This window comes from Roseateles sp. PN1, assembly GCF_038419725.1.
Classification (GTDB): domain Bacteria; phylum Pseudomonadota; class Gammaproteobacteria; order Burkholderiales; family Burkholderiaceae_C; genus Paucibacter_A.
Map to the genome: position 1 here is coordinate 454,886 of NZ_JBCARA010000003.1, position 45,084 is coordinate 499,969.

Sequence of the window (45,084 nt, forward strand, 5' to 3'; positions counted from 1 at the left end):
TGCTGCCCACCACCAGCACGCGGCCCGGCACCTGCGGCGCTGCTGCTTCGCTGGGGGGAGAAGTTGTCTCGTTCGGTTTACTCATCTTGTTCGTCTTCTTGCACTGCTTCTTGCTCTGGCTTGTTGCCCAATGTTTAGCGCCAACTGACCGTCGCTCACTGGCCAGCGTTGAATGGCTTGGCCGTGCTCTCGCGCAGCACCAGGCTGGGCGTCATTTGCTGGTCTTGGAACGCAGCATCGGGTTGCTCAATGCGCTCAATCAGCATCTGCCCGGCCCGTTGGCCTAGGGCCTTGATGGAATAGCCCACCGTAGTCAGGGCCGGAAAGACATAACGGCACAAATCAATGTCGTCAAAGCCGATGACGGAGAGCTGGCCCGGCACACTCAAGCCGCATTCGGCCGCGGCGCGCAGTGCACCGATGGCCATCAAGTCATTGCTGGCAAAAATGGCGCTGATGACAGGCTCAGTTGACTCGCCCTGCCCTGCACTATCTAGGCCCGATTGCTTGAGCAAGCGGCTGGCGGCCAAAAATCCGCCCTGGCTGCTGAAGTCGGCTTCGACGACCAAGTCTTCATCAGCGGCCAAGCCATGCTCTTGCAAGGCCCGGCGCCAGCCTGCCAAACGCTCACGCGAGACTTCAAATTCAGCCGGGCCGCTGATACATGCCACCCGCTTGTGCCCCAGATCGAGCAAATGCTTGACCGCGTTATAGGCGCCTTGGCTATTGTCGACACTGACCCGGTCGGCGCGGGCGCCCGGCACCAGCCGGTCCACGGTGACGGCGGGCACGCGGGCCATTTTGAAAATGCCGGCCAGCGCCTCGTCGTCGCCGGCTGAGGACAGTAGCAAGCCGTCAACCCGCTTCTCCAACAGCGTGCGCATGTATTGCAACTGGCGCTTGGGGTCGTTATCGGAATTGCACAGAAAGACCGAATAGCCAGCTAGGCGGCAGCTTTCCTCCACCCCGCAAACCAGCTCGGCAAAGAAGGGGTTCTGCACATTGGGCACCAGCACGCCGATGATCTTGGTTTCGCTGGTGCGCAGCGAGCGAGCCACCGCGCTGGGCAGGTAGCCAATCTCTTCCACGGCCTCTTCGACCCGACGACGGGCCTCGGCGCTGACCGGCCGGGTGTTGTTCAACACATGCGACACGGTGGTGAAGGAAACACCGGCACGGGCCGCCACATCTTTGATGGTGCTCAAGAGGCTTACTCAGGTTCGGGTCGAGTGGGCTGGTGGTGAGTGGATTGCGCGCAAAGCTTGCCAAAGTCGCCAAGCGAAAGGCGGCCAAAGGCTGGGAAGACAAAAAATCGCCTACTCAGGCCGGGCAAACGTTTGCTAGCGGGCCGCAGCATAGCCCAAAGCCAGGCCAGTTGACAGCGCAGGGGCACCTAGCCCAAACAAAAAAACCCTCGCCACCACTCCTGCTGGAGTGGTGGCGAGGGTTTGAACGGGAAGTCCGGCGCGCTAAGCAGCGCGCCAAAGCCCCGAACTCAATGCAGAATCAACGCTCGCCGATGGGCTTCACGTTGCGGGCAGCGGAGCCGACGAAGAGCTGACGCGGACGGCCGATCTTGTACTCGGGGTCGCCGATCATTTCGTTCAGCTGGGCAATCCAGCCGACCGTGCGGGCCAGCGAGAAGATGGCCGTGAACAAAGGCACCGGGATGCCGATGGCGCGCTGCACGATGCCGGAGTAGAAGTCCACATTCGGGTAGAGCTTGCGGGCAACGAAGTACTCGTCTTCCAGCGCGATCTTCTCCAACTCCATGGCCAGCTTGAACATCGGGTCGTCATGCAGACCCAGCTCGTCCAGCACCTCATGGCAGGTTTCGCGCATCAGCTTGGCGCGCGGGTCGTAGTTCTTGTAGACACGGTGACCGAAGCCCATCAGCTTGACGCTGCTGTTCTTGTCCTTGACCTGCTTGATGAACTCGCCAATCTTGGCCACGCCGCCGTTGCGCTGGATGTCTTCCAGCATATTCAGCGCTGCCTCGTTGGCGCCGCCGTGAGCCGGGCCCCACAGGCAAGCCACACCTGCGGCGATGGCCGCGAAGGGGTTGGTGCCCGAGGAACCGCACAGGCGCACGGTCGATGTCGACGCGTTTTGCTCGTGGTCGGCATGCAAGATGAAGATACGGTCCATGGCGCGCACCAGCACGTCATTGGGCTTGTAGTCTTCACAAGGCGTGGCGAACATCATGCGCATGAAGTTGCCTGCATAGGACAGGTCATTCTTCGGGTAGATGTAAGGCTGGCCGACGGTGTACTTGTAAGCCATGGCCACCAGGGTGGGCATCTTGGCGATCAAGCGGATGGCGGCGATTTCACGGTGCTCGGGATTATTAATGTCCGTCGAGTCGTGATAGAAGGCCGACATGGCACCGACCAAGCCGGTCATCACGGCCATCGGATGCGCGTCGCGGCGGAAGCCACGCAGGAAGAACTGCATCTGCTCGTTGACCATGGTGTGGTTGGTCACGCGATTGACGAACTCTTCCTTCTGCGAAGGGTTGGGCAACTCTCCGTACAGGAGCAAATAGCAGGTTTCCAGATAGTCGCAGCTGGTGGCCAGTTGCTCAATCGGGTAGCCGCGATACAGCAGCTCGCCCTTATCACCGTCGATATAGGTGATGGTCGAGTTGCACGAGGCAGTCGACAGGAAGCCGGGGTCGTAGGTGAACTTGCCGGTCTGGGCATACAACTTGCGGATGTCGATCACATCCGGACCAATGCTGCCCTTGTAGAGCGGCAGATCCATGGAGGGGCTGCCGTCGGAGAACGACAGGGTGGCTTTGACGTCTGACGGTGTCATGGGCTTTTCCTTTGGCTTCTTGGGGATTCTTAAGAGGTGGTTCTCAGCAGGGCCAGAACCTCGTGCACATCGTCGCGGACCAACTCGCCTTCCGGCTCTTTGCGGCGCAATAGCAAGTCCAGCAAATCGTTGTCGGACAAGTCCATCAGCACGCGCAGCCCCTCGGCCTGAAACTCGGTCAGGCTTTGGGCATATCGGTCAAAAAAACGCTCAATGAAGAGATCGTTCTCCAGCAAGCCACGGCGGCACCGCCAGCGCAGCTTGGACAAGGCGCGCTCATCAATGATGGAGCTGGGTTCAACAGACATAACTGGCTTGGCGATCTTTGTGCACGGCGTCTTGTCTAGGCTCATCAGATGGCGCGACGCACCATCATTTCTTTGATCTTGCCGATGGCCTTGGTCGGGTTCAGACCCTTGGGGCAGACATCGACGCAGTTCATGATGGTGTGGCAGCGGAACAGGCGGTACGGATCTTCCAGGTTGTCCAGACGATCAGCGGTGGCCTCATCGCGGCTGTCAGCGATGAAGCGGTAGGCCTGCAGCAAGCCGGCGGGGCCGACGAACTTGTCAGGGTTCCACCAGAAGCTGGGGCAGCTGGTCGAGCAGCTGGCGCACAAGATGCACTCGTACAGACCGTTCAGCTCATCCCGCTCTTCAGGCGACTGCAGGCGTTCCTTATCGGGCAGCGGCGTGTCGTTGATCAGGTAAGGCTTGATCGAGTTGTACTGCTTGAAGAACTGCGTCATGTCGACGATCAGGTCACGCACCACCGGCAGGCCCGGCAGCGGCTTTAAGACGATCACGCCCGGCAAGGTGCGCATATTGGTCAGGCAGGCCAGACCGTTCTTGCCGTTGATGTTCATCGCGTCGGAGCCGCACACGCCTTCGCGGCAGCTGCGACGGAAGCTCAGCGTCGGATCGGCCGCCTTGAGCTTACCCAGGGCGTCCAGCAACATGCGCTCAGAGCCGTCCAACTCGACCTCGAGGGTCTGCATATAGGGCTTGGCATCCTTGTCCGGGTCGTAGCGGTAGATCTGGAAGGTACGCTTGGTCATTTTCTTAATCCTTGTTCTAGTCAGTTGGTGGCAGCGCGAGGCGCTTGCGGTCTATCGGGCTGCCACTCAAGGCCGTCAGTCCTCAGTCAGTGGGCAAAAGGGCCGGATGCGAACACGCTCGAGGCCCTTTGCCGCAAAGACATCAGAATGTGCGGACCTTTGGTGGAATCGAATCCACCGTCAGCGGCTTGAGCTTGACCGGTTTGTAGTCCAGACGGCTGCCTTCCGAATACCACAGGGTGTGCTTCATCCACTCTTCGTCATTGCGGCCATTCGGGTGAGCCGGCGTATCGCCGTAGTCATCCACCGTGTGGGCACCGCGGCTCTCGCGACGGGCTGCCGCCGAGACGATGGTGGCCTTGGCCACTTCGATCAGGTTCTCGACTTCCAGCGCTTCGATACGGGCCGTGTTGAAGACCTTGGACTTGTCCTTGAGCGTGATGTTGCCCACGCGCTCGGCAATCTCAGCCACCTTGACCACGCCCTCGTCCAGCATCGCTTGGGTGCGGAACACACCGGCGTGACGCTGCATGGCCAAGCGCAGATCGTTGGCAACGTCTTGGGCGTACTCGCCGCTCTGGCTGTTGTCCAGACGGGCGATACGGGCCACGGAGTCCGCCCCTGCATTGGCCGGCAAAGGCTTGTGCTGCTGCGACTTCAGGCCGGACTCGACGATGTGGTTGCCGGCTGCACGGCCGAACACCAGCAAGTCCAGCAGCGAGTTGGTGCCCAGGCGGTTGGCGCCGTGCACGCTGACGCAGGCGCATTCGCCCACGGCATACAAGCCGTTCACCACCGTGTTGGGTTCGCCGTCCTTAGGCACAACAACCTGACCATAGATATTGGTCGGGATGCCACCCATCTGGTAGTGGATGGTCGGCACCACAGGAATCGGTTCCTTGGTGATGTCGACGTTGGCGAAGTTGTGGCCGATCTCGAACACCGAAGGCAGGCGCTTCATGATGGTCTCACCGCCCAAGTGGGTCATGTCCAGCTCGATGTAGTCCTTGTTGGGACCGCAGCCGCGACCTTCCTTGATTTCCTGGTCCATGCAGCGTGACACGAAGTCGCGCGGGGCCAGGTCTTTCAGCGTCGGCGCGTAGCGCTCCATGAAGCGCTCGCCATTGCAATTGCGCAAAATGGCGCCTTCGCCGCGGCAACCTTCGGTCAGCAGCACGCCGGCGTTATGCACACCAGTGGGGTGGAACTGCCAGAACTCCATGTCTTCCAGCGGGATGCCGGCACGAGCTGCCATGCCCAGGCCGTCGCCGGTGTTGATGAAGGCATTGGTGGAGGCGGCAAAGATGCGCCCTGCACCGCCGGTGGCCAGCAGCACGGTCTTGGCTTCCATGATGTGAAGCTCGCCGGTTTCCATTTCCAGCGCGGTCACGCCAACCACATCGCCCGCTTCGTTGCGGATCAGGTCCAGCGCCATCCACTCGACGAAGAACTGCGTCTTAGCCTTGACGTTTTGCTGATACAGCGTGTGCAGCATCGCGTGGCCGGTACGGTCGGCCGCGGCGCAGGCGCGCTGCACCGGCTTTTCACCGTAGTTGGCAGTGTGGCCGCCAAAGGGGCGCTGATAAATCGTGCCGTCGGCATTGCGGTCGAAAGGCATGCCGAAATGCTCAAGCTCGTAAACGACCTTGGGCGCTTCGCGGCACATGAACTCGATGGCGTCTTGGTCGCCCAGCCAGTCAGAACCCTTGACGGTGTCGAAGAAGTGATAGTGCCAGTTGTCCTCAGACATATTGCCCAGCGAGGCGCTCACGCCACCCTGCGCCGCCACAGTGTGCGAGCGGGTCGGGAAGACCTTGCTCAGCACCGCCACGTTCAGGCCGGCCAGCGACAGTTGCAGCGAGGCACGCATGCCAGAGCCGCCCGCGCCGACGATGACCACATCGAACTTGCGCTTAGGAATCGAATTAGTAGTCGCCGCCGTCATCACATTCTCCACAACACTTGAACTGCCCAGCCGGCGCAGCCCAACAACCAAACCAAGGTAAACACATGCAAAGCCAGGCGCAGACCGACGGGCTTCACGTAATCCATCCAAATATCGCGCGTGCCAACCCAAGCGTGGTACGCCAGGGACAAGATGACGACAAAGGTCAGGAACTTCATCCACTGCTGGGCGAAGATGCCGGCCCAGCGGTCATAACCCAGGGCGCCGGGCATCAGGAACTGCGCCAACACCACCACGGTGAACACGGCCATCAACACGGCGGTGACGCGCTGCGCCAGCCAGTCACGCAAGCCGTAATGCGCACCGACCACGGTGCGTTTGCTGCCAAAAGTACTCATAGTTTTTTCTTTCTTTCTCAGTCTTGATCGGCTGACCGAATCAATACAGGCCGAAGAGCTTGGCGCCCAGCAACAGCGTCAGCAGCACGCTCAAAGCCAGCGTCATGACTGCCGTGCTGTGGCCATGCTCCTTGGAGACGCTGTGGGTCGCGTCCATCCAGAGGTGGCGCACACCGGCAATGAAGTGATGCAAATAGCCCCACAACAAAGCCAACACCGTCAGCTTGACGAACCAGGCCGGCACGAAGCCGATACCGGCCACGAAGGCATTGGTGAAGGCGTCGTAAGAGATTTCCGACGTCAAGCTCATGTCGAACATCCAAACGACGAAGGGCAGCAGCAAAAACATCATCAAACCGCTGATCCGGTGCAGGATGGAAACGATGCCTGCCGGCGGCAGCCGGTATGAACTGATCTGACTGATGTGAATATTGCGATAGACCGGTCTGGCCGCTTTAATCTTGGTGGTGTTTGTCATACCTGACCTTGTGTAATCAACGTGAAACTCCCAGAGTTTATTGCAATGCAGCAGACGCTAGGCTTACAGCGCGTGCAAAAGCCCTATGCCGCATTAGTTCAACTCATTGCGATAAAAGTGTGATTCGGTGTGGTAGAGCCCGCGGCGCAACTCCACAGGCCGGTCGCCATAAGTGAAGGACAAGCGCTCCACGCTGAGCAGCGGCGCGCCCACCGGCACTTGCAACAACTCGGCCACCTCGGCATCAGCCGCCAAGGCGCGGATTTTTTCTTGCGCGCGGATCATGTGAACGCCAAACTCGGCCTCAAACAAGCCATAAAAAGGCCCGCGGTATTGATTCAGGCGCTCGGTAGTGAGCCCTTTGAAGAGCTGCCCCGGCAACCAGATGTCATCCAACACCACCGGCCGGCCGGCTGCCTTCAACAAGCGCCGTACCTCCACCATTTGTTCGCCGGCACGCATTTGCAACTGTTTGGCAATGGCGGCGGGCGCGCGCATGCGCTTGCAGTCGAGCAATTGCCGCTCCAAACTGGTTGAGCCCTCGTCCGGCACCAGGCGCAAAAACCGGTACTGCATTTTTTGCTCAGCATGGGTAGTCACAAATGTGCCCTTGCCCTGCCGGCGCACCAAGAGGTTTTCCGACGCCATCTCGTCGATGGCCTTGCGCACCGTGCCTTGGCTCACGCCGAAACGCCCCGCCAAATCCAACTCACTCGGAATCGCCTCGCCGGCCTTCCATTCGCCGCCTTGCAGGCTGGCGATCAACAAGCCCTTGATTTGTGCGTATAGCGGACTAAAAGACGGCCCGGCCAGCGTCGACCCCGCATGGGCGGCGGCAGACTTGACTGCAGAACGGACGGGCGAAGTTGGCATGGGCGGTATTGCAGCACAGGGCGGGGGCCGACGTCCACCCACATCAGCTGCAAAATGCTAGATGTCTTCTATAAGACATAAGACCAGCAGCAAAAACGCAACATCGCGTCATAATCACGTCACCGCACGCACGCGGGTCAGTTCTGTGCAAGGGAATTCCCTTGGACTGGCCTACACTTGCAGGTCAAGCGCTGGCACAGCGAGGGCACCAACAAGCCTCGCCCAGGCAGGAATTTATTGCAGCAGTTTTTTACTACCTTCGGAGCAATCACATGAGCAAGAAACCCGTTCGCGTTGCCGTTACCGGCGCCGCAGGCCAAATTGGCTACGCCCTGCTGTTTCGCATCGCCTCCGGCGAAATGCTGGGCAAGGACCAGCCCGTCATCCTGCAATTGCTGGAGATCCCCGACGAGAAGGCCCAGAACGCGCTGAAGGGCGTGATCATGGAGTTGGAAGACTGCGCCTTCCCGCTGCTGGCCGGCATCGAAGCCCACAGCGACCCAATGACCGCCTTCAAGGACACCGACTACGCCCTGCTGGTTGGCTCGCGTCCCCGCGGCCCTGGCATGGAGCGCTCGGAGCTGCTGGCCATCAACGGCGCCATCTTCACCGCTCAAGGCAAGGCCCTGAACGCTGTTGCTTCGCGCAATGTCAAGGTGCTGGTCGTCGGCAACCCCGCCAACACCAATGCCTACATCGCCATGAAGTCGGCCCCGGATCTGCCGGCCAAGAACTTCACCGCCATGCTGCGCCTGGACCACAACCGCGCCGCTTCGCAAATCGCTGCCAAGACCGGCAAGGCCGTGGCCGAGATCGAGAAATTGGCCGTCTGGGGCAACCACTCGCCCACCATGTACGCTGACTACCGCTTCGCCACCATCGGCGGCGCTTCGGTCAAGGACATGATCAATGACGAGACCTGGAACCGCGAAACCTTCTTGCCCACCGTCGGCAAGCGCGGCGCCGCCATCATCGCCGCTCGCGGCCTGTCGTCGGCTGCTTCGGCTGCCAACGCTGCCATCGACCATATGCGCGACTGGGCCCTGGGCACCAACGGCAAATGGGTCACCATGGGCATTCCTTCGAACGGCGAATACGGCATCCCCAAGGAAGTCATGTTCGGCTACCCCGTGACCTGCGAAGGTGGCGAGTACAAGATCGTCGAAGGTCTGGAAATCGATGCCTTCTCGCAAGAGTGCATCAAGAAGACCCTGGACGAACTGCTGGGCGAGCAAGACGGCGTCAAGCACCTGGTCTGATTCCCTGCAGCCAAAAGATCAAGGCCCTGCCCTCCGCGAGGAAGGCAGGGCCTTTTTACATGCCTGCCACGCCTTGCCCACCACGCCGCAAAGCGCAATGCCGTGGCAATATGCAGCACTGCAAAGAATAGCCATCGTCATCACAACAACCATGCTCCACCCCAAACAAGCGCTTTTCGACACCGACGAACAAACCACCGCACTACCCGTTGTAGATCACTACTGCGGCGTTGAAGTGCGCATGGATAAAAGCCTGGCCCTGCAGGCCGAGATGGGCCCGGTATTCGACATCACGCTGGATCTGGAAGACGGCGCCCCCGTTGGCGCCGAAGCAGAGCAACGCCAGTTGGTGATAGACAAGGCCCTCAGCCCCGCCAACCGCTGGGGCCGCGTGGGCGCGCGCGTCCACCCCTTCGATCACCCCGCCTTCGAGGCCGATGTGGACGCCTTGGTGGGCCAGGCCGGCGAAGCACTCGCCTACCTGATGCTGCCCAAGCCTCGCAACTTTGCCGACTTGAACGCCGCCTGCGCCTTTGTGGACGCCAGCCTGCAACGCCACGGTGTTCGCAAAGCCCTGCCTCTGCATGCACTGATCGAAACCCACGGCGCACTACGCGATGTGCAGGCGATTGCCGCACACCGACGCATCGAGTCGATCTCCTTCGGGCTGATGGATTTTGTCTCTGCCCACCAAGGCGCCATCCCCCGCTCCGGTCTGAGCGCCGAAGGCCAGTTTGACCACCCCCTGATTGCGCGCGCCAAGTTGGAGATTTCCGCTGCTGCCCATGGCCACGGCAAAACACCCTCGCACTGCGTGGTGACCGAGTTCAAGGACAGCGACGCATTGCAAAACGCCGCCACACGCGCCGCGCGCGAGTTCGGCTACACCCGCATGTGGAGCATCCACCCGGCGCAGATTCAAGTCATCCTCGATGCCTTCGCCCCCAGCACCGCCGAGGTGGACGAAGCCATCGAGATCATTTACGCGGCCCAGGCCGCCCAGTGGGCGCCGATCCAGCACCGCAACAATCTGCATGACCGTGCGAGCTACCGCTTCTTCTGGCACGTGCTGGAGCGCGCCCACCGTACAGGCCAGGTCTTACCAGCCGAAGTGCGCCAGGCATTTTTTGCCCCAGCAAGCTCAGCCTCCGCTTGATACATACAGCCAACTGAATGCGGCAAGCCGGTTAGCCCTGCACCCGAACCCGCCTTCTCCACACCTTGATGACTCAAACTCCCATCAGCACTGAACCCTTTGACACAGTTGCTCGGTCAAATGAACCCAGCAAAGAGTGACAATGCGAGGATGAGGACTCGCGTCATGCGCCCTGGCTCCATATTTGCCCGGACGCATGCCGCCCTCCATCCTCCGCACCCTAATTTTTCAAGCCGCGATCTCGCCAACTCATTCGCTCATCCCATCGCCATGAATTCGATTCAATTGAAACGTAGCCTCTTGTCGCTCGCACTGCTGAGCCTGCTGGGCAGCAGCCTGCAAGCCGGCGCCGCCGAGCCCAATGCTGGCGCGCAAAAAGCAGCAACGGCAGCCGCTGCCGCCAAGCCAGCTGCCAAGCCGGCAGCCAAGGCATCCAAAGCCGTGAAGAAAGTCGAAGTCAAGGCCCCCGTCGTCATCCCACTGGCCGAAGCCTCGGCCGAACAACTCGAAGCCGCCAAGCGCGCCTACCTGGGCCGCTACGACTGCGAGTTCAAGCAATCGATCGAGTTGGAGCCGCACGCCACAGCCGCCGGCTATGTGGACGTGAAGTACCTCAAGCAGGTGTACACCATGAAGCCCGTGCTCTCCAGCACCGGTGCGCTGCGCCTGGAAGACGTGACCGGCCGCACGTTGATGATTCAGATCGCCAACAAGTCCATGCTGCTGGACACCCAAGTCGGCCAGCGCATCGTGGATGAATGCCTACACCCCGAGCAGCGCACCCTGATCGATCTGGCCCGCGCCGCCGCCGCTGCCGCTGCCGCCTCCGGCATCGACCTGAGCGCTGTCAACGGCCTGGGCATCACCCCACGGGTCGAGAAGCCTTAATTCCAATTAGGGACCAGCCCCGCCAGCACGAAGCGCTGCGGCGGGGCTTTTTTTCGGCCTAGGCCCAAACATCAAGCCAGGAAAGTATGTAGAATTCATGCATACTTTCTGAGTCATACCAAACCTTTTCACTCCGAACAGGCCCCGCGTGTGACTCACCTCCGAAAGGCTCGCGCATGGAAGCCACTGTTGCTGAACGCGGTCAGATCACACTGCCCAAGGCCGTGCGTGATGCATTGGGCCTGAGCAAGGGCACCACGCTCAAGGTCGAACTGGACGGCTCGCGCATCATCTTGCGCAAGAACGTCGACGACGCCATCTCCCGAGCCCGCGGCCGCTTCAAGCTGCCCGAAGGCACCACCACCGACGATTTGATGCGCGAGCTGCGTGGCCGCGCACCGGGCGACCCGGTCAGCGAGTGATGGCTGCATGATTGCCGTTGACACCTCCGTGCTCATCGACCTGCTGGGCGATGATTCCCGCGCCGACGCGGCCGAGGCAGCTTTGCGCCTGGCCCTGTCCAGCGGCCCGGTGGTCGTCTGCGATGTGGTGGTCAGCGAAGTCACCGCCAGCCTCGGACACGGCTCCGAGGTGATGGATGTGCTGGAAGATATGGGCCTGCGCTTTCTGCCCCTGGACCAACGCTCGGCGATTCGCGCCGGCGAAATGCAAAGAAAATACAAGCTGCGCCAACGCACGAGTGACGCAGCCAAAAACGACCTCGTCAGCGCACGCCGAACCGTGCCTGACTTTCTGGTGGGCGCACATGCCATGCTGCAGTGCGACGCCCTGATCACCCGCGACGACGGATTTTTCCGCGACTATTTCAAAGGGCTCAAGGTCATCACCCCAAGTGCGCCCTGAGCCAAGCCAACAGTCAAACCGTCCAACTATCGTTCATTCAATTTCACCGCCACACCTGGAGTAAAAGCCATGCTGCAAGCCTACCGCCAACATGTCGCCGAGCGCGCTGCCCTGGGCATCCCGCCCCTGGCCCTTTCCGCCGAGCAGACCGCCGCCGTGATCGAGCTGATCAAGACCCCGCCTGCTGGCGAAGGCGAGTTCCTGCTGGACCTGCTGACCCACCGCGTGCCCCCGGGCGTGGACGATGCCGCCAAGGTCAAGGCCAGCTTCCTGGCTGCCGTGGCCCATGGTGACCTGGCTGTGGCCTTGATCAGCAAAACCCGCGCGACTGAGTTGCTGGGCACGATGGTGGGCGGCTACAACGTCAAGCCCCTGATCGACCTGCTGGACGACGCCGAAGTGGCGGGCTCCGCTGCCGCCGCGCTGAAGAAGACGCTGCTGATGTTTGACTTCTTCCACGATGTGGCAGAAAAGGCCAAGGCCGGCAACGCCCACGCCAAGGATGTGATCCAGAGTTGGGCCAATGCTGAGTGGTTCACCAGCCGCCCTGAAGTCGAGAAAAAGATCACCGTGACCGTCTTCAAGGTCACCGGCGAAACCAATACCGACGACCTGTCGCCCGCGCCCGATGCCTGGAGCCGCCCCGACATCCCGCTGCACTACCTGGCCATGCTGAAGAACGCCCGCCCCGGCATCACGCCCGAGGAAGACGGCAAGCGCGGCCCGATGAAGTTCATCGAAGACCTCAAGAGCAAGGGCCATCTGGTGGCTTATGTGGGCGACGTGGTCGGCACCGGCTCTTCGCGCAAATCCGCCACCAACAGCGTGATCTGGGCCACCGGCCAAGACATCCCCTTCGTGCCGAACAAGCGCTTCGGCGGCGTGACGCTGGGCGGCAAGATCGCCCCCATCTTCTTCAACACGCAAGAAGACTCCGGCGCCCTGCCGATCGAAGTGGACGTGAGCGCCTTCGACATGGGCGACGTCATCGACATCTACCCCTACGAGGGCAAGATCGAGAAGGACGGCAAGGTCGCTGCCGAGTTCAAGCTCAAGAGCGATGTGCTGTTTGACGAAGTGCGCGCCGGCGGCCGTATCAACCTGATCATCGGCCGCTCGCTGACCGCCAAGGCACGTGAGTTCCTGGCCCTGCCCGCTGCCACTACCTTCCGCCTGCCCACCCCGCCTGCCGCCACCAAGGCTGGCTTCACGCTGGCACAGAAGATGGTTGGCCGCGCTGTTGGCCTGCCCGAAGGCCAAGGCGTGCGCCCCGGCACTTACTGCGAGCCCAAGATGACCACGGTCGGCTCGCAAGACACCACCGGCCCGATGACCCGCGACGAGCTGAAGGACTTGGCTTGCCTGGGCTTCAGCGCCGACCTGGTGATGCAGAGCTTCTGCCACACCGCGGCCTACCCCAAGCCCGTGGACGTCAAGACTCACCGTGAACTGCCGGCCTTCATCAGCAGCCGCGGCGGCGTGTCACTGCGCCCGGGCGACGGCGTGATCCACAGCTGGTTGAACCGTCTGCTGCTGCCCGACACCGTCGGCACCGGTGGCGACAGCCACACCCGCTTCCCGATCGGTATTTCCTTCCCCGCCGGCTCGGGCCTGGTGGCCTTCGGTGCCGCCACCGGCGTGATGCCGCTGGACATGCCTGAATCGGTGCTGGTGCGCTTCAAGGGCCAGATGCAGCCTGGCATCACCCTGCGTGATCTGGTGCATGCCATCCCGCTGTACGCCATCAAGGCCGGTCTGCTGACCGTGGCCAAGGCCGGCAAGATCAATGCCTTCTCGGGCCGCATCCTGGAAATCGAAGGTCTGCCGGATCTGAAGGTGGAACAAGCGTTTGAGCTTAGCGACGCATCGGCCGAGCGCAGCGCCGCCGGTTGCACGGTCAAGCTGAACCCCGCCCCGATCAAGGAATACCTCACCAGCAATATCGTGCTGATGAAGAACATGATCGCCGACGGCTACGCCGACGCCCGCACCCTGCAGCGCCGTATCGAGAAGGTCGAAGCCTGGTTGGCCAACCCCAACTTGCTGGAAGCCGACAAGGACGCCGAGTACGCCCACGTCATCGAAATCGATCTGGCCGACATCAAGGAACCTATCCTGTGCTGCCCGAACGATCCGGATGATGCCAAGTTCCTGAGCGACGTCGCTGGCACCAAGATCGATGAAGTCTTCATCGGCTCTTGCATGACCAATATCGGCCACTTCCGCGCCGCCTCCAAGCTGCTGGAAGGCCGCCGTGACATCCCCGTCAAGCTGTGGGTGGCCCCGCCAACCAAGATGGACGCCCAAGAGCTGACCAAGGAAGGCCATTACGGCACCTTCGGCGCGGCCGGCGCCCGCATGGAAATGCCTGGCTGCAGCCTGTGCATGGGCAACCAGGCTCAGGTCAAGGAAGGCGCCACCGTGGTGTCCACCAGCACCCGCAACTTCCCCAACCGTCTGGGCAAGAACAGCAATGTCTACTTGGCCTCGGCCGAGTTGGCAGCGATTGCCTCCAAGCTGGGTCGCATTCCTACCGTTGAGGAATACCACGCCGATATGGGCGTCATCAACAAGGACGGCAGCAAGATTTATCAGTACATGAACTTCGACCAGATCGAGGAATACGCTGATGCCGCCAAGGCCGTGACGAACTGAAGTTAACGCTGCGCAGGTTTCGCGCAGCCCGCTTCAACAAGGCCCGCCTGGGAAACCCGGCGGGCCTTGTTTATTGCGGCCAGGGTCAGGTATTGCCGGCCTATACTCGAGCCCGGGTCAGCAGCACACCCAGGCCTTGCCGCACGACGCAGAGCGTCGTGAGCTAAACCTGCTAGTTTTTTGATTCACCAGGCTCGTGTTCACCCGCGTGTGTTCTCGGCTGTAAGTCGGCAAGCCATAGCGCCATCGCCAGATGGTCAAGAGCACGCGTTGTGGAGTTTGATCACCATGCCCCGTGACCGTTTGATTCCCTTGCAGGCCGAAGACATTTCGGCTTTCGCCAAATCACTGCGCCAGCAGCTGAACGCGCACCAAGAAGCCAACGCCGCCCTGCCCGGCCATCTGAGCCTGCTGAATATGCTGGCTCGCGCTGCTGGGTACCGCAATATCCAGTCACTCAAAGCCAGCCAACCCAGCACAAGCCAAGCCGCCAACGCCGCGCAGGCACCAGCAAAGCCACTGCCCCCAGCGCGCGGCCCACGCCACCCGGATTTGAGCGAACTGGCCGACCGCGCCTTGCGCCAGTTCGACCCACAAGGCCGCTTGATGCGCTGGCCCAGCCGCCATCAGGTGCAGCGTTATGCCTTGTGGGGCTTGTGGCTGCATTTCGACAGCCGGCGCCGCTACACCGAGCCCGAGATCAACGAGGTGCTGAACCGCCAGCATTGCTTTGGCGACCACTGCACCCTGCGGCGCGAATTGGTCAATATGAAGCTGCTGGCGCGCAGCGACGGCGGGCGGGAATACCGCAAGCTCGCCGCCCGGCCCGAGGCTGATTTGCTGCCGCTGCTGCGCGAGTTGCGTGAACGCTCCGCCTTGGGCGCTACGGCTGACTGAAGGCGATTAAAGGCTCGCCAGAGTCGGGCTCATTCAGCCGTACGCGCCGTACCCCTCGGCAGGCAGCTCAGCAAGCGCGTGACCAACTCCGGCATTCGATCGGCAGGCACCTGGGCATAGCCCAGCAGCAGGCCGCGCCAGGGCTGGGCGCGCGGCCCGATGCTCAGCAAGCTCAGCGCCGGGGCAATCAAACCCAGCTCTAGAGCGCGGGCGCTGATGGCCACATCGTCCAGGCGCGCATCTTCAAAGCGCAGCGCCAGATGCATGCCTGCCGAGCCGCCGTGCACCGTCGCCACGCTTGCGTCCACACCCGCCGTGAGGGCAGCCACCAGCGCATCGCGGCGCTGCCGGTAGAGCCGGCGCATGCGGCGCAGGTGTAGGCCGAACTGGCCGTTACGCATGAACTCGGCCAGGGCCAATTGGTCGGCCACCCGCCCGCGCGGCGCGGTGCGCGCCAGCAAACGATGCAGGTCAGTACAAAGACCCTCGGGCACCACCATGAAGCCGGTGCGCAGGCCCGGGAACAGGGTTTTGCTGAAGGTGCCGAGGTAGACCACCGGCGCATCGGCTTGCAGGCCTTGCATGGCGGGCAAAGGCGGGCCGTCGTGGCGGAACTCGCTGTCGTAGTCGTCCTCAATGATCAAGGCGCCGTGCGCGCGCGCTTGCTCAATCAGTTCAAGCCGGCGCGCCAAACTCTGCACCGCGCCGGTGGGGTATTGGTGCGAAGGAGTGGTGTAGATCAGGCGCGGGCATTGCTGACGCCAGTCCGCCATGTTCGGCGCAATGCCTTCCTCATCCACTGCCACGCCGATCAGCTTGAGCAGGCCGCCACGCAGCGCCACCGCGGCACCGGCATAGCCGGGGCTTTCCAGCCAGGCCTTGTCGCCGGGGTCGGCAAAAGCACGGGCGCACAAGTCCAGGCTGGCTTGGGTACCGTCAGTGATGAAGATTTGCCGAGGCTCGCAGCGCACACCGCGCGCTAGGCGCAGATGATCGGCAATCGCTTCACGCAGCGCAGCTTCACCGGCCGGATCGGCATAGTTCAGCTGCGCGGGACTCAGGCCGCGCCAAGCCCGCTCCAGGGCACGGCGCCACTGTCGCAGCGGGAAGTCGCTCAGTGCCGGCACCCCAGCCGCAAACGCGCCCACGCCCTCCAGCACCGGCACCGCGTTCAAGGTGGACTGCACCCGCCGCGCCAAGCGGCGCGCCAACACCGGCGCCGCACTGCAGGCCGCCGCCCCGGGGGCGGCGCGGTTCGGCAGCAAACTGGCCACGATGGTGCCGCGCCGGCTGGATTCAATCAGACCTTCCGTGGACAGTTGTTCATAGGCATACAGCACGGTATTGCGGGCCAGCGCCAGCTCTTGCGCCAGCACCCGGCTGGCCGGCAAACGCGTGCCCGGCACCAATTCACCGGCGCGAATGGCCGTGCGCAAGCATTCATGCAAGCGGCGCTGCATGGGCTCGCTGCCAGTAGGCCCCGTGGCGCGCACCTTGGTCTTACGCTCGCCATCACTAAGGCCAGCAAGGCGATTCAATAGCAGTTGAAAGTCCATCATCGAAAAATCTGCATTTGTCGTACCAGCCCAGGTTGAGGCTTGTTTGAACCCTCGGGCGCGCTTGGCTATCAGCGCCAGCACGGCCCTCAGGCCACTCACATTTCCACTGGCCCTAAAAAATAGTCACGTCCTGGACCTTTCCATGGAACCAAGCCAACTCTACATTGACGCATCAACACATCACTTTGTGTTTTCGCCAACCCAATCCAGCCCATCGAAGATGTCCAAGCCAGTTCCCGACCAGCCCCCCAGCCCCCGCACCCGTGTCCGCCGTATCGCCGAGAACGCCGCCTACGATCGCGCCACCTTGCTGGCCATCATTGATGACGCTTATCTCTGCCACATCGCCTTCTCCGACGGCAGCGCCAGCCACTGCATCCCCACCGCCTGCTGGCGTGAAGGTGAGCACCTCTACATCCACGGATCCAACGGCAGCCGCATGCTCAAAGCACTGACCAGCGGCGCTGACATCTGCGTCACCATCACCCACCTCGACGGCTTGGTGCTGGCTCGCGCAGCCTTCAACCATTCCATGAACTACCGCTCCGCCATGATCTATGGCCAGTTTGAGCCCGTCGATGACCCCCAAGCCAAGCGCGACTCGCTGGCCCATTTCATGGACAAATTGGCCCCCGGCCGGCAGGCCCAAATTCGCCCCGGCAACGACAAGGAATTCAACGCCACCACCGTCTTACGCATCAGTCTGGACGAGGCCGCCTGCAAGGTCCGCACCGGCGGCCCGGTGGATGATGAAGAGGACCTCGCCTTGCCCGTGTGGGCCGGCGTGCTGCCGCTCACGCAGCAGCGCGGCGCCCCAATTCAAGACCCGGCTTGCCAGCAGGCCGCACCCGAGCATGTGTTGGTTTGGCAGGCGGGCGGGGCGATCCCAGTCAAATGATCGCTTGAGCCTACGGCCGCTGGCGCAATGAGGCTGGCCGTCTTCATCCAGCGGGCGTTGGCCTCACTCGACAAACAAGAGCGCCGGGCACTCCAGCAAAGCGCGAATCGCCTGAATGAATAGCGCGGCCACCATGCCGTCGACCACCCTGTGATCGAAAGAGGACGACAGATTCATCATCTGCCGCCCCAGCACCTGGCCCTTGACCATCATGGGGCGCTCAACGATGCGGTTGACACCCACAATGGCCACCTCCGGATGATTGATCACCGGCGTGGTCACGATGCCGCCCAGGGCGCCAAGGCTGGTCAGGGTCATCGTGGAGCCAGTCAACTCATCACGGGTGGCGCGGCCACTGCGCGCCACCTCGGCCAAGCGGCGAATCTCCGCCGCCGTCTCCCACAGATTGAGTGTTTGCGCATCACGCAGCACCGGCACCATCAATCCAGCATCGGTCTGCGTCGCCACGCCTAGATGAAGCGCTTGGTAGCGGGTCAGCAGGCCAGCCTCGTCATCAAGCCGAGCATTGACCTGTGGAAACTCACGCAGCGCCAGCGCGATCGCCCGGATCAGCAAGGGCAACAAGGTCAGCTTTCCGCGGCTGTCGGCATAGCGCTGATTCATTTGCTCGCGCAGCGCTTCCAAGTCGGTAACGTCCACCTCCTCCACATAGCTGAAATGCGGAATCCGGCGTTTAGATTCCTGCATCTTCTGCGCAATCTTGCGACGCAGGCCGGTGATCTTGATGGTTTCATCTGCCGCAAGCCCGGCGGGGCTCACGCGAGCAGGTCGCGCTGCGCTGGCCCTGGGTTGAGCAGCCGCCAGCTCCAGGTCGGCATGCATGATGCGCCCGCCCAAACCGCTGGGCAGCACCTGACTAAGTTCCAGGCCCAACTCCCAGGCGCGCCGTCGCACCGACGGTGAGGCGATGGGCTTGTCGATTGCGCCCAACGCTTGAGCTTGGTGCGAAGGAGGGGCGGAGGCTGCCACGCTAGTGGCAGCGGCCACAGGCATGGCCACCTTTGCTTGAGTCGGTATCAAAGCCTGGGCCGGCGAAGATGCTGACGCCGGCACTGCTGCGCCCTTAGTTGATGCAGTTGGCGGCGCTTGGCTTGACTCGCCCGCCCCCTCCACCTCAATGCGAATCAACTCCGAGCCCACCCGCATCACCTCGCCCGCCTCGCCGCCCAGGGCGATCACACGACCATGCACGGGCGAAGGGATTTCAACCGTGGCCTTTTCAGTCATCACATCGGCCAGGATCTGATCCTCGCGAATGTCTTCGCCGACCTGAACTCGCCAGGCCACCAACTCCACTTCGACAATGCCTTCGCCGATGTCTGGCATCTTGATGATGTGTTGTCCCATCATGACTCCATCGCACGTTGCAAGGCAGCGGCCACACGGGCCGGGCCTGGAAAATAGTCCCATTCCTGGGCATGGGGATAAGGCGTGTCCCAACCGGTGACGCGCTCGATCGGCACCTCCAGGTGGTAGAAGCAATGCTCTTGCACCAAGGCCACCAATTCGGCGCCAAAACCGCTGGTTCGGGTGGCCTCGTGAACGACCACGCAGCGACCGGTTTTCTTAACCGAGCGAACAATGGCCGCCAGATCCAATGGCCATATCGCGCGCAGATCGATGATCTCGGCATCGATGCCCGTCTCTTTGGCCGCCGCCTCAGCCACATAGACCATGGTGCCGTAGGTGATCACCGTCAGCTCGCGCCCGGGCCTGAAAACCGTCGCCTGATCCAGCGGCAAGCTGTAATAGCCCTCCGGCACCAGGCCTAAGGGATGGCTGGACCACGGGGTAGATGGTCGTTCATGGTGCCCATCAAATGGGCCGTTATAGAGCCGCTTGGGCTCCAAGAAAATCACCGGGTCATCGCACTCGATGGCCGCGATCAAGAGCCCTTTGGCGTCGTAAGGGTTGGTCGGCATCACCGTCCGCAGGCCGCAGACATGGGTGAAAAGCGCCTCTGGGCTCTGGCTGTGCGTCTGTCCACCATAGATGCCACCGCCGCAGGGCATGCGAATCGTCAGCGGCGCGGTGAAGTCTCCCGCCGAGCGGTAGCGCAGCCGCGCGGCCTCGGACACGATCTGGTCCGAGGCCGGATAGAAATAGTCGGCAAACTGGATCTCGGCCACCGGCCGCAGACCGTAAGCCCCCATGCCCACGGCCACACCGACGATGCCGCCCTCGGAGATCGGTGCGTCAAACACGCGCTGGTCGCCGTACTTGGCCTGCAGGCCATCGGTACAGCGGAATACACCGCCGAAGTAGCCCACGTCCTGACCGAAGATCACCACATTGGGGTCCCGCGCCAGCATCACATCCATGGCCGAGCGCAGGGCCTGGATCATGGTCATGGGCACCGCCTTGTCTTGTGCTTCTTTCTCAGTCATTTCCGACCTCCAAAGCGGCGCGCCTCGGCCATTTGCTGCTGCAAATGGGTCGGCATCTCCTTGTAGACATCCTCGAACATCGAGGCAATGCTGGGGATATGGCCATCGGCCAAAGTCCCAAAGGCCTCAGCCTCTTTTTGCGCAGAGATGATCTCGGCTTCCAGTTCCTTGTGCAGCGCCTCGTGCTGCGCCTCAGACCACTCACCCAAATTGAGCAAATGCTGCTTCAGGCGGCCGATCGGATCTCCGAGCGGAAAGCACTGCCACTCGTCGGCCGGTCGGTATTTGGACGGGTCGTCTGAAGTGGAATGCGGGCCGGCCCGATACGTGACCCACTCGATCAGCGTGGGACCCAAATTGCACCGGGCGCGCTCTGCCGCCCATTGAGACACCGCGTAGACCGCTAAGAAATCATTGCCATCCACGCGCAGCGAGGCGATGCCACAACCGCTGCCACGCGCCGCGAAGGTCGTGCCCTCGCCGCCCGCAATAGCTTGGAAGGTGGAGATCGCCCATTGGTTGTTGACCACATTCAGGATCACCGGTGCGCGGTAAACGTGGGCAAAAGTCAGCGCGGTGTGAAAGTCGGACTCCGCCGTGGCGCCGTCGCCGATCCAGCCGCTGGCGATGCGGGTGTCACCCTTGATGGCCGAGGCCATGGCCCACCCCACCGCCTGGATGAACTGGGTAGCTAAGTTGCCGCTGATGCTGAAAAAACCCGCCCGCTTGATTGAGTACATCACCGGCAACTGGCGGCCCTTGAGTGGGTCGCGCTCATTCGACAAGAGCTGGCAGATCATCTCCACCAGCGGCACATCGTCGCGACTCAAAAGCAGGCTTTGCTGGCGATAAGTGGGGAAGCACATATCACCTGCACTCAAGGCCATGGCATGGGCGCTGCCGATCGCCTCCTCGCCCAGGCTTTGCATGTAGAAGGACAGCTTCTTCTGACGCTGCGCAATCAACATGCGGCCATCAAAGATACGGGTCTTGAGCATGGTGCGCAGACCGCGGCGCAGTTGTTCCGGGCTCAGCGCAGGGGCCCAAGGGCCGACGGCCTGCCCTTGTTCATCGAGCACGCGCACCAGGCTATAGGCCAAGTCGGCCGTGTCAACCGCCGCGACATCGATGGCCGGTCGGCGCACTTCGCCAGCAGGAGACAGATGCAGATAGGAAAAATCGGTGTGGCAACCCGGCCGCGCGCTGGGCTCAGGTACGTGCAAACGAAGGCGCTTGCCCGCGGCATTGGGTTCTGAGCTGACAGTCATGCGGCACTCCCGCGCGGATCACGCGCCAAAGATCACATGCTGCGGCACCGGGTGAGGCGCCGCAGCGCATGCGATGAGCGTAGCCGATTCGGCCGATTTCAGTGCTGAGATTGGCGCCCGCAGTTTCCCTTATTCGCGCCGAAAGCCGCTCCGCCGATCAAGTTTGAAATCGAAGCAGGAGCTGAAGTTAGAGCAGAAGTTGGAAAGGGGCTCAGGCCTTGATATTGAGCATCGTGCCGCTGGCTTCCAGCTGGGTCTGCAACATGCGCAGATTGGCCACAAAAGCGTAGGTGTCGGCCTTGCGGGTGGAGCCATCGGCGCCATTGCTTTGCCCCACGGCGGCGGTTTGCAAGAGCTTGGAGCGGGCAGCGTCGGCTTGAGCCACCTCAGATTGAAGTTGCTGGCGCTTGTTGTCAGCCGAGGTTGCGCTGGCCGATGCGGCAGCAGCGCCTTGCGCGGAGGCGCGCAGGCGTTCGTTGACCGACGAGATGCCGGCTAAGGCGGTGGACATACCGATAGACATGATGGCGACGCTCCCGCACTGATGCGATTGCCGACGTGGCAAGGGCTATCTCGGCCACGCAGCCAAGAACTTTAGAAAAGAATTGCAAAAACCTGCCAATTCTTTTCCTCAGCGTGAAAAACGTCGTTTTTGCCTGCCTCGCCGGCCAGTGCTGCCGGGGCTAGGCTGCGGCGGGATCAGCCCGCCAGTTCTTCAAAGCCCCCGGCCGACACGAAGACACGCACACTGTCGCCGCCAGCGGCCTTGGCCTCAGTACAGGCCAGCGCTGCGGCGCCCAGCACGGCGTCAACGGTTTCCAGGCTGTTTTGCAACTGCACCACGCCCAGGCAAGCCTTGACGCGGGTGCGATGCAAGCCCCAGCGCAGTCGGTAGCTGGCCACGCCGGCGCGGATTTTCTCTGCCACGATCTGCGCGTAATGCTGGTCGCAATTGGGCAAGAGCACGGCGAAATGGTCGTCTTCCAGCCGCGCCACGAAGTCGGACGCGCGGATCTTGCTCAGCAGGAGTTGACCCAGGCCGTAGAGAAAATGGTCGCCCACCTCAGCGCCCATGCTGCCGACGATGTCGGTGAATTTGTCGACGTCAATCCACAAGACCGACACCGGCTGCTTGCGCACGCTGCCGACATGCTCGCTGAGGCGGCGCTCGAATTCGCGGCGATTGGCCAGTTCGGTCAGGCTGTCGTGCTTGGCGGTCCAGGTCGGCTGCATGCGCAGGGCGCGGGCGGCCGTGACGTCGTCCAGAATCCACAAGGCCTCGCCGCCGGGATGATCCCAAGCCAGCGGTGTGGCCTGCAAGCGGCCCCAGAAGCGGCTGCCGTCGCGGCGCACATATTCAATCTCTTCGTCGAAGGGCCGCCCGCTGCCGAAGGCTGCGCCCAGGCGCTGCAGAATTGCCACATCCGCTGCGTCCGACACGTGCACACTGCGCACGGCCTGGCCGCTCAGGTCGGTGTCGTCGCCATGACCGAACAGGTGGTTGAACTGTTCGCTGACAGCCTCGAAGTGGCCACTCTTGACGAAGCCCATGGCCAGTGGTGCACGCACCATCAAGGCCTGCATGCGCGCGGCAATCACGTCCGGGCCTGCATCTTGTTTCGTTGTCATCAAATCTCCTTGTCCGATGGACGTCGGCACTAGCTCAGGTGTACCCCGAAACCGGGGAAAAGCCAAGCCAGAACAAATCCTTGAATCAGCACCAATTCACCCCGCCAGATGCTCAAAGTTCCGCCACGCGTACAAATGTTGCAAAGCGCGGCAAACCCTTGGCCGTCAAGCCCCGAAAGCGATAAACCACCGTCGCGCCCACTGCCGGCGGGTCAGCGCGCTGCGCCTCGCTGAAGCCGCTGCCGAGCTTGAACTCCTGCCCTTCCCGGTTACGCACCAGCAAAGCACCCATCAAACCTGCCAGGCGACCAGCACCCGGCAGTTGCGCCAACACCTCCGCTTCTTCGTCATCCTCGGGCTTGAGCTTGAGCAGGACTTCGCTGCGGCCGGTCGAATAAATGGCATCGGCCCGGTGCAAGACCAAGCCTTCCCCGCCAAAACGCACAACCTGGTCCAGGCGAGCGCGCAATTCCGCGGCGCTGCCGACCCGAATCTGCGCCACGGCTTGCAGATTGGCCCAGCGCTGCTCTGCCGCCAAGCTGGCCAAGCGAGCCGCCCTTTGCGCAAAGCTACCGGGCGCGCCGGGCAACTCAAACAGCATGAAGTTCAGGCGTTGCCATTCCTCGTCGATGGGCTGCTGGCGCCGTGCCGTGGCCGAAGCGGCTTCAAACTGGCCGCGAGCCAGCCACAACTCGCCATCCAAAGGCGTGGCGGGAAGCTTGGCAGTGAACCAGGCCGGTGCAGCAATGCGCAGGCCTTTGCGGGTCAAGAGCGCCTGGCCGGTCCAGAAGGCCCGCACGCCGTCCAGCTTTTCGCTGACCAGATAGTCGCCGAGCTGAAGCCGGTTCAAATTGCCGGGCGCGGATTTGGCCCGCAACAGGGCTGGCGCTTCGGCGGAAGCGCCGCCGCTCAGCGCCACCGCCTCGGGCCAGCAGGATGCCGCCAAGAGGGCTTGCACGAAGACACGTTTGCGCATGTGGAGCTCCTGCTCGCGACTGCCTGAGCAATCAGGGCTGACTGGCGGCCATCGCCCCGCGCGCCAACGCTCAATCCAGCGGCGCGATCTGCTCCGCGTAGTCGTACAGCGCGCCGAGGATGGCCTCGCCCCTATCATCCGCCTGCTCGCTGAGCTGATCAATATGCTCAAAAAAGCCGGCCAGGGTTTGCGAGCCGCCGGCACCTTCCACCAAGCGCGCCGTGCGATGGGCCTGCCAGCGCTGTTGCTCGGTCTCGCTCAGGCTGTCCGGGAAGTTGCGGGCGCGAAAGCGGAACACCAACTCGGCTAGGCGCGCGTCGGCAAACACCAGTTTGCCTTCGGCCGCGCGTTGGGCGAGTTGCTCAGCGCTGAGGCCAAGCAAGCGCTGCAGCGTGCGCCGGTCCTCATTGCCGACGAAACCGCCGTACAGGTCTTCATCCACATCGGCCGCGTCCTTGCCGGCCTCGCGCTTGAAGATCGCGCCCCACATCCCGTCCAGCAGATGGGCTTGGGCGCCCAAAACGGCGGCGTGTTGCAGGCCCTGGGCCAGGTCCATGCCCCAGCGCTCAGCCATGGCCGGCGACAAGGTTTTCAAATTGCCAATGACGATGGGCGACTTGTTGATGTGAATCGTCTTGATCGGCAGGCGCGTCAGGCCTTCGGGCAGGTCTTCTTGCTTCACGAACATGCGGGCGCGGATCTGCTCAGCATTGAGCGTCAGCAACTCGGCCGGGTCCTGGGCCAGATCCCAGACGATCAGCTCGTTCTTATTGGTCGGGTGCGGCGCCAGCGGCCAGACCAGAGCCAGGCAGCCACGCTCAACGCCGTACATGCCGGAGATGTGCAGGAAGGGCTTGCCAACGCCAATCTCGGCCCACACCGCCTCCTTCTTGCGCAGGCGCAGGCAGAAGTCGAACAGCTTGGGCTGCGCATTTTTGAGCAAACGGGCCAAGGCGATGGTGGCGCGCACGTCCGACAAAGCATCGTGCGCCGACTCGTGCGCCAAGCCGTTGGCCGCCGTGAGGTGCTCCAGCTTGAAGGACGGGCGGCCGTCCTCGTGCTTGGGCCACTCAATGCCCTCGGGCCGCAGGGCGTAGGCGCAGCGCACCACGTCCAGCAAGTCCCAGCGGCCGCAGTCGTTCTGCCACTCGCGGGCATAGGGGTCGCGCAGATTGCGCCACAGCAGATGGCGGGTGACCTCATCGTCAAAGCGGATGCTGTTGTAGCCCAGGCCGACGGTGCCGGGCTGGGCCAATTCGCCCTCGATGGCGGCGGCGAACTCGTGCTCGGGCACGCCTTGTTCCAAGCAGGTTTGCGGCAGGATGCCGGTCAGCAAGCAAGCCTCGGGGTCGGGCAGAAAGTCCGGCGCGGGCTGGCAGTAAACCATCAGTGGTTCGCCGATTTCGTTCAAGTCGGCGTCGGTGCGCAAACCCGCAAACTGAGCGGGGCGGTCGCGCCGCGGCACACGGCCAAAGGTTTCGTAGTCGTGCCAGTAAAAAGTCATCTCATGCATGGGCGGCACGATACCGCATCCGCGGGCCCCGCCATAGATCAGGATAATGAAGTCTCCATTTACGGCCGAGCCCTTGATGATTCGAATCCCACTGCGGCAAAACTTGCCCCTGCAGCGCCAACATGGCCTGGTCTTGACGAGTGTGTTGTTGATGCTGGCTGGGCTGCTGAGCTTGCTGGTGCTCTTGCTGGCGATTGCCGCCGCCTTCACCTACGCGACCCTGCCCGACCTGGACAACCTCAGCGACTACCAACCCAAGCAGCCGCTGCGCGTGTTCACCGCCGACGGCCAGTTGATGGGCGAGTACGGCGCCGAGCGGCGCCAGTACCTGCCGCTGGCGCAAATCCCCAAGCGCATGCAAGACGCCTTGCTGGCAATTGAAGACACCCATTTCTACGAGCACAGCGGCGTTTACATGCCAGGCATTGCGCGCGCGGTGCTGGCCAATCTGACCGCCTCGCGCAGCCAGGGGGCGTCCACCATCACCCAGCAATTGGCGCGCGACCTCTACCTGACCAAGAAGAAACTCTACAGCCGCAAATTCGTCGAGATCTTGCTCGCCTGGAAGATCGAGGGGCAGCTGAGCAAGGAGAAGATTCTGGAGGTCTATATGAACCAGATCTATCTCGGCCAGCGTGCCTATGGCTTCGAGGCGGCCGCCAGTGCCTACTTTGGCAAACCGCTGCGCGAGCTCAGCATCGCCGAGTCGGCCATGCTGGCCGGCCTGCCGCAGAACCCGGCCTACGCCAATCCGATCAGCAACTTCCCGCGCGCCAAACGGCGCCAGAACCTGGTGCTGGAGCGCATGGCCGATGTGGGCAGCATCAACCAGACCGAGTTGGCCGCGGCCAAGGCCGAGACCCTTCACATTCGCAGCCCGCAAGACAGCCGCCTGCATGCCGAATTCGCCGCCGAAATGGCCCGCCAAGTGGTGTTTGCGCAATATGGTGACGAGGCCTACACCCTGGGCCTGCGGGTGCAGACCAGCGTGTTAGCCGAGCAGCAAACCGCTGCCTACAAAGGCCTGCGTCGCACCTTGCTGGACCTCGAGCGCCGCAAGCCCTATCGCGGCCCCGAAGGCTTTGTGGAGCTGCCCAAGAACGAGGCCGAGCAAGACAGCGCCATCGACCAAGCGCTGGAACAGCACCCCGACAACGACGATCTGCGCGCCGCCGTGGTCTTGCAAGCCAGCCCGGCCAAGGTGGTGGCGGTGCTGCAAAGCGGCGATGAACTGACCGTCAGCGGCGAGGGCCTGCGCTCGGTGCAATTTGCGCTCTCGGGCAAGGCCAAGGCGGCCCAAGCCATTCGGCCCGGCGCCATCATCCGAGTGCTGCGCGGCGCGCCGACCAAGGCCGAGCCGCAAGGGGCCTGGCTGATCGCCCAGGCCCCGGAAGCCGAAGGTGCGCTGGTGGCGGTGGAGCCCGAAACCGGCATGGTGCGCGCCTTGGTGGGCGGCTTTGATTTCGGCCGCAACAAGTTCAACCATGTGACCCAGGCCTATCGCCAGCCAGGCTCCAGCTTCAAGCCCATCGTCTACTCGGCCGCGCTGGAGCAAGGAATTGGCCCCAGCACCGTGGTCGACGATGCCCCGCTCAGCTTTGGCAGCTGGGAGCCCAAGAACTCGGACGGCAAATTCGACGGCCCGATGACGGTGCGCCGTGCCCTGGCCATGTCCAAGAATATGGTCACCCTGCGCATCATGGAGCAAGTGGGCCCGCCCAAAGCGCGCGCCTGGGCGGCGCGCTTTGGCCTGGACGCCGACAAGCAGCCCGACGACCTCACCCTGGCGCTGGGCTCGGGCGGCGCCACGCCGCTGCAAATGGCCAGCGCCTACGCGGTGTTCGCCAATGGCGGCTATCTGCTCAAACCCTTGCTGATCACCCGCATCACCGATGCCAAGGGCGCCGTCTTGTTTGAAGCGCAGCCACCCGCGCTGAGCGAAGACCTGCGCGCCATCTCGGCCCGCAATGCTTTTGTGATGAGCAGCCTGCTGCAAGAGGTGACCCGCAGCGGCACGGCCTCACGCGCCTCCGGCGCCCTGCGCCGCGGCGATGTCTATGGCAAGACCGGCACCACCAACGACGCGGTGGACGCCTGGTTCGCCGGCTTTCAAAAGAACTTGGCCGCCGTGGTGTGGGTGGGTTATGACAACCCGCGCTCGTTGGGCGACCGGGAGTTTGGCGGCGGCCTGGCCCTGCCGGCCTGGATCGACCTGATGAGCGTGGCTTTGAAGAATCAGCCCATCAGCGAAATCAGCGCGCCGGAGCAAGGCCTCATGTATGAGGACGGCGACTGGACCTTCGAGGAGTACGCGGGCGGGGCCGGCGTGCGCTTCATTGGCAGCAGCGAGGCGGCAGCGGCTGCCGCTTCAGCAGCCTCGGCCGCGTCCGCCGCCGCAGCGGCGTCAGCCTTCTGGTCGAGCGTGGCGGCTTCTGCGGCCTTGCCGAGCCCGGGCTCGCGCTAGGAGCCCGGTGCCACTGACTAGCTGGCCGCGCCCGCCAAACCGGCCAGCAATTCACGCTCACGCTGCGAGCTCAGCCCGGCGCGACTGAATTGCTGCTCGGCCTCAGGCAGCGACTGCCACCAGGCCAAGGTATCCGTCACCGTATCGCGCAAGGGCCGCAAGCGCAGGCCCGCCTGCAAAGCGGCCGTATTGCTGCAATGCATGAAACCGGCGTATTCGTGCTCAGGCGGCAACCAAAGCGGCAACTCGTTCCAGGGCTTGACGCCTTGCGCCATCAAGGCGGCGCTGTCGGCCCACACCCAAGCCGGCGCTGCGGCCAAGTCGGCCGCAGCCACGCAGGCGTCGAGCAAATCCTGGCGCGTTACATGTCCGCTCACATGCCCAGGCGTGCCCGCCACATTGAAGCGCCCCGCGAGGCCACGCGAGAGCGCCAGCAAGGCGAACTCGGCCAGGTCACGCGCATCAATGAACTGCAAAGGCTCTTGCGCGGGTGCCGGCACCAGCACCGGCTCGCCCGCTTGGGCGCTGGCAATGCGGGCCGGCCAGTAGGTGAAGCGCTGGGTGGGATCAAAAGGCCCCACCACCAGACTGGGCCGCAGTATCAGCGGCGAGGCGAAGTGCGCGAGCAACGCGGCTTCACAAGCCGCTTTGAGCGGGCCGTAGCTGGCACCGTCGATCACCTCGGTGTCGGGGTCGCTGAGCTGACCCAGCGGCGAATGCTCCGCATTGGGCGCGGCAAAGCTGGCGTAGGCCGAGACGCTGGAGATGTAGAGGTACTGCCCCACCCTGCCCTTGAGCAGCTTGGCCGTGGCCGCCACCTCACGCGGCAGATAGCCGCAGCAATCGAGCACGGCATCCCATTCACCCTCAGCCAGGGCCGAGAGGTCCGCGCGCCGATCACCCAGGCGGCGTGCAAGACCAGGGAACAAAGTGGGCGCCGTCTGACCGCGATGGAAGAGCGTAACTTCATGGCCCTGGGCCACGGCAGCCTCGACCAGATGCCGGCCGACGAACTGCGTCCCACCGAGGATCAGCAGGCGCATCAAATCACTTCTTCTTGACGATCACGCTGCCCACGGAATAGCCCGCGCCGAAGGAGCAGATCACGCCCAGATCGCCCGAGACCAGATCCGCACGATGGCGGTGGAAAGCGATGATGGAACCGGCCGAAGCGGTGTTGGCAAATTCGTCCAGGATCAGCGGGGCCACATCCGAGCCCGCCTCGCCGGCCACCAGCTTCTTGATGATCAGCTGGTTCATGCCCAGATTGGCCTGGTGCAGCCAGAAGCGGCGCACGCCGGTGGGCTGCACATCCACGGTGGCCAGATGGCCTTCAATATGGGCGGCGGCGATGGGCACCACTTCCTTGAACACCTTGCGGCCTTCTTGGCGGAAGGTCTTGTCGCGGGCCAGCGGGTCGCTGTCCTCGGCGCGGTTCATGAAACCGAAGTTGTTGCGGATATTGTTGGAGAACTGGGTCACCAGCTTGGTGCCTACGATCTCCCACTGGTCCTTGGCGGTGGCCAGATCGGCGCGCTCGATGATGACGGCGGTGCAGACATCACCAAAGATGAAATGGCAGTCGCGGTCACGCCATTCAAGGTGAGCTGAGGTGATCTCGGGGTTGATCATCAGCACGCATTTGCTGGCACCCGAGCGCACGGCGTTATAAGCCTGCTCCAGCGCGAAGGTGGCCGAGGAGCACGCCACATTCATGTCAAAGCCGTAGCCGCCCGCACCCAGTGCTTGCTGAATTTCCACGGCCATGGCCGGGTAGGCGCGCTGCATATTGGCGCTGGCGCAGAACACCGCGTCGATATCGCTGGCCTGCTTGCCGGCTTGCGCCAGGGCTTGCTGAGCGGCCTGGACGGCGATCTCGGCCATCAGGGAGATTTGATCGTCGGGCCGCTCTTTGAAGCGCGGGTACATGCGGGTGGGATCCAGCACGCCGTCTTTTTCCAGCACATAGCGCTGCTTGATGCCGGACGCTTTTTCAATGAACTCGACGCTGGAATGCACCAAAGGCTGGCGCTTGCCCGCCGCGATGGCTTCAGCATGCTCGGCGTTTTGCAAGTCCACATAGGCGTTGAAGGCTTGCACCAGCTCGGCATTGCTGATGGTGTAAGGCGGCTGGTAGAGGCCGGTGCCGCTGATGACGACTGAATGCATGGACGTTCCTGACGGGAAAAGAATTTGGGCAATAGCTCGCAAGTTTAGCGGCTGGGCTCGTCCGCAGCCCGTCTGCCCTTCGCCCTGGGCCCCGGCCATTGACCCGGGCTTCGCGTAGAATCGGCTACCGGGCCCAAATATTGGTGTCCGGTTTTTTGTGGCCGGACCTCCAAGTCAAGCGCTCGCAGCCCAGGTGGTGCACTGCTTGCAACGCACCCCAATATGCGAACTTGGAAGCTTCCATGGAAATCTTCGACTACGACAACATCCTCCTGCTGCCGCGCAAATGCCGCGTTGAAAGCCGCAGCGAGTGTGACACCTCAATGGCCTTCGGCCCACGCCGCTTCAAGCTGCCCGTGGTGCCCGCCAATATGAAAACGGTGGTGGATGTGCCCATCACCGAATGGTTGGCCGCCAACGGCTATTTCTACGTGATGCACCGCTTCGACCTGGACAATGTGGCTTACGCCAAGTCCATGCGCGACAAGGGGCTCTTCGTCTCGATCAGCTCGGGCGTCAAGGCAGAGGACTACGCCGTCATCGACCGCCTGGCCGCCGAGGGCGTGGGCGCCGACTACATCACCATCGACATCGCTCACGGCCATGCCGACAGCGTGCAGCGCATGATCGGCCACATCAAGCAGCGCCTGCCCAACACCTTCATCATCGCCGGCAATGTGGGTACGCCCGAAGGCGTGATCGACCTAGAGAACTGGGGCGCCGACGCCACCAAGGTCGGCATCGGCCCGGGCAAGGTCTGCATCACCCGCTTGAAGACGGGCTTTGGTACGGGCGGCTGGCAACTCTCGGCGCTGAAGTGGTGCGCCCGCGTCGCCACCAAGCCCATCGTGGCCGACGGCGGCATTCGCCACCATGGCGACATTGCCAAGAGCGTGCGCTTTGGCGCCGCCATGGTCATGGTGGGCTCCTTGTTCGCCGGCCATGAAGAGTCGCCCGGCAACACAGTGGAAGTTGATGGCAAGCTGTTCAAGGAGTACTACGGCTCCGCCAGCGACTTCAACAAGGGCGAGTACAAGCATGTGGAAGGCAAGCGCATCCTGGAGCCGGTGAAGGGCAAGCTGGCCGACACCTTGCGCGAGATGCAAGAAGACGTGCAGAGCTCGGTCTCCTACTCGGGCGGCACCAGCTTGGCTGACCTGCGCAAGGTCAACTATGTGGTGTTGGGGGGGGAGAACGCGGGAGAACATTTGTTCATGTGATGGACGGGCGCAGCCCGGGCGTCACATGAGCGCGTCAGCGCGAAGCCCGCGTTCCGGCGCAGCCAAAACGCCGGGGAACACCTCTTCATGTAAGAGAGCAGCCTCGCGCCGGCGTTTCGGCGCAGCCAAAACGCTGGCGAGCATCGGTTCTTTTAGCGGAACTGACTGGGTCCAGCGTTTCGGCGCAGCCAAAACGCCGGCGAGCATCACGCAGAACAAAAAAAGGGGCGCTTCACAGCGCCCCTTTCGCTTTCTCAAGCCACTGAACCGATCACAGCGTCGGGTAGTCGGTATAGCCCTTGGCACCCGGCGTGTAGAAAGTGCTGGCGTCCGGCGCATTGAGCGCGGCACCGGCCTTAAAGCGGGCTGGCAGATCGGGGTTGGCCAAGAAGCCCGTGCCAAATGCAACTGCATCCAGTTGACCAGCGGCGAGCGCCTGTTGCGACTCCTCGAGGCCGTAGCCCATATTGCCGACCAGTAGGCCCTTGTAGTGGGCGCGGGCGGGGCTCATCACATCACCCTTTTGCGCCTGGAAGAAGTCCGAGCGCATCACGTGCAGATAAGCCAGCTTGTAGCTGTTCAGGCGCTCGGCCAGGAAGCTGATCAAGGCGACCGGGTCGCTGTCAATCATGCTGTTGTAGCTATTCAGCGGCGACAAACGCAGGCCCACGCGGTCGGCGCCAATGGCGGCGGTGACGGCATCCAGCACCTCGAACAAGAAGCGGGCGCGGTTTTCCAAGGAGCCGCCGTAAGCGTCCGTGCGCTTGTTGGCGCCGTCGCGCAGGAACTGGTCGATCAAATAGCCGTTGGCGCCATGCACCTCCACGCCGTCAAAACCGGCGGCGATGGCATTGCGCGCCCCTTGGGCATAAGCCGCCACCAGAGCCGGGATCTCATCCAGGCGCAACTCGCGCGGCAGCGCATTGGGCAGCTTGCCCTGGGGGGTGTGAACCTCGCCGTCGATGGCGATGGCGCTGGAAGAGACGTTTTCCTGACCGTCATTCATGGCCGGATGTGCGGCGCGGCCGGCGTGCCAAATCTGCATGAAGATGCGGCCACCCTTGGCGTGCACGGCAGCCGTGACCTGCTTCCAGGCCTCGATTTGCTCCTGCGAGTAGATGCCGGGTTCGGAAATAAAGGCCGAAGTGCCGGGGGCGACCATGGTGCACTCGGTGATGACTAGGCCAGCGCTGGCACGCTGGGCGTAGTACTCCGCCATCAAGGCATTGGGCATGTGGCCGGCATCGGCGCGGGTGCGCGTCAGCGGCGCCATCAACATGCGGTTGGGCAAAGTCAAAGCACCGGCTTGCAAGGAACTGAACAACATGGTTGGACCCTATCGAAGAAATTTTGAATGGAGAAGATTGGGCAAGGCTTTGCGTTTGCAAGCTTGCATGCCGCGGAAGTTAACACCCGTAGAAATGGCCCTCAAGGGCCACGGGCTCGAAAAAATGACGTATAGCGCCGGCGTGCTAATGCTGGCCTTGCCTTGTTTCATCGTGCTTCATCAAGCTTCAAACCCGCAATGCGGCCCAATTTTCGATTTGCAAGCGCATACCTAGCCCGATGCACCGCCTGCCGCAGCAACTGGCGCCGCAGCGCCCACCTACAATCCGGCGCTATCTATCCTCAAGCAACATCCTACGCGGTCCACGCCGCTGCAGACCCCCTATGACCGAACTCGCCAAATCGTTTGAGCCCGCCGCCCTTGAAGCCCATTGGGGCCCGCTGTGGGAGGCCAAAGGCCTCTACAAGCCCACGCTGGACGTCACGCGCGAGTCCTTCAGCATTCAGCTGCCGCCGCCCAATGTGACTGGCACGCTGCACATGGGCCACGCCTTCAACCAGACCATCATGGACTCGTTGACGCGCTACCACCGCATGCTGGGCCACAACACCCTGTGGGTGCCCGGCACCGACCACGCCGGCATCGCCACCCAAATCGTGGTGGAGCGGCAACTGGCCGACAAGGGCGCAGAAGGCGCCAAGACCCGCCACGAGCTGGGCCGCAAGAACTTTGTCGCCCGCATCTGGGAGTGGAAAGAAGAGTCAGGCAACACCATCACCGGCCAGATGCGCCGCATGGGTGACTCAGTGTCATGGGAACACGAGTACTTCACCATGGACGAGAAGCTCTCGAGCGTGGTGACCGAGACCTTTGTGCAACTCTTTGACGAAGGCCTGATCTACCGCGGCAACCGCCTGGTCAATTGGGATCCGGTGCTCAAGTCCGCCGTTTCTGACCTGGAAGTCAATAGCGAAGAGGAAGACGGCTTCCTCTGGCATATCCGCTACCCAATAGCCGACGGCAGCGGCGATTTGGTGGTGGCCACCACCCGCCCCGAAACCATGCTGGGCGATGTGGCCGTGATGGTGCATCCGGAAGACGAGCGCTACACGGCCCTGATCGGCAAACAAGTCACCCTGCCCCTGTGCGACCGGACCATCCCGGTGATCGCCGACGACTATGTGGACCGAGCGTTTGGCACCGGCGTGGTCAAGGTCACGCCCGCGCATGACACCAACGACTATGCGGTGGGCCAGCGCCATGATCTGCCGATGATTGGCGTGCTGACCCTGGACGCCAAGATCAACGACAAGGCGCCCGAGGCTTATCGCGGCTTGGACCGTTTTGTCGCACGCAAGAAGATCGTTGCCGACCTGGAAGCGCAAGGCTTTTTGGTGGAAGTCAAAAAGCACAAGCTGATGGTGCCGCGCTGCGAGCGCACCGGCCAGATCATCGAGCCCATGCTGACCGATCAGTGGTTCATGGCCATGAACAAGCCCGGCAAGAATGGCAGCAGCATCGCCCAAGGCGCCATCGACGCGGTGGCCAGCGGCGATGTCAAGTTCTTCCCCGAGCAGTGGATCAACACCTACAACCACTGGATGGGCAATATCCAGGACTGGTGCATTTCGCGTCAGCTCTGGTGGGGCCATCAGATCCCGGCTTGGTACGGCCAAGGCGGCGAGATGTTCGTGGCGCGCAACGAAGACGAAGCCAAAGCCAAGGCCGCAGCAGCCGGCTACACCGGCACGCTGACGCGCGACGAAGACGTGCTGGACACTTGGTACAGCTCCGCCCTGGTGCCCTTCTCCACCCTGGGCTGGCCGGCCAAGACGCTGGAGCAGGACTTGTTCCTGCCCTCCACCGTGCTGGTCACGGGTTACGACATCATCTTCTTCTGGGTCGCCCGGATGATCATGATGACCAAGCACTTCACCGGCAAGGTGCCCTTCAAGCATGTCTACATCCACGGCCTGGTGCGGGACTCGCAAGGCCAGAAGATGAGCAAATCGGAAGGCAATGTGCTGGATCCGGTGGACCTGATTGAAGGCGTGGATCTGGACCGCCTGGTGGCCAAATCCACCATGGGTCTGCGCCGGCCCGAAACCGCCCCCAAGGTGGCCGCCCGGGTGAAGAAGGAGTTCCCCGAAGGCATGCCCGCCTACGGCGCCGATGCCCTGCGCTTCACCATGGCCAGCTACGCATCGCTGGGCCGCAATATCAATTTCGACACCAAGCGCTGCGAAGGCTATCGCAACTTCTGCAACAAGCTCTGGAACGCCACCCGCTTTGTGCTGATGAACTGCGAAGGCCAAGACTGCGGCCTGATGGAGCACAGCAAGGAGCAATGCGCGCCCGGCGGCCAAGCCCATGGCTACCTGAACTTCAGCCAGGCAGACCGCTGGATCAGCTCCGAACTGCAGCGCGTTGAAATGGCCGTGGCACAGGGCTTTGCGGAGTACCGCCTGGACAATGTGGCCAACGCCGTCTACTCCTTCGTCTGGGACGAGTATTGCGACTGGTATCTTGAAATCGCCAAGGTGCAAATCGCCCAGGGCGATGAAGCCCAGCAGCGCGCCACCCGCCGCACCCTGATCCGCGTGCTGGAAACAGTGCTGCGCCTGCTGCACCCCATCGCCCCCTTCATCACCGAAGAGCTGTGGCAGACCGTGGCGCCGGTGGCCGGCCGCAAGGCGGCTGAGGTGGAAAGCTACCTCGTCAACGCGGCCTACCCGCAGGCTCAGCCCGAACGCATCGACGCGGTGGCCGATGCCTGGGTCGCTTCCCTCAAAACCGTGGTGGGCACCTGCCGCAGCCTGCGCAGCGAGATGAACCTGCCAGCCTCGGACCGCGTGCCGCTGTTGGTGGGCGGCGATACCCGCTTCCTGCGCGAGGCAGCGCCATTCCTGAAGGTGCTGGCCAAGCTCAGCGAGGTCAAGATCTTCGACGACGAAGCCGCCTTCTCGGCCGCCAGCGCCGCCGCGCCAGTGCTGGTGCATGGCGATGCCCGCCTGGCCTTGCATGTGGAGATCGATGTGGCCGCCGAAACCGCGCGGCTGACCAAGGAAGTGGCCCGCCTGGAGGGCGAGGTGATCAAGGCCGAAGCCAAGCTCGGCAATGAGAGCTTTCTGGCGCGCGCGCCCGCCGCCGTGGTGGCGCAGGAACGTCAGCGCATCAGCGAGTTCAGCGCCACCGTCGTGCGCCTGAAAGCGCAGCTGGCTCAGTTGGCACTTCAAGCGAAGTAGGCGTCGTCAGGTCCCGGCTGCGGAACTCTGCAGCCGGCTCTGGCGCCGCGGCCAGCATCTCATCGATGCGCCGCGCCACGCCCCAGGCCGCGCGGGTTCGCGATTCACGCGTCGTGCCCGCCAGCCGGGGCGTCACCTGCAAGCTGGCCACCCCGTGCAGGGGTCGGCCAGGCTCTTGCAAGCCGGGCTCCAGGCTATCCAGCCAAGCCGCCAGGATGCGGCCGCTGGCCATGGCGTCTGCCAAAGCCGCATCGTCAATCAAAGCAGAGTGGCCAATGCTCACCAGCACCTGATTGGCCTTCGCAAAGCTCAACACCCGCTCCCCCAGCAAACCACGGTAGCGCGGGAAATAGGCCAACTGCACGCTGACGCCATCGCTCTGGCTCATCAGATCACGAAGCGGCAAAGGCTCGATGCCCCACTGCGCCCACAGCGGGTCGCTCTGATGCAAGCTGGGGTCATAGCCCACCACGCGGGTACCAAAAGCCGGTAGCAACTGACCCAACATGCGCGCCGCTGAAGTCATGCCAATTAAGCCAATCGTGGCGCAGCCCAGCTCGCGCCCGACCCACATGCCCTCGCTGGACTGCACTGGCACGCGCCGTAGCAGACTCAGCAAAGCCGCGATGATGAATTCAGCCTCGGCATTGCCGGTGGCCGTGGCACTGCGGATCACCTCCACGCGCGCGGCGCGGCAGGCTTCATGATCGATGTTTTCACCGCCCGCACTCATTCGCCCCAAGACGCGCAGCCGCGGCGCGGCGCGCAGCAGGCTCGCGTCCACCGCCACGCTGGGCGGCAGAATCAAAGCCCGTGTGCTGTGCAATGCATCCCGCAGGGCCGCCGACTGACCCACCAACTCAGGCGCAAACCGCACATTCTGCCGCTCAGACAGCCATTGCAGGACTTCGGTCTCCAGCGGCTCAAGAATCAGCAAACTCATGTCACGGCGCAATGTTGTAATGCCAGCGAACCCGAAAATCTGCATGCCACAATGCTCGCGTTGAATCCATGGTTTCGGGCATCAGGCACTAAGCAGTCAGAAGTCAGCATCAATATTTGAGTGATAGAAAGTACAGGGATATGGCAATCAGATCAGCAGCAAGTTCAGGTGTCACTAAAGCTATCTTTCCGGTTGCCGGCCTCGGCACCCGCTTCCTGCCGGCCACCAAGGCACAACCCAAAGAAATGCTGCCGGTGGTGGACAAGCCCTTGATCCAGTACGCCGTGGAAGAAGCCTATGCCGCTGGCGTGCGCGAGATGATTTTCGTCACCGGCCGCCACAAGCGGCCGATCGAAGACCACTTTGACATGACTTTCGAGTTGGAGGTAGCCCTCGAACAGGCGGGAAAGGCAGAATTGCTCGAAGTTGTCCGTTCCGTGAAGCCCGACGACATGGAATGTGTCTATGTACGACAGGCGCAAGCGCTTGGACTGGGCCACGCCGTCTTGTGCGCTCAGCGTCTGGTTGGCAATGAGCCTTTCGCCGTGCTGCTGGCCGACGACTTGATGGTGGGCCCGAGCAATGGCCGGCCGGTGCTGGCGCAGATGGTGGAACAGTTCATGGACTGGCGCGCCTCCATCATCGCGGTGCAGGAAGTGCCTGCCGAGCACACTCGGCGTTATGGCATCGTGGCCGGCACCCAAGTCAATGAGCGGGTGATGGACGTCAGCCGCATCGTGGAGAAGCCCTCGCCGGAAGATGCCCCCTCGCGCATGGCCGTGGCGGGCCGCTACATCCTCACGCCCGGCGTCTTCCACGAAATCGCCAATCAGCCGCGTGGCGTGGGCGGCGAAATCCAACTCACCGATGGCATTGCCGGCCTATTGCGCCGCGAAAAAGTGTTTGCCTACGCCTACGAAGGCAAGCGCTATGACTGCGGCAGCAAGGAAGGTTTCTTGCAAGCCAATGTGGAACTGGCCCTGGCCCACCCGCAACTGGGCGCTGGCTTCCGCGACTTCTTGCGTGGACTCGACATCTGATCAACTGGCGAGTTAGCCAACAAAAAAGGGTCGTGAATTCACGACCCTTTTTTTATGCTCCTGCACAGTGCTGGCATTCAAAGCTGGCACTCAGCACCGAACCTCATCACCAGCAGCAGCGCGCTTTTTTAGCGCCGCTTGAGCACGTGAATGAACTCAGCCTCTTCGGTCGACTGATCGACCAGCTCATTACCAGTCTGGCGCGCAAAAGCCTTGAAGTCGCGCAGCGAGCCGGGGTCGGTGGACACCACTTTCAGCAGTTGGCCGCTTTCCATCTCAGCCAAGGCTTTTTTGGCCTTCAAGATGGGCAAGGGGCAGTTGAGGCCCCGGGTGTCGAGTTCTTTGTGTACGTCCATCGCTCTATTTTAGACTTTGCATGAGCAAGCGACCGAGGCTCAAATCAGAGCCGCCCCGCCAGCAAGATTCAGGATTCCATCCACTGCGGCGTGATGCCCTTCGAACGCAACCAAGTCGCCAAGGCCTGCCCCGTGCCTTGCGGCCAGCAGCGCAGCTTCTCAGGCGCGATCAGCTTGTACTCAGCCAACTCGGGCGAGAGTGTGATCTCGCCTCGCGCCTGCGCATGGTAGGCCACGATGAGTTGGTTCTTGCGTTGGAAGTCCCAGACGCCGAGCAGATTCAAGGCATCGACTCGCAGTGAGGTCTCCTCGGCAATCTCGCGCCGCAAGCCCTCTTCCGGCGTTTCACCCGCTTCCATGAAGCCGGTGATCAAGCCGAAGAAACGGCCCGGCCAGGCCGCGTTGCGCGCCAGCAAGACCTGACCCTCGCGGTCCACACACTCGATCACGGCCGCCAGCACCGGCGTGGGATTATTCCAATGGGTGAACTCACACTGCGGGCAACGCAGCCGCGTTTTCGGCCCACCGTCTTCCTCTCTGGCCAACCAGGCCAGTGCGGCAGCGCACTGCGGGCAATAACGATAGCTGGCGTCTGGCGTATCCATGCTCAGGCCGGGAACACGCCGGTAGACAAGTAGCGATCACCGCGATCACAGACCACGAACACGATGGTGGCGTTCTCAACCGAACGTGCCAATTGCAGAGCCACCCAGCACGCACCCGCCGCCGAGATGCCGGCAAACAAGCCTTCTTCGCGCGCCATTTGCCGGGCCATGTCCTCGGCATTTGCCTGACTGACCAGCACCAACTCATCTACAGACTGCGGCTGATAGATCTTGGGCAAATAGGCTTCGGGCCACTTGCGGATGCCAGGAATCCGCGAGCCCTCAGCCGGCTGCGCGCCGATGATGCGAATGTCAGCGCTTTGCTCCTTCAAATAGCGGGAGACTCCGGTGATCGTGCCGGTCGTGCCCATGGCACTGACGAAGTGAGTGATGCGCCCGCCGGTGTCGCGCCACAACTCAGGACCGGTGGTCTCGTAATGAATGCGGGGGTTGTCCTCGTTCGCGAACTGATCGAGTACCTTGCCCTTGCCATCGCGCTGCATTTGCTCAGCCAGATCGCGGGCATATTCCATGCCGCCGGACCGCGGGGTCAGGATCAGCTCTGCACCATAGGCCTTCATGGTTTGGGCGCGTTCGATGGAGAGGTCTTCCGGCATGATCAAAATCATGCGGTAGCCGCGAATCGCAGCGGCCATGGCCAGCGCAATCCCAGTGTTGCCCGACGTCGCCTCAATCAAGGCATCACCGGGCTTGATCTCGCCACGCTCTTCGGCGCGCCGGATCATGCTGATGGCTGGGCGGTCTTTCACCGAGCCGGCGGGGTTGTTGCCTTCCAGCTTGGCCAGCACCACATTGCCGCGCGCGGCGATCTCGGGGCTGATCAGTCTTTGCAGCCTGATCAGGGGTGTGTTGCCAATGACATCTTCCAGAGTCTGGTACTTGGGGGCGCTTGTGTTCTTGCTCATGCCAAGCATTGTGTCAGTCAATTTAGAAATTTTCTTGAGAGTGCTTTAAAAGCATGGCATAATCATGTGCTTCAGCAGCAATGCTTCTGACCGGTCAGCCCCGATGGCGGAATCGGTAGACGCAGGGGACTCAAAATCCCCCGCCGCAAGGTGTGCCGGTTCGAGTCCGGCTTGGGGCACCAAACGCAGTATTAAGTTAATACTGAAGACCGTTGGAAGTCGCTGCGCTGAATCAAGGCAATAAGCCACCCTGGTTTTACCAGAGGTGGTTTTTTTGCGTCTGGATTTGGGCCCGAGCTAGGCTGCCGTCACGCCCCGCGGCATACCCCGCACTTGCGCTAACGCAAGCCGCCCAGGTCATTTTCATGTTGCGCTTACACTCTGCGAATCGCAACGATGCTATGCCGGCTCACGCCAGCCGCAAGCAGCCAGAGAACAGACTTCATGCCCCCGATCCCCTCGGTAACCAAAGCCTTCATGTTGGCCTGCGTCGGCCTCTACTGTGTGTTCTATCTGGTGCCCGGCCTACGCCCATGGTTTGAGCTCTGGCCCCTGATGTCGGGCAACTTCATGCCTTGGCAGGTTTTGAGCTATGCCTTCATGCATGGCAGCGAGTGGCATCTCTTCTTCAATATGCTGGGCCTGTGGATGTTCGGCTCGGAGTTGGAGCGTGTCTGGGGCGCCAAGCGTTACACCCATATTCTGTTGGCCAGCACTTTGGCTGCTGCCTTGGTGCAGTTGCTGGTGACCTTCTTGATGGGCTCGATGGCGCCTACGGTCGGTGCGTCCGGCGCTTTGTTCGGGCTGCTGCTCTCCTTCGGCATGCTGTTCCCGGACCGCATCATCGTCCCGCTGTTCCCGCCCATCCCCATGAAGGCCAAGTACTTTGTGGCCATCTTCGGCGCGCTGGAGTTGCTGCTGGGCGTTTTCAATAACGGCGGAGGCGTGGCTCACTTCGCCCACCTGGGCGGCATGTTGGGCGCTTGGCTCTTGATTCGTTACTGGCGCACGCCTCGGCGGCGTTAATGGGCTTTGACCAAAGCCATTCCAGGCCCGGTCAAGCTTTAAGCCAACAAACCATCCTGCGGCAGCGGATAGCGCAGACGCAGCCCTAACTCCGATTTCAAGCGGTGGTTGATCAGGCGCCGCGACTCACTCAAAAAACTCATCTGCATCGGCGACAGCAACTCTTTGGCTTCGGCGCGGCTAACACGCGGAGGCTTAGCTAAGCCGCACAAATCAGCCGCCAAGTCAAAGTAGTCGCCCATCAAAAGCTCGCTGTCATCGCAGACATGCACCAAGCGCTGCGGCCGGCCCTGAAAGAGTGCTCTGACGCAAGCACGTGCCAAATCATCGGCGTGGATATGGTTGGTGTAGACATCATCCTCACGCCGCAGCACTGGTGTGCCGCGCTTCAGGCGGTCGCGCGGATGGCCGCCAACACGGTCCGAGGCATAAATGCCAGGAACTCGCAACACCGTCATCGCCACGCCAAAGCCTCGTCCGAACTCGCGCAATTGCCGCTCGGCATCAACCCGGCGCTGCGCGCGATCGCTGGCCGCTGCGGTCGGTCGAGTCTCATCAAAACGCTGGCCCTGGCAATCGCCGTAGACGCCACTCGTGCTGGCGTAAACCAAGCGAGTCGGCAAGCTTCTGCGGGCGAGCGCCTGCAGCAAATTGCGCGTACGCAGATCGCGGCTGCCGAGTGCGGCCGGTGGCGCCAGATGCAGCACGCGATCCGCCCAGCCAGCCAAACGCCGCAAGGTCTCGGGTTGATCCAGATTGCCAAGCACCGGAATGGCTCCGGCTGCGCGCAAGCTCGCATGGCGATCCGGGCTGCTGCTCAAGGCCATCACGTGCCAATGCTGGGGGAGCAAACGCAAGACACGCAGACCGACATCACCGCAGCCGACGATCAAAAGCCGAGGTGCAGAGGACGGCGCAGGCTTGGCTCGTGAATCCCGGCAAAAGGATGAGGACTTGGTCTTGAAAGGCATGCGCAGCGCTCAGGCAAAATAGCGCACCAGTTTACGGTCCGGCTTGAGCGCAAGTCTCATGCCGGACCGCTTTCTTTGCTGCAATGCATTCCCCAAGATCGACGCCATGAATTTTCAAATCACTGTGCAACCCAGCGGCCGCGCCTTCGAAGTCGAGCGCGATGAAACGATTTTGGGCGCCGCCATTCGCGGCGGCATCGGCCTGCCCTACGGCTGCCGCGACGGCGCCTGTGGCTCCTGCAAGAGCCGCCTGCTGGAGGGGCGTGTGATTCACGGCGCCCATCAGCCCAAGACCCTGACCGAGGCCGAAGAGGCCGACGGCCTGATCCTGACCTGCTGCGCCACGCCGCAGACCGACTGCGTGCTGGAAGCCCGCACGGTGCCTGGCGCGGGCGAGTTCCCCGTGCTCAAGCTGCCCAGCCGCGTGTTGAGCATGAGCCGACCCAGCGTTGACGTCGCCATCATCAAGCTGCAACTGCCCGCCACGCAGAACTTCCAGTTCCATGCCGGCCAGTATGTGGAATTCATCTTGCGCGACGGCGCGCGCCGCAGCTACAGCATGGCCAATGCGCCGCACAACCTTGGCACGCCGGCCGCCATCGAACTGCATATCCGCCACATGCCCGGCGGCAAGTTCACCGATCATGTGTTCGGCACGATGAAAGAGAAAGACATCCTGCGCATGGAAGGCCCTTTCGGCAGCTTCTTCCTGCGCGAGGACAGCGACAAACCCATCGTCTTGCTGGCCAGCGGCACCGGTTTCGCGCCGATCAAGGCCATCATCGAACGCATGCAACACCTGGGCCTGACGCGCCCCACCACCCTGTACTGGGGCTGCCGCAGCAAGGCAGATCTGTATCTGCACGACTGGGCCCTGCAGGCGGCTGCCGATATGCCTCACCTGACTTATGTGCCGGTGCTGTCCGAAGCCAAGCCCGAGGACGACTGGCAAGGCCGCAGCGGCTTTGTGCACCAGGCGGTGATGAGCGACCTGCCCGACCTGTCTGGCCACCAGGTCTATGCCTGCGGCGCACCCATCGTGGTGGAGTCGGCTCAGCGCGACTTTGTCGCCCTGTGCGGCTTGCCAGCGGACGAGTTCTACGCCGACTCCTTCACCTCGGAAGCCGACAAGCACGCCGCTTGAGCGACTTCACTTCTTTGACGTTTTCCGGAAGTTGTCGTCCATGATGTTTGAACCGCCCTACGCATCGGCTGAAGCGTTCTCAGAAGAGCTGCGCTCCGATGGCCACACCGTGCTGGCTCCAACAAGCCTGCCTGCAGCCATCGGCCTGAGCAGCAGCGAGTTGGACCGCCTCAAGCCCTTCTGGCAAGACCTGCCTGCCGATGCCTATCTGCGTGACGGTGGCCGTTACCGTTTCCGCCGCCATGCCTGTTTTGTAGCCGAGGGTTCGCAGTTGACGCAAGCGCCTCACCGTGCGCATTGGCAGCCGCTGGACTACAACGCCTTGCACGGCGGCATTGATCGCTGGTTCGCGCCGATGGAGCCGGCCATGCTGGCTGACCCCGCTTGGTCGACGCTGCTGCTGAGCTTGGCCCGCATTACGTCGGCGCTGAAGGGTAAGCCGGCGGATCAGGCCTGGTTCATCGAAGCCCATCAATTCCGCATCGACACCACCGACGGCATTGGCCGCCCCACGCCCGAAGGCGCACACCGCGATGGCGTCGACTTGGTGGCCGTGATGCTGGTAGATCGCCAAGGCATCAAGGGCGGTGAGTCGCGCGTCTTCGAGGCCCAAGGGCCGCAGGGCCAGCGCTTCACTATGGGCGCACCCTGGACCCTGCTGCTGCTGGACGATGAGCGTGTGATTCACGAAACCACGCCGATTCAGCCCGTTGCCGAGCGCGGCTGGCGCGACACCCTGGTCATCACCTTGCGCGCTGGCGGCTTCCAGTCCTCGTAATCCAGCGCTCATAAATTACACTGCCGGCACCCACTCGCCACAAGCGAAGGGGCCGCAAGAGGCGCTTTCGCCTCTTTTTGCATCCGCATCACAAGTGCCAACTCGACATTCATGAACGCTCATACCGACCTTGCCCGCGCCATTGCCGCGGCGCCCGCCTCCTCCATCCCCTCCTCCTTGTTCGGCCTGCCTGGCCAAGCCCCGCATGAGCGCGTGCTGCTGGCCGCCGACGAGCAGACCGGCCTGAAAGCCATCCTGGCTGTGCACAGCACCGCCCGTGGCCCCGCCTTCGGTGGCTGCCGCTTCTGGACTTATGACAACGAGCTGGCTGCGCTGAACGACGCCCTGCGTCTGTCGCAAGGCATGAGCCTGAAGAACGCCCTGGCTGACCTGCCCTTCGGCGGTGGCAAGGCTGTCATCATCAAGCCGGCGGGCAACTTTGACCGCCCTGCCCTGTTCGCCGCCTTTGGCCGCGCTGTCGAGTCCCTGCAAGGCGCTTACATCACCGCCGAAGACGTGGGCACCACCACGGCCGACATGCTGGGCATGCAAGCCCAAACGCAATATGTCAGCGGCATCCCGCGCGCCGGCGCCTTCGGTGGCGACCCCAGCCCCAAGACCGCTTGGGGCGTATTTGTGAGCATCCAAGCGGGTGTGCGCCTGCACCTGGGCCGCGAGTCCCTGCAAGGCGTGCGTGTGGCCCTGCAAGGCCTGGGCGCCGTGGGTTGGCACCTGGCCGAGTTCCTGCACAAGGCTGGCGCGAAGCTGGTGGTGGCCGATGTGGACGCCGCCAAAGTGGCGCGCGCCCAAGCTGAGCTGGGCGCCCAAGCCGTGGGCGTGCTGGAAATCCTCAGCGCCGATGTGGACGTGCTGGCGCCTTGCGCCCTGGGCGCTTCGCTGAATACGCAAACCGTGCCCACCATTCGCGCCAAGCTGATCGCCGGCGCCGCCAACAATCAGCTGGCCACTGTGGCCGACGGTGATGCCCTGCAGCAGCGCGGCATCTGCTATTTGCCCGACTATCTGGTCAATGCCGGTGGCATCATCAGCGTGGCACGCGAGTACCGCAACGAGGGCGAAGAAACCGCTGTGATGGCCGAAGTCAGCCGCATCGGCGATCGCGTGGCCGAGTTGCTGGACCGCGTCAAATCGGGCGGCTCCACCCCGGCTCGCGTGGCCGACGACTGGGCTCGCTCCAAGCTCGTCAAGCCCGTCTGAGTCTGATCACACTCAGGCACAAAAAAAGGCAGCCTGCGGGCTGCCTTTTTTCTTGGGCCAGAAGGGCATCAAGCCCCTCACCCATCAGCTTTACTCACCCAGATAAGCCGCGCGCACCTTCGGGTCATTGAGCAAGCTCATGCCCTCCCCGCTCATGGTGACTTCGCCGGACTCCATCACATAGCCGCGGTT

General features: G+C 62.7%; 41 protein-coding genes, 1 tRNA gene and 1 pseudogene (1 of these 43 running past the window's edge). 17 read left to right on the forward strand and 26 right to left on the reverse strand.

Annotated elements, in window-relative coordinates; genetic code table 11:
* The 9 genes from rbsK to AABB87_RS07045 form a co-directional block, all read right to left on the reverse strand.
* On the reverse strand, positions 1-85 hold the beginning of the coding sequence (gene rbsK, locus AABB87_RS07005; RefSeq protein WP_341970582.1) for a ribokinase. The gene continues 893 nt to the left of window position 1, outside the view; 85 of the gene's 978 nt are visible here — the first part of the coding sequence; the start codon lies at positions 83-85; its stop codon lies beyond the left edge, outside the window.
* Between the two features lie 70 nt (positions 86-155).
* A complete protein-coding gene (locus AABB87_RS07010; protein ID WP_341970583.1) occupies positions 156-1,205 on the reverse strand; it encodes a LacI family DNA-binding transcriptional regulator in 1,050 nt (349 codons plus the stop codon).
* A gap of 301 nt (positions 1,206-1,506) precedes the next feature.
* Positions 1,507-2,817 (reverse strand): citrate synthase, encoded by a 1,311-nt coding sequence (gene gltA, locus AABB87_RS07015; RefSeq protein ID WP_058719875.1) that lies wholly within the window; start codon positions 2,815-2,817, stop codon positions 1,507-1,509.
* A gap of 29 nt (positions 2,818-2,846) precedes the next feature.
* Entirely contained in the window at positions 2,847-3,125 is a 279-nt protein-coding gene (locus AABB87_RS07020; protein ID WP_058722202.1) for an FAD assembly factor SdhE, read from the reverse strand.
* A gap of 44 nt (positions 3,126-3,169) precedes the next feature.
* Positions 3,170-3,874 (reverse strand): succinate dehydrogenase iron-sulfur subunit, encoded by a 705-nt coding sequence (locus AABB87_RS07025; RefSeq protein WP_058719876.1) that lies wholly within the window; start codon positions 3,872-3,874, stop codon positions 3,170-3,172.
* Between the two features lie 142 nt (positions 3,875-4,016).
* Entirely contained in the window at positions 4,017-5,819 is a 1,803-nt protein-coding gene (sdhA, locus tag AABB87_RS07030) for a succinate dehydrogenase flavoprotein subunit (protein ID WP_058719877.1), read from the reverse strand.
* Complete coding sequence (sdhD, locus tag AABB87_RS07035; RefSeq protein ID WP_058719878.1) at positions 5,819-6,178, reverse strand: succinate dehydrogenase, hydrophobic membrane anchor protein; 360 nt, start codon at positions 6,176-6,178, stop codon at positions 5,819-5,821. The genes sdhA and sdhD overlap by 1 nt, the downstream gene beginning before the upstream one ends.
* Before the next feature lie 40 nt (positions 6,179-6,218).
* Positions 6,219-6,656 (reverse strand): succinate dehydrogenase, cytochrome b556 subunit, encoded by a 438-nt coding sequence (gene sdhC / locus AABB87_RS07040; protein WP_341970584.1) that lies wholly within the window; start codon positions 6,654-6,656, stop codon positions 6,219-6,221.
* A 93-nt stretch (positions 6,657-6,749) separates the two neighbouring features.
* Positions 6,750-7,529 (reverse strand): GntR family transcriptional regulator, encoded by a 780-nt coding sequence (locus AABB87_RS07045; protein ID WP_082679912.1) that lies wholly within the window; start codon positions 7,527-7,529, stop codon positions 6,750-6,752.
* 272 nt (positions 7,530-7,801) lie between these two features.
* Here AABB87_RS07045 and AABB87_RS07050 point away from each other — a divergent pair, with 272 nt between their 5' ends.
* The 7 genes from AABB87_RS07050 (at position 7,802) to AABB87_RS07080 (ending at position 15,248) form a co-directional block, all read left to right on the forward strand.
* Positions 7,802-8,788: a malate dehydrogenase gene (locus AABB87_RS07050; RefSeq protein WP_341970585.1), complete on the forward strand. Its 987-nt coding sequence runs from the start codon at positions 7,802-7,804 to the stop codon at positions 8,786-8,788.
* A gap of 151 nt (positions 8,789-8,939) precedes the next feature.
* Positions 8,940-9,944 (forward strand): HpcH/HpaI aldolase/citrate lyase family protein, encoded by a 1,005-nt coding sequence (locus tag AABB87_RS07055; protein WP_341970586.1) that lies wholly within the window; start codon positions 8,940-8,942, stop codon positions 9,942-9,944.
* Between the two features lie 270 nt (positions 9,945-10,214).
* Positions 10,215-10,832 (forward strand): hypothetical protein, encoded by a 618-nt coding sequence (locus AABB87_RS07060; protein WP_341970587.1) that lies wholly within the window; start codon positions 10,215-10,217, stop codon positions 10,830-10,832.
* 176 nt (positions 10,833-11,008) lie between these two features.
* Positions 11,009-11,254 carry an AbrB/MazE/SpoVT family DNA-binding domain-containing protein gene (locus tag AABB87_RS07065; RefSeq protein ID WP_058719883.1) on the forward strand — a complete coding sequence of 82 codons (246 nt, stop codon included), beginning with the start codon at positions 11,009-11,011 and terminating at the stop codon, positions 11,252-11,254.
* 7 nt (positions 11,255-11,261) lie between these two features.
* Positions 11,262-11,696 carry a type II toxin-antitoxin system VapC family toxin gene (locus AABB87_RS07070; RefSeq protein WP_341970588.1) on the forward strand — a complete coding sequence of 145 codons (435 nt, stop codon included), beginning with the start codon at positions 11,262-11,264 and terminating at the stop codon, positions 11,694-11,696.
* Positions 11,697-11,765: 69 nt separating this feature from the next.
* Positions 11,766-14,351: a bifunctional aconitate hydratase 2/2-methylisocitrate dehydratase gene (gene acnB, locus AABB87_RS07075; protein WP_341970589.1), complete on the forward strand. Its 2,586-nt coding sequence runs from the start codon at positions 11,766-11,768 to the stop codon at positions 14,349-14,351.
* A gap of 288 nt (positions 14,352-14,639) precedes the next feature.
* Complete coding sequence (locus tag AABB87_RS07080) at positions 14,640-15,248, forward strand: DUF2087 domain-containing protein (RefSeq protein WP_341970590.1); 609 nt, start codon at positions 14,640-14,642, stop codon at positions 15,246-15,248.
* A gap of 29 nt (positions 15,249-15,277) precedes the next feature.
* On the opposite strand, the gene pdxR is transcribed toward AABB87_RS07080, so the two are convergent.
* Positions 15,278-16,804: a MocR-like pyridoxine biosynthesis transcription factor PdxR gene (pdxR, locus tag AABB87_RS07085; RefSeq protein ID WP_445944840.1), complete on the reverse strand. Its 1,527-nt coding sequence runs from the start codon at positions 16,802-16,804 to the stop codon at positions 15,278-15,280.
* A gap of 223 nt (positions 16,805-17,027) precedes the next feature.
* Here pdxR and AABB87_RS07090 point away from each other — a divergent pair, with 223 nt between their 5' ends.
* Entirely contained in the window at positions 17,028-17,705 is a 678-nt protein-coding gene (locus tag AABB87_RS07090) for a pyridoxamine 5'-phosphate oxidase family protein (RefSeq protein ID WP_341970592.1), read from the forward strand.
* 63 nt (positions 17,706-17,768) lie between these two features.
* On the opposite strand, the gene AABB87_RS07095 is transcribed toward AABB87_RS07090, so the two are convergent.
* From AABB87_RS07095 to sbcB, 7 genes are all read right to left on the reverse strand, one after another.
* Complete coding sequence (locus AABB87_RS07095) at positions 17,769-19,073, reverse strand: dihydrolipoamide acetyltransferase family protein (protein WP_341970625.1); 1,305 nt, start codon at positions 19,071-19,073, stop codon at positions 17,769-17,771.
* On the reverse strand, positions 19,073-20,077 hold the full coding sequence (locus AABB87_RS07100) for an alpha-ketoacid dehydrogenase subunit beta (RefSeq protein ID WP_341970626.1): 1,005 nt from the start codon (positions 20,075-20,077) through the stop codon (positions 19,073-19,075). Before AABB87_RS07100 ends, AABB87_RS07095 begins: the two co-directional genes overlap by 1 nt.
* Positions 20,078-20,109: 32 nt before the next feature.
* Positions 20,110-21,381, reverse strand: coding sequence for a 3-methyl-2-oxobutanoate dehydrogenase (2-methylpropanoyl-transferring) subunit alpha (locus tag AABB87_RS07105; RefSeq protein ID WP_341970593.1), 1,272 nt, complete (start codon positions 21,379-21,381; stop codon positions 20,110-20,112).
* A gap of 211 nt (positions 21,382-21,592) precedes the next feature.
* Positions 21,593-21,904, reverse strand: a complete 312-nt coding sequence (locus tag AABB87_RS07110) for a hypothetical protein (RefSeq protein ID WP_341970594.1) — start codon at positions 21,902-21,904, stop codon at positions 21,593-21,595.
* A 176-nt stretch (positions 21,905-22,080) separates the two neighbouring features.
* The gene (locus tag AABB87_RS07115) at positions 22,081-23,010 is read right to left on the reverse strand and encodes a GGDEF domain-containing protein (RefSeq protein WP_082679914.1); all 930 of its coding nucleotides are present in this window, start codon (positions 23,008-23,010) and stop codon (positions 22,081-22,083) included.
* A 112-nt stretch (positions 23,011-23,122) separates the two neighbouring features.
* Positions 23,123-23,986, reverse strand: a complete 864-nt coding sequence (locus tag AABB87_RS07120) for a DNA ligase (protein WP_341970595.1) — start codon at positions 23,984-23,986, stop codon at positions 23,123-23,125.
* Positions 23,987-24,056: 70 nt separating this feature from the next.
* Positions 24,057-25,499, reverse strand: coding sequence for an exodeoxyribonuclease I (sbcB, locus tag AABB87_RS07125; RefSeq protein ID WP_341970596.1), 1,443 nt, complete (start codon positions 25,497-25,499; stop codon positions 24,057-24,059).
* A 76-nt stretch (positions 25,500-25,575) separates the two neighbouring features.
* Here sbcB and AABB87_RS07130 point away from each other — a divergent pair, with 76 nt between their 5' ends.
* Positions 25,576-27,963 carry a penicillin-binding protein 1A gene (locus AABB87_RS07130; RefSeq protein ID WP_341970597.1) on the forward strand — a complete coding sequence of 796 codons (2,388 nt, stop codon included), beginning with the start codon at positions 25,576-25,578 and terminating at the stop codon, positions 27,961-27,963.
* 17 nt (positions 27,964-27,980) lie between these two features.
* Here the strand turns inward: AABB87_RS07130 and AABB87_RS07135 are convergent, their stop codons facing one another.
* Together AABB87_RS07135 and AABB87_RS07140 are read right to left on the reverse strand one after the other, a co-directional pair.
* Positions 27,981-29,006, reverse strand: a complete 1,026-nt coding sequence (locus tag AABB87_RS07135; protein WP_341970598.1) for an NAD-dependent epimerase/dehydratase family protein — start codon at positions 29,004-29,006, stop codon at positions 27,981-27,983.
* 4 nt (positions 29,007-29,010) lie between these two features.
* Positions 29,011-30,132, reverse strand: a complete 1,122-nt coding sequence (locus AABB87_RS07140) for a beta-ketoacyl-ACP synthase III (RefSeq protein WP_341970599.1) — start codon at positions 30,130-30,132, stop codon at positions 29,011-29,013.
* 242 nt (positions 30,133-30,374) lie between these two features.
* On the opposite strand from AABB87_RS07140, the gene AABB87_RS07145 reads away from it, so the two are divergent.
* Complete coding sequence (locus AABB87_RS07145; protein WP_295083959.1) at positions 30,375-31,352, forward strand: GMP reductase; 978 nt, start codon at positions 30,375-30,377, stop codon at positions 31,350-31,352.
* 271 nt (positions 31,353-31,623) lie between these two features.
* On the opposite strand, the gene AABB87_RS07150 is transcribed toward AABB87_RS07145, so the two are convergent.
* Entirely contained in the window at positions 31,624-32,679 is a 1,056-nt protein-coding gene (locus tag AABB87_RS07150; protein ID WP_341970600.1) for an alkene reductase, read from the reverse strand.
* 344 nt (positions 32,680-33,023) lie between these two features.
* Between AABB87_RS07150 and AABB87_RS07155 the strand changes: the two genes are divergently transcribed.
* Positions 33,024-35,885: a valine--tRNA ligase gene (locus tag AABB87_RS07155; RefSeq protein ID WP_341970601.1), complete on the forward strand. Its 2,862-nt coding sequence runs from the start codon at positions 33,024-33,026 to the stop codon at positions 35,883-35,885.
* On the opposite strand, the gene AABB87_RS07160 is transcribed toward AABB87_RS07155, so the two are convergent.
* A complete protein-coding gene (locus AABB87_RS07160; protein WP_341970602.1) occupies positions 35,824-36,828 on the reverse strand; it encodes an NAD(P)-dependent oxidoreductase in 1,005 nt (334 codons plus the stop codon). The two genes, AABB87_RS07155 and AABB87_RS07160, sit on opposite strands and share 62 nt — an antisense overlap.
* 140 nt (positions 36,829-36,968) lie before the next feature.
* Between AABB87_RS07160 and galU the strand changes: the two genes are divergently transcribed.
* The gene (gene galU, locus AABB87_RS07165; protein ID WP_341970603.1) at positions 36,969-37,868 is read left to right on the forward strand and encodes a UTP--glucose-1-phosphate uridylyltransferase GalU; all 900 of its coding nucleotides are present in this window, start codon (positions 36,969-36,971) and stop codon (positions 37,866-37,868) included.
* A 128-nt stretch (positions 37,869-37,996) separates the two neighbouring features.
* On the opposite strand, the gene AABB87_RS07170 is transcribed toward galU, so the two are convergent.
* The 3 genes from AABB87_RS07170 to cysM all read right to left on the reverse strand — a co-directional run bounded on the left by AABB87_RS07170 (position 37,997) and on the right by cysM (position 39,755).
* Positions 37,997-38,224 carry a sulfurtransferase TusA family protein gene (locus tag AABB87_RS07170; RefSeq protein WP_058719906.1) on the reverse strand — a complete coding sequence of 76 codons (228 nt, stop codon included), beginning with the start codon at positions 38,222-38,224 and terminating at the stop codon, positions 37,997-37,999.
* Positions 38,225-38,292: 68 nt separating this feature from the next.
* The gene (locus tag AABB87_RS07175; RefSeq protein ID WP_341970604.1) at positions 38,293-38,829 is read right to left on the reverse strand and encodes an NUDIX hydrolase; all 537 of its coding nucleotides are present in this window, start codon (positions 38,827-38,829) and stop codon (positions 38,293-38,295) included.
* Positions 38,830-38,831: 2 nt separating this feature from the next.
* Positions 38,832-39,755: a cysteine synthase CysM gene (cysM, locus tag AABB87_RS07180; protein WP_341970605.1), complete on the reverse strand. Its 924-nt coding sequence runs from the start codon at positions 39,753-39,755 to the stop codon at positions 38,832-38,834.
* A 97-nt stretch (positions 39,756-39,852) separates the two neighbouring features.
* Between cysM and AABB87_RS07185 the strand changes: the two genes are divergently transcribed.
* Together AABB87_RS07185 and AABB87_RS07190 are read left to right on the forward strand one after the other, a co-directional pair.
* A tRNA-Leu gene (locus AABB87_RS07185) sits at positions 39,853-39,937 on the forward strand.
* 262 nt (positions 39,938-40,199) lie between these two features.
* Positions 40,200-40,781, forward strand: a complete 582-nt coding sequence (locus AABB87_RS07190) for a rhomboid family intramembrane serine protease (RefSeq protein WP_058719909.1) — start codon at positions 40,200-40,202, stop codon at positions 40,779-40,781.
* Positions 40,782-40,819: 38 nt separating this feature from the next.
* Here AABB87_RS07190 and AABB87_RS07195 read toward each other — a convergent pair whose 3' ends face one another.
* Entirely contained in the window at positions 40,820-41,752 is a 933-nt protein-coding gene (locus AABB87_RS07195) for an SDR family oxidoreductase (protein ID WP_341970606.1), read from the reverse strand.
* Positions 41,753-41,858: 106 nt separating this feature from the next.
* On the opposite strand from AABB87_RS07195, the gene AABB87_RS07200 reads away from it, so the two are divergent.
* From AABB87_RS07200 to AABB87_RS07210, 3 genes are all read left to right on the forward strand, one after another.
* Positions 41,859-42,896, forward strand: a complete 1,038-nt coding sequence (locus AABB87_RS07200; RefSeq protein WP_341970607.1) for a CDP-6-deoxy-delta-3,4-glucoseen reductase — start codon at positions 41,859-41,861, stop codon at positions 42,894-42,896.
* Between the two features lie 31 nt (positions 42,897-42,927).
* Positions 42,928-43,674, forward strand: coding sequence for a 2OG-Fe dioxygenase family protein (locus tag AABB87_RS07205; protein ID WP_341970608.1), 747 nt, complete (start codon positions 42,928-42,930; stop codon positions 43,672-43,674).
* A 111-nt stretch (positions 43,675-43,785) separates the two neighbouring features.
* Positions 43,786-44,892 (forward strand): Leu/Phe/Val dehydrogenase, encoded by a 1,107-nt coding sequence (locus AABB87_RS07210; protein WP_341970609.1) that lies wholly within the window; start codon positions 43,786-43,788, stop codon positions 44,890-44,892.
* A 90-nt stretch (positions 44,893-44,982) separates the two neighbouring features.
* Here the strand turns inward: AABB87_RS07210 and AABB87_RS07215 are convergent.
* Positions 44,983-45,084: pseudogene (locus tag AABB87_RS07215) on the reverse strand (ABC transporter ATP-binding protein); the annotation flags it as partial.

Excerpts from the sequence above, each read along its gene's own strand:
- gltA (WP_058719875.1), bottom strand. The coding sequence starts at position 2,817 with ATGACACCGTCAGACGTCAAAGCCACCCTGTCGTTCTCCGACGGCAGC.
- AABB87_RS07020 (WP_058722202.1), bottom strand. The coding sequence starts at position 3,125 with ATGTCTGTTGAACCCAGCTCCATCATTGATGAGCGCGCCTTGTCCAAG.
- AABB87_RS07025 (WP_058719876.1), bottom strand. The coding sequence starts at position 3,874 with ATGACCAAGCGTACCTTCCAGATCTACCGCTACGACCCGGACAAGGAT.
- sdhA (WP_058719877.1), bottom strand. The coding sequence starts at position 5,819 with ATGACGGCGGCGACTACTAATTCGATTCCTAAGCGCAAGTTCGATGTG.
- sdhD (WP_058719878.1), bottom strand. The coding sequence starts at position 6,178 with ATGAGTACTTTTGGCAGCAAACGCACCGTGGTCGGTGCGCATTACGGC.
- sdhC (WP_341970584.1), bottom strand. The coding sequence starts at position 6,656 with ATGACAAACACCACCAAGATTAAAGCGGCCAGACCGGTCTATCGCAAT.
- AABB87_RS07045 (WP_082679912.1), bottom strand. The coding sequence starts at position 7,529 with ATGCCAACTTCGCCCGTCCGTTCTGCAGTCAAGTCTGCCGCCGCCCAT.
- AABB87_RS07050 (WP_341970585.1), top strand. The coding sequence starts at position 7,802 with ATGAGCAAGAAACCCGTTCGCGTTGCCGTTACCGGCGCCGCAGGCCAA.
- AABB87_RS07055 (WP_341970586.1), top strand. The coding sequence starts at position 8,940 with ATGCTCCACCCCAAACAAGCGCTTTTCGACACCGACGAACAAACCACC.
- AABB87_RS07060 (WP_341970587.1), top strand. The coding sequence starts at position 10,215 with ATGAATTCGATTCAATTGAAACGTAGCCTCTTGTCGCTCGCACTGCTG.
- AABB87_RS07065 (WP_058719883.1), top strand. The coding sequence starts at position 11,009 with ATGGAAGCCACTGTTGCTGAACGCGGTCAGATCACACTGCCCAAGGCC.
- AABB87_RS07070 (WP_341970588.1), top strand. The coding sequence starts at position 11,262 with ATGATTGCCGTTGACACCTCCGTGCTCATCGACCTGCTGGGCGATGAT.
- acnB (WP_341970589.1), top strand. The coding sequence starts at position 11,766 with ATGCTGCAAGCCTACCGCCAACATGTCGCCGAGCGCGCTGCCCTGGGC.
- AABB87_RS07080 (WP_341970590.1), top strand. The coding sequence starts at position 14,640 with ATGCCCCGTGACCGTTTGATTCCCTTGCAGGCCGAAGACATTTCGGCT.
- pdxR (WP_445944840.1), bottom strand. The coding sequence starts at position 16,804 with ATGGACTTTCAACTGCTATTGAATCGCCTTGCTGGCCTTAGTGATGGC.
- AABB87_RS07090 (WP_341970592.1), top strand. The coding sequence starts at position 17,028 with ATGTCCAAGCCAGTTCCCGACCAGCCCCCCAGCCCCCGCACCCGTGTC.
- AABB87_RS07095 (WP_341970625.1), bottom strand. The coding sequence starts at position 19,073 with ATGGGACAACACATCATCAAGATGCCAGACATCGGCGAAGGCATTGTC.
- AABB87_RS07100 (WP_341970626.1), bottom strand. The coding sequence starts at position 20,077 with ATGACCATGATCCAGGCCCTGCGCTCGGCCATGGATGTGATGCTGGCG.
- AABB87_RS07105 (WP_341970593.1), bottom strand. The coding sequence starts at position 21,381 with ATGACTGTCAGCTCAGAACCCAATGCCGCGGGCAAGCGCCTTCGTTTG.
- AABB87_RS07110 (WP_341970594.1), bottom strand. The coding sequence starts at position 21,904 with ATGTCTATCGGTATGTCCACCGCCTTAGCCGGCATCTCGTCGGTCAAC.
- AABB87_RS07115 (WP_082679914.1), bottom strand. The coding sequence starts at position 23,010 with ATGACAACGAAACAAGATGCAGGCCCGGACGTGATTGCCGCGCGCATG.
- AABB87_RS07120 (WP_341970595.1), bottom strand. The coding sequence starts at position 23,986 with ATGCGCAAACGTGTCTTCGTGCAAGCCCTCTTGGCGGCATCCTGCTGG.
- sbcB (WP_341970596.1), bottom strand. The coding sequence starts at position 25,499 with ATGCATGAGATGACTTTTTACTGGCACGACTACGAAACCTTTGGCCGT.
- AABB87_RS07130 (WP_341970597.1), top strand. The coding sequence starts at position 25,576 with ATGATTCGAATCCCACTGCGGCAAAACTTGCCCCTGCAGCGCCAACAT.
- AABB87_RS07135 (WP_341970598.1), bottom strand. The coding sequence starts at position 29,006 with ATGCGCCTGCTGATCCTCGGTGGGACGCAGTTCGTCGGCCGGCATCTG.
- AABB87_RS07140 (WP_341970599.1), bottom strand. The coding sequence starts at position 30,132 with ATGCATTCAGTCGTCATCAGCGGCACCGGCCTCTACCAGCCGCCTTAC.
- AABB87_RS07145 (WP_295083959.1), top strand. The coding sequence starts at position 30,375 with ATGGAAATCTTCGACTACGACAACATCCTCCTGCTGCCGCGCAAATGC.
- AABB87_RS07150 (WP_341970600.1), bottom strand. The coding sequence starts at position 32,679 with ATGTTGTTCAGTTCCTTGCAAGCCGGTGCTTTGACTTTGCCCAACCGC.
- AABB87_RS07155 (WP_341970601.1), top strand. The coding sequence starts at position 33,024 with ATGACCGAACTCGCCAAATCGTTTGAGCCCGCCGCCCTTGAAGCCCAT.
- AABB87_RS07160 (WP_341970602.1), bottom strand. The coding sequence starts at position 36,828 with ATGAGTTTGCTGATTCTTGAGCCGCTGGAGACCGAAGTCCTGCAATGG.
- galU (WP_341970603.1), top strand. The coding sequence starts at position 36,969 with ATGGCAATCAGATCAGCAGCAAGTTCAGGTGTCACTAAAGCTATCTTT.
- AABB87_RS07170 (WP_058719906.1), bottom strand. The coding sequence starts at position 38,224 with ATGGACGTACACAAAGAACTCGACACCCGGGGCCTCAACTGCCCCTTG.
- AABB87_RS07175 (WP_341970604.1), bottom strand. The coding sequence starts at position 38,829 with ATGGATACGCCAGACGCCAGCTATCGTTATTGCCCGCAGTGCGCTGCC.
- cysM (WP_341970605.1), bottom strand. The coding sequence starts at position 39,755 with ATGAGCAAGAACACAAGCGCCCCCAAGTACCAGACTCTGGAAGATGTC.
- AABB87_RS07190 (WP_058719909.1), top strand. The coding sequence starts at position 40,200 with ATGCCCCCGATCCCCTCGGTAACCAAAGCCTTCATGTTGGCCTGCGTC.
- AABB87_RS07195 (WP_341970606.1), bottom strand. The coding sequence starts at position 41,752 with ATGCCTTTCAAGACCAAGTCCTCATCCTTTTGCCGGGATTCACGAGCC.
- AABB87_RS07200 (WP_341970607.1), top strand. The coding sequence starts at position 41,859 with ATGAATTTTCAAATCACTGTGCAACCCAGCGGCCGCGCCTTCGAAGTC.
- AABB87_RS07210 (WP_341970609.1), top strand. The coding sequence starts at position 43,786 with ATGAACGCTCATACCGACCTTGCCCGCGCCATTGCCGCGGCGCCCGCC.